This window comes from Prevotella melaninogenica, from assembly GCF_018128065.1.
Classification (GTDB): domain Bacteria; phylum Bacteroidota; class Bacteroidia; order Bacteroidales; family Bacteroidaceae; genus Prevotella.
Window position 1 is genome coordinate 1,694,286 of the sequence record NZ_CP072360.1, and the last position, 57,671, is coordinate 1,751,956.

General features: G+C 41.3%; 45 protein-coding genes and 1 pseudogene (1 of these 46 only partly in view). 19 read left to right on the top strand and 27 right to left on the bottom strand.

From position 1 onward, the window contains the following. From J5A56_RS12640 to J5A56_RS12655, 4 genes are all read left to right on the top strand, one after another. Window positions 1-216 carry the 3' portion of a rhodanese-like domain-containing protein gene (locus tag J5A56_RS12640; RefSeq protein ID WP_021671482.1) on the top strand. It extends 171 nt beyond the left edge of the window, so 216 of the gene's 387 nt are visible here — the last part of the coding sequence; the start codon falls outside the window, past its left edge; it ends in the stop codon at window positions 214-216. Between the two features lie 422 nt (window positions 217-638). Further along, entirely contained in the window at window positions 639-3,236 is a 2,598-nt protein-coding gene (locus J5A56_RS12645; protein ID WP_021671481.1) for a transglutaminase-like domain-containing protein, read from the top strand. A gap of 357 nt (window positions 3,237-3,593) precedes the next feature. Continuing rightward, complete coding sequence (locus tag J5A56_RS12650; protein ID WP_021671479.1) at window positions 3,594-4,355, top strand: copper homeostasis protein CutC; 762 nt, start codon at window positions 3,594-3,596, stop codon at window positions 4,353-4,355. Between the two features lie 84 nt (window positions 4,356-4,439). Further along, window positions 4,440-5,021, top strand: coding sequence for a DUF6642 family protein (locus J5A56_RS12655; protein WP_021671478.1), 582 nt, complete (start codon window positions 4,440-4,442; stop codon window positions 5,019-5,021). Between the two features lie 602 nt (window positions 5,022-5,623). Here the strand turns inward: J5A56_RS12655 and J5A56_RS12660 are convergent. The 7 genes from J5A56_RS12660 to J5A56_RS12690 all read right to left on the bottom strand — a co-directional run bounded on the left by J5A56_RS12660 (window position 5,624) and on the right by J5A56_RS12690 (window position 12,502). After that, on the bottom strand, window positions 5,624-5,962 hold the full coding sequence (locus tag J5A56_RS12660; RefSeq protein ID WP_021671477.1) for a MerR family transcriptional regulator: 339 nt from the start codon (window positions 5,960-5,962) through the stop codon (window positions 5,624-5,626). Window positions 5,963-6,086: 124 nt separating this feature from the next. Continuing rightward, on the bottom strand, window positions 6,087-6,617 hold the full coding sequence (locus J5A56_RS12665; protein WP_021671476.1) for a hypothetical protein: 531 nt from the start codon (window positions 6,615-6,617) through the stop codon (window positions 6,087-6,089). Window positions 6,618-6,701: 84 nt separating this feature from the next. After that, window positions 6,702-7,229 (bottom strand): hypothetical protein, encoded by a 528-nt coding sequence (locus J5A56_RS12670; protein WP_007367232.1) that lies wholly within the window; start codon window positions 7,227-7,229, stop codon window positions 6,702-6,704. Window positions 7,230-7,252: 23 nt separating this feature from the next. Next, complete coding sequence (locus tag J5A56_RS12675) at window positions 7,253-8,332, bottom strand: Gfo/Idh/MocA family protein (RefSeq protein WP_036919417.1); 1,080 nt, start codon at window positions 8,330-8,332, stop codon at window positions 7,253-7,255. Between the two features lie 5 nt (window positions 8,333-8,337). Continuing rightward, window positions 8,338-9,405, bottom strand: a complete 1,068-nt coding sequence (locus J5A56_RS12680) for a radical SAM/SPASM domain-containing protein (RefSeq protein ID WP_036919414.1) — start codon at window positions 9,403-9,405, stop codon at window positions 8,338-8,340. A 95-nt stretch (window positions 9,406-9,500) separates the two neighbouring features. After that, a complete protein-coding gene (locus tag J5A56_RS12685) occupies window positions 9,501-11,198 on the bottom strand; it encodes a sigma-70 family RNA polymerase sigma factor (protein WP_021671473.1) in 1,698 nt (565 codons plus the stop codon). A gap of 965 nt (window positions 11,199-12,163) precedes the next feature. Continuing rightward, entirely contained in the window at window positions 12,164-12,502 is a 339-nt protein-coding gene (locus J5A56_RS12690; RefSeq protein ID WP_021671472.1) for a MerR family transcriptional regulator, read from the bottom strand. Window positions 12,503-12,680: 178 nt separating this feature from the next. Between J5A56_RS12690 and alaS the strand changes: the two genes are divergently transcribed. Next, entirely contained in the window at window positions 12,681-15,347 is a 2,667-nt protein-coding gene (alaS, locus tag J5A56_RS12695) for an alanine--tRNA ligase (protein WP_021671471.1), read from the top strand. A gap of 205 nt (window positions 15,348-15,552) precedes the next feature. Here alaS and lpxB read toward each other — a convergent pair whose 3' ends face one another. Both lpxB and surE read right to left on the bottom strand, forming a co-directional pair. Next, complete coding sequence (gene lpxB / locus J5A56_RS12700; RefSeq protein ID WP_021671470.1) at window positions 15,553-16,752, bottom strand: lipid-A-disaccharide synthase; 1,200 nt, start codon at window positions 16,750-16,752, stop codon at window positions 15,553-15,555. Window positions 16,753-16,764: 12 nt separating this feature from the next. Continuing rightward, a complete protein-coding gene (gene surE / locus J5A56_RS12705) occupies window positions 16,765-17,538 on the bottom strand; it encodes a 5'/3'-nucleotidase SurE (RefSeq protein ID WP_021671469.1) in 774 nt (257 codons plus the stop codon). Between the two features lie 114 nt (window positions 17,539-17,652). Here surE and J5A56_RS12710 point away from each other — a divergent pair, with 114 nt between their 5' ends. The 5 genes from J5A56_RS12710 (at window position 17,653) to J5A56_RS12730 (ending at window position 23,999) form a co-directional block, all read left to right on the top strand. Further along, a complete protein-coding gene (locus tag J5A56_RS12710) occupies window positions 17,653-18,420 on the top strand; it encodes a ParA family protein (RefSeq protein WP_021671468.1) in 768 nt (255 codons plus the stop codon). 210 nt (window positions 18,421-18,630) lie between these two features. Further along, the gene (locus J5A56_RS12715; protein ID WP_021671467.1) at window positions 18,631-19,536 is read left to right on the top strand and encodes a ParB/RepB/Spo0J family partition protein; all 906 of its coding nucleotides are present in this window, start codon (window positions 18,631-18,633) and stop codon (window positions 19,534-19,536) included. Between the two features lie 170 nt (window positions 19,537-19,706). Continuing rightward, complete coding sequence (locus J5A56_RS12720; RefSeq protein ID WP_211815558.1) at window positions 19,707-20,486, top strand: DUF5683 domain-containing protein; 780 nt, start codon at window positions 19,707-19,709, stop codon at window positions 20,484-20,486. Between the two features lie 40 nt (window positions 20,487-20,526). Next, window positions 20,527-21,663 (top strand): lytic transglycosylase domain-containing protein, encoded by a 1,137-nt coding sequence (locus tag J5A56_RS12725; protein WP_021671464.1) that lies wholly within the window; start codon window positions 20,527-20,529, stop codon window positions 21,661-21,663. A 41-nt stretch (window positions 21,664-21,704) separates the two neighbouring features. Then, a complete protein-coding gene (locus J5A56_RS12730) occupies window positions 21,705-23,999 on the top strand; it encodes a RelA/SpoT family protein (protein ID WP_021671463.1) in 2,295 nt (764 codons plus the stop codon). Between the two features lie 617 nt (window positions 24,000-24,616). Here J5A56_RS12730 and J5A56_RS12735 read toward each other — a convergent pair. The 6 genes from J5A56_RS12735 to tnpC all read right to left on the bottom strand — a co-directional run bounded on the left by J5A56_RS12735 (window position 24,617) and on the right by tnpC (window position 30,200). After that, on the bottom strand, window positions 24,617-25,228 hold the full coding sequence (locus J5A56_RS12735; protein WP_231370800.1) for an ATP-binding cassette domain-containing protein: 612 nt from the start codon (window positions 25,226-25,228) through the stop codon (window positions 24,617-24,619). Between the two features lie 53 nt (window positions 25,229-25,281). Then, entirely contained in the window at window positions 25,282-26,250 is a 969-nt protein-coding gene (locus tag J5A56_RS12740) for a hypothetical protein (protein WP_021671460.1), read from the bottom strand. Window positions 26,251-26,292: 42 nt separating this feature from the next. Further along, on the bottom strand, window positions 26,293-27,069 hold the full coding sequence (locus J5A56_RS12745) for an ABC transporter permease (RefSeq protein WP_081691273.1): 777 nt from the start codon (window positions 27,067-27,069) through the stop codon (window positions 26,293-26,295). A 6-nt stretch (window positions 27,070-27,075) separates the two neighbouring features. Next, a complete protein-coding gene (locus J5A56_RS12750) occupies window positions 27,076-27,984 on the bottom strand; it encodes an ATP-binding cassette domain-containing protein (RefSeq protein ID WP_021671457.1) in 909 nt (302 codons plus the stop codon). Then, on the bottom strand, window positions 27,977-28,309 hold the full coding sequence (locus J5A56_RS12755) for a hypothetical protein (RefSeq protein ID WP_196801652.1): 333 nt from the start codon (window positions 28,307-28,309) through the stop codon (window positions 27,977-27,979). Before J5A56_RS12755 ends, J5A56_RS12750 begins: the two co-directional genes overlap by 8 nt. 463 nt (window positions 28,310-28,772) lie before the next feature. Continuing rightward, on the bottom strand, window positions 28,773-30,200 hold the full coding sequence (tnpC, locus tag J5A56_RS12760; RefSeq protein ID WP_211815560.1) for an IS66 family transposase: 1,428 nt from the start codon (window positions 30,198-30,200) through the stop codon (window positions 28,773-28,775). A gap of 781 nt (window positions 30,201-30,981) precedes the next feature. Here tnpC and J5A56_RS12765 point away from each other — a divergent pair. The 6 genes from J5A56_RS12765 to J5A56_RS12790 all read left to right on the top strand — a co-directional run bounded on the left by J5A56_RS12765 (window position 30,982) and on the right by J5A56_RS12790 (window position 40,690). Next, window positions 30,982-33,936 (top strand): TonB-dependent receptor, encoded by a 2,955-nt coding sequence (locus J5A56_RS12765; protein ID WP_021670436.1) that lies wholly within the window; start codon window positions 30,982-30,984, stop codon window positions 33,934-33,936. Next, a complete protein-coding gene (locus tag J5A56_RS12770) occupies window positions 33,936-34,316 on the top strand; it encodes a hypothetical protein (protein WP_021670435.1) in 381 nt (126 codons plus the stop codon). The genes J5A56_RS12765 and J5A56_RS12770 overlap by 1 nt, the downstream gene beginning before the upstream one ends. A gap of 38 nt (window positions 34,317-34,354) precedes the next feature. After that, the gene (locus tag J5A56_RS12775; protein ID WP_036918359.1) at window positions 34,355-34,870 is read left to right on the top strand and encodes a T9SS type A sorting domain-containing protein; all 516 of its coding nucleotides are present in this window, start codon (window positions 34,355-34,357) and stop codon (window positions 34,868-34,870) included. Between the two features lie 30 nt (window positions 34,871-34,900). Continuing rightward, complete coding sequence (locus J5A56_RS12780; RefSeq protein WP_021670433.1) at window positions 34,901-36,016, top strand: DUF4876 domain-containing protein; 1,116 nt, start codon at window positions 34,901-34,903, stop codon at window positions 36,014-36,016. A 48-nt stretch (window positions 36,017-36,064) separates the two neighbouring features. Then, on the top strand, window positions 36,065-37,666 hold the full coding sequence (locus J5A56_RS12785; RefSeq protein WP_021670432.1) for a DUF6850 family outer membrane beta-barrel protein: 1,602 nt from the start codon (window positions 36,065-36,067) through the stop codon (window positions 37,664-37,666). Between the two features lie 201 nt (window positions 37,667-37,867). After that, window positions 37,868-40,690 (top strand): M16 family metallopeptidase, encoded by a 2,823-nt coding sequence (locus tag J5A56_RS12790; RefSeq protein ID WP_021670431.1) that lies wholly within the window; start codon window positions 37,868-37,870, stop codon window positions 40,688-40,690. Between the two features lie 201 nt (window positions 40,691-40,891). On the opposite strand, the gene J5A56_RS12795 is transcribed toward J5A56_RS12790, so the two are convergent. The 7 genes and pseudogenes from J5A56_RS12795 to J5A56_RS12820 form a co-directional block, all read right to left on the bottom strand. Continuing rightward, window positions 40,892-41,371 carry a hypothetical protein gene (locus tag J5A56_RS12795; RefSeq protein WP_021670430.1) on the bottom strand — a complete coding sequence of 160 codons (480 nt, stop codon included), beginning with the start codon at window positions 41,369-41,371 and terminating at the stop codon, window positions 40,892-40,894. Window positions 41,372-41,388: 17 nt separating this feature from the next. Next, window positions 41,389-43,577: pseudogene (locus tag J5A56_RS12800) on the bottom strand (peptidase domain-containing ABC transporter). A gap of 12 nt (window positions 43,578-43,589) precedes the next feature. Then, window positions 43,590-45,737: a hypothetical protein gene (locus J5A56_RS12805; protein ID WP_249112121.1), complete on the bottom strand. Its 2,148-nt coding sequence runs from the start codon at window positions 45,735-45,737 to the stop codon at window positions 43,590-43,592. Beyond that, a complete protein-coding gene (locus J5A56_RS13695) occupies window positions 45,698-46,141 on the bottom strand; it encodes a carboxypeptidase-like regulatory domain-containing protein (RefSeq protein ID WP_249112123.1) in 444 nt (147 codons plus the stop codon). Before J5A56_RS13695 ends, J5A56_RS12805 begins: the two co-directional genes overlap by 40 nt. A 10-nt stretch (window positions 46,142-46,151) precedes the next feature. Then, window positions 46,152-46,907 carry a GLPGLI family protein gene (locus J5A56_RS12810; RefSeq protein WP_211815561.1) on the bottom strand — a complete coding sequence of 252 codons (756 nt, stop codon included), beginning with the start codon at window positions 46,905-46,907 and terminating at the stop codon, window positions 46,152-46,154. A 71-nt stretch (window positions 46,908-46,978) separates the two neighbouring features. Next, the gene (locus J5A56_RS12815; RefSeq protein ID WP_021672701.1) at window positions 46,979-47,134 is read right to left on the bottom strand and encodes a hypothetical protein; all 156 of its coding nucleotides are present in this window, start codon (window positions 47,132-47,134) and stop codon (window positions 46,979-46,981) included. 155 nt (window positions 47,135-47,289) lie between these two features. Next, the gene (locus J5A56_RS12820) at window positions 47,290-48,792 is read right to left on the bottom strand and encodes a cysteine peptidase family C39 domain-containing protein (RefSeq protein WP_021672700.1); all 1,503 of its coding nucleotides are present in this window, start codon (window positions 48,790-48,792) and stop codon (window positions 47,290-47,292) included. A 901-nt stretch (window positions 48,793-49,693) separates the two neighbouring features. Between J5A56_RS12820 and J5A56_RS12825 the strand changes: the two genes are divergently transcribed. Further along, on the top strand, window positions 49,694-50,761 hold the full coding sequence (locus J5A56_RS12825; protein ID WP_021672699.1) for a Fic family protein: 1,068 nt from the start codon (window positions 49,694-49,696) through the stop codon (window positions 50,759-50,761). Window positions 50,762-51,386: 625 nt separating this feature from the next. Here J5A56_RS12825 and J5A56_RS12830 read toward each other — a convergent pair. Beyond that, window positions 51,387-52,136, bottom strand: a complete 750-nt coding sequence (locus J5A56_RS12830; RefSeq protein WP_021672698.1) for an LrgB family protein — start codon at window positions 52,134-52,136, stop codon at window positions 51,387-51,389. Then, window positions 52,136-52,639 (bottom strand): CidA/LrgA family protein, encoded by a 504-nt coding sequence (locus tag J5A56_RS12835; RefSeq protein ID WP_021672697.1) that lies wholly within the window; start codon window positions 52,637-52,639, stop codon window positions 52,136-52,138. The genes J5A56_RS12830 and J5A56_RS12835 overlap by 1 nt, the downstream gene beginning before the upstream one ends. Before the next feature lie 225 nt (window positions 52,640-52,864). Between J5A56_RS12835 and J5A56_RS12840 the strand changes: the two genes are divergently transcribed. Further along, window positions 52,865-53,677 (top strand): DUF3822 family protein, encoded by an 813-nt coding sequence (locus tag J5A56_RS12840; RefSeq protein ID WP_021672696.1) that lies wholly within the window; start codon window positions 52,865-52,867, stop codon window positions 53,675-53,677. A gap of 114 nt (window positions 53,678-53,791) precedes the next feature. Beyond that, window positions 53,792-54,322 (top strand): 16S rRNA (guanine(966)-N(2))-methyltransferase RsmD, encoded by a 531-nt coding sequence (gene rsmD / locus J5A56_RS12845; protein ID WP_021672695.1) that lies wholly within the window; start codon window positions 53,792-53,794, stop codon window positions 54,320-54,322. 259 nt (window positions 54,323-54,581) lie between these two features. Here rsmD and J5A56_RS12850 read toward each other — a convergent pair whose 3' ends face one another. The 3 genes from J5A56_RS12850 to J5A56_RS12860 all read right to left on the bottom strand — a co-directional run bounded on the left by J5A56_RS12850 (window position 54,582) and on the right by J5A56_RS12860 (window position 57,266). After that, window positions 54,582-55,034 carry an HU family DNA-binding protein gene (locus J5A56_RS12850; RefSeq protein WP_021672694.1) on the bottom strand — a complete coding sequence of 151 codons (453 nt, stop codon included), beginning with the start codon at window positions 55,032-55,034 and terminating at the stop codon, window positions 54,582-54,584. A gap of 412 nt (window positions 55,035-55,446) precedes the next feature. After that, window positions 55,447-57,039: a hypothetical protein gene (locus tag J5A56_RS12855; RefSeq protein WP_021672693.1), complete on the bottom strand. Its 1,593-nt coding sequence runs from the start codon at window positions 57,037-57,039 to the stop codon at window positions 55,447-55,449. Window positions 57,040-57,062: 23 nt separating this feature from the next. Further along, window positions 57,063-57,266 carry a hypothetical protein gene (locus tag J5A56_RS12860; protein WP_081691305.1) on the bottom strand — a complete coding sequence of 68 codons (204 nt, stop codon included), beginning with the start codon at window positions 57,264-57,266 and terminating at the stop codon, window positions 57,063-57,065. Window positions 57,267-57,671 lie beyond the last annotated feature (405 nt).

Here is a 57,671-nt window from a genome sequence, read left to right on the forward strand (position 1 = left end):
CCTGGTGCAATACATATTGATGTACTAACTCCTTCTTTTCTTTCTAATGCTCTTGCTAAACTTGACAAGAAGCGTCCTTGTGCGGTTTATTGCCGTTCAGGTAAGCGTTCTGCTATGGCAGCAACACTTCTTGCTAAGGATGGTTTTACTGTTACCAATCTTTCGGGTGGTATCATTGCATGGACAGATGCAAAGAAAAAGACTGTGAGGGAATAATTCACTGTCTTGCCCCTTTAACACTTTAAAGAATAATCTTACAATATGAGTTGCTGGAGCTTCTGAAAGAGTGTTACAGCAGACGACACCCCTACATTATCACTTTCATTCACCACCTTTATATAGAGAGAACTATCCACCACAATAAAAGATAGCACATAGGAAGGAAGTTTGCAATCTTATTACTTTGACAAAACTTTCGGACATTTTCTATGTAAAACATTTGCATATATTGTTTTTTTTTACGAATATTGCATATGCAAATGGGTGGCTAATGAAAGTCGCATAAACTAAAGGTGGGTTCTATTAATTACCACCGAAATCAAATCAATAAATCATGGGGTTCGTTTTGTCATCTTTCGGACTCTCTTCGGTTCAAAAATGACAAAGCTAATTAATAGAACCCACCTAAAAACAAATCTATGAAAAAAATCTTATTGAGCCTGTTTCTTACTGTCATAAGCCTTTCGACCTATGCACAGCACTTTATTACAGACCCTAATTTTAGACAGAAGGTAGAAAATGCATTCCAAGCCAAGATGAAGGTTATTGGGAAAAAGTTCTATAATACAAAGGGACTTCGGATATCTCCTGAGGAGGAGGAAGCCTTACATTTCTTATATGCCTATATGCCAATCGCTGATGCAACGGATTATCCTACGGCATATCATCTTAAAAACATACGCACCGCCTTACAAACAAGAAAGTCTATGGCATGGGGAAAAGATGTCCCTGAATTGCTGTTTAGACATTTCGTTTTGCCTATGCGTGTAAACAACGAACCACTTGATAGTTCTCGTGCTATATTCTATCGTGAACTGAGTGAGCGCGTGAAAGGACTTCCTATGAAGGAAGCTATCCTTGAGGTAAACCACTGGTGCCACGAACGTGTTACCTACGAGCCTTCCGATGCTCGCACCTCTTCACCTCTTCAGTCTATTCGCACTGGTCGAGGTCGTTGCGGAGAAGAAAGTACCTTCACCGTAGCTGCTCTCCGTTCTATTGGTATTCCAGCTCGTCAGGTCTATACCCCCCGCTGGGCGCATACGGACGACAACCATGCTTGGGTAGAAGCTTGGGCAGATGGCAAATGGTATTTCTTAGGTGCTTGTGAGCCAGAACCTGTGCTTAATCTCGCTTGGTTCAACGAGCCTGCATCACGTGCAATGCTCATGCACACACGTGCCTTCGGTGATTATGAGGGTCCAGAGGAGGTGATGTTACGTTCCAATAACTTCACCGAGATTAACCTCATTGACAACTATGGCAGTACGTCAAAGATTGATTTTAAGATTGTTGATAAAGATGGTAAGCCTGTTGACAACGCAAAGGTAGACTTCAAGATTTATAATTATGCCGAGTTCTATACCGCTGTATCTAAGTACACTGGCGAGGATGGAACAACCTTCCTCTCTGCTGGTAAGGGTGATATGATTGTCTGGGCATCAAAGGATGGACAGTTTGGCTTTGCTAAAGCCACCTTTGGAAAGGATAAGTCAATCACCATCAAACTGGATTATAACGAGCAAAATATGCCAAAGGAGGCTGACCTCGACATCGTTCCACCTGCTTCAAATACCACATTACCAGCCGTTACCAAGGCACAGCGTGATGAGAATACGCGTCGATTGACTTACGAGGATTCAATCCGTCATGCTTATATCGCTACCTTCCCAACGACAGAAAGCATGAAGGATTATCACTATCCTGCAGCTACTCCTTATATTGTTAAGGCACGTGGTAACTGGAAGACGATCAAAGCATTTGTAGAGAAGTATGCTAATCAGCAGGAGCGTGCCATCCAATTGCTCAGTACTTTGAGCGATAAGGACCTTCGTGACATGCCTATGTATATCTTAGAGGATAACATGAAGGCAAAGAGCAACCAACTTTCTCCACGTGTTGAGAGCGAAATGATTCTCACACCGTTCAAACAATTCTTCGAGAAAGCCTTTGCAAAAGAGGCAGCAAGCTTCCGTAAGAACCCAGCTTTGTTGGTTGAGTGGATTCGCAAGAACATCAAAATGAATCCTGACACACGTGCAATGAGAATCCCACAGACACCAAGAAGTGTATGGGAGAGCCGTATTACCGATAGCCGTAGCCGTGATATCTTCTTCGTAGATGTTGCCCGTAGTTTAGGTATTGAGGCTCGTATGGACCCTATAGCGTGGAAGATTCAGTATAAACAAGATGGCAAATGGATGGATGTTGACTTTGATGCAGCAGCTCAGCAAACTGCCAAGATGGGTAAGTTGGTACTAACCTTCACCCCTGATGGTTTCCTCGATGACCCTAAGTATTATAGCCATTTCTCTATCAGTAAGATTGTTTATGGGCAGACATGGCTGATGAACTTTGACGAAGGACAGGTTGACATGGGTGGTGGTGCTACATGGTCGAACACCTTTAAGAATGGGGCTACACTTGATGAGGGTACTTATATCCTCGTGACCGGTCAGCGTATGGCTGATGGTAGTGTACTTGCACACAGCCGTTTCTTCCAGATTAAACCAGGCGAGACGACCACTCTCCCACTCGATGTTCGTCAGGAAAGTGAAGGCGTGAAGGTTATTGGTAGCTTCAACAGTGAAGACTTGTTTGATAAAGATGGTCAGAGCGTTTCTATCCTAAGTCAGACAGGACGTGGCTATTACGTTCTCGGCGTATTGGGTATCGGTCAGGAGCCAACGAACCACGCATTGCATGATATTGAAAAGATGAAGGATAAGCTCGATAAGTGGGGTCGTCCATTCGTCTTACTCTTCAAGAATGAGGCGGAAGCTAAGAAGTTCCAAGCACAGAAGGGTGAGTTCCCTAACTTGCCAGAAAAGACCATCTTCGGTATTGATAAGGATGGAACCATCCAGCAGGAAATTGTAAAAGAGATGAAACTCCGCAATACTGAACAGCTGCCAATATTCATTATTGCTGATACCTTCAATCGTATTGTCTTCCTTTCTCAGGGATATACAATCGGATTGGGTGAGCAACTCGTTAAAACAAGTAGTAAACTTTAATTAAGGAGGGAGAGGAGTTAAGGAGTGAAAGGGAGTTAAGACAATACTTTTATAGCTGTAATATATCAGACAATAAACGGTCATATATCACACTAACAGATAGTGCTGTCTTAACTCCCCTTCACTCCTTAACTCCTTTAACCAAAATCGGTCATTAGAGCCTAAACAGATTTTGTTTTATTGTCGAGCAGATTGCCTGTCTTTGTAACGCAGGCGTAGCGGGCTACGTCAAGTTGCAAAGATAGACAAGATGACGACAAGAAAATAAAAGATGTTAGGAAACAACACAAAAACAAGAATTCCTGAAACATTGTGGTCTAATGACCGATTTGGGTTAAACTCCTCAAATAATCCAACATGAACCGAACTGATTTTGAGATAGAAATATGTGCTAATAGCGTTGAAAGCTGCATAGAAGCACAGAAAGGTGGAGCTAATCGTGTAGAACTCTGTATGGGTATTCCCGAAGGTGGCACCACTCCTTCCTATGGTGAAATAAAAATGGCGAGAGAAGTATTGACTGATACTCGCCTACATGTTATCATCCGCAACCGTGGGGGCGACTTCCTTTATACAGAACAAGAACTTCAGCGCATGGCTATGGACATTGATCTTTGTCGTGAGTTAGGTGTAGATGGCGTTGTCTTTGGCTGCCTGACTGCTGATGGTGACATTGACATGAAATCCAATGAATATCTGATGTCTCACGCAAAAGGAATGAGTGTTACATTCCATCGTGCCTTCGACCGCTGCCGTGAACCAGAGAAAGCCTTGGAACAGCTCATCTCTCTTGGTTTTGATAGAGTACTGACTTCAGGACAGCAACCCACTGCCGAGGAGGGTATTCCGCTGCTTATGCGATTGCACCAATTATCTAACAACCGAATAAAGATTATGGCTGGCTGTGGAGTAAACGAAAAGAACATTGCTCATATACGCAAAGAGACAAACGTACCTGCCTTCCACTTCTCTGCACGTGAGCCACAAAAAAGTCGTATGACTTTCTCCAATCCTTCTGTCTATATGGGTGCTGAGGGTGCCGATGAAGACACAATTATGTTGACAACAGAGCGCAGAGTGAGGAATACCATCGATACTTTGATGAGAATGATGGCGTAAGGTAATGCCATTAAGTAGCAGATCTCTTATATTGCAGAAGACACAAAATAAATATAGTAGATTCGTCAATCGAAATAAACAGGTATGGTAAATAAAGTTTTTTGTTTAGAAACGGAGTGGGAACAGAGTGTATACGATTTGAAATATGATTCTCAGGCAAAGCCTATGTTAGAGTTTTTAAGTAACTCCTGTGGTATAGACTTTTCTTTTAGACAAGTTGCAACTCCATCAGATTTTAAATACTATATAAGTCATTTAAAGCAGGCTTCATATAAGGATTTTTCTATTGTGTATTTATGCTTTCATGGCGAAAAGGGTATTATTACCTTTGCCGGGGCAGATAATAAGGGTAAGTACTCGATATGCAGTTTGATGGATTTCGCTAACGAAAATGAAGGAATCTTTAGAGGAAAGTTTGTTCATTTTGGAAGTTGCAGAACTTTTAAGATGAATGATAGTGAGATTAAGCAGTTCAAGAAATTGACAGGTGCAATAATGGTCTCTGGCTATGAGAGGAGTGTTGAAATGACCACAAGTTTCATCTTTGAAGCATGGTTGTTAAACACTTTATATCTTTATCCGAACTTGAGAGCAACGTCACTGATGAATAGGGCACAGAAAGAAATGCCTTATTTTGTAGATAAGTTTAAATTTATCGCATTATAATTATGGAGGAAATTGTAATTTATGCTTATTACAAGGGGTAATTCAGGTGTAAAAGGAGTTTGGAGCAGTATAAGGAATTAATACAATAGTCTGTTGGCAGATGCTCTTCTTTGGCGCTTACCAGTAGCACACCTCGTGTTTACTGTTGGCACGGTTTGAGTTGGGCTGTAACACAAAGGAAAACGGAGACGTGAAGCAGTGGCTTGAAGATGATTAAAGCTGAAAATAAACACAGATGGTAGACGTCTCTAATCTTTTTCAACTATTTTATTAGCAGTGAACCGAATCCCAGAGTAAATTTCCTTCGTACTGGATAGCATGTCCGTTTGTGAAATAAAGCAGGCTTGAGGACGAATGGCAGCTCATGCTCGAAACGTAAGATAGAGTAGCGAACTGTATGGAGGCGGTTTGAAAGTTGCTGTCACTCCTATCATAACAAACTACACTGTAAGTGATTTATTATAAACCTTTTACCACAAATGTTAAAAATGACAGCAACTAAAAACAAAAATAAAATAGGGGAAATAAGAATACAAAAGTCCTCTCTATGACTGCTAATTGGTGTGGCATATCTCCGAAGGCATCTCCCCTTGATATGCCGTCTATACTAAACCGTCTAACTGTTTCTTAAGTTCTTTCAGTTGGTCACGCACAGAGAAGAGGGTTTCCATAACCTTTTGGCTCTTGTCAGCACCGCTTCTGTTCTCCTGCAACATCTTTCGGGCAGCAGCAATCTTAAAGCCACGCACCTTGACAAGATTGTAAATAACCTTTATCTGTTCAATGTCTTTCTCCGTATATTGGCGTACACGATTGCCCGTCGTCTTAGGACGAAGGTGTGGGAACTCGGTTTCCCAGTATCTCAACAGACTCTCCGTAACGTTAATCTGCTGTGCCACTTCCTTAATAGAATAATACAGTTTGTACGGATTCTCTACCATGTCTTAGTAACTTTTAAAAATAGCTACAGGGAAAAAGATAAGATGAGGTTGAAATATTGACAATGCCACATAGCACTTGAGTTGATATATACCAGCCCAAGTGCCATGTATTGAATAGATACTTTTAATTTTCAGGTAAACCTACTTCTGGATTGAATGTTACAGAGACTTTTTTATTCTGGGCAATATTTACCTGTCCATTATATGCAATATTAGATTCATCATATTTCATGTTTGGTCTGGCATAGTACACTTTCAGGTTATAATTACCAGATGTCAATTTGCTAATCTTAAAATTAACGTCGTATTTGCAAATGCAATCGGCAAGTGCATCAAGTACATTATGGTACACGACAAGGGTAATCTGATTGTTTTGATTAGCGATGTTCACATAAATATTTTTTACGGCACAGTTGGCTTTCACGTCTTCCAGCATACATTGAACTATTCCGTCTTTGCCCAGCTCCATGCTTAAAGTTGCCGGCACAATGTTGTTTTCAGCATAGGCATCGGGACGTGTCTCTGTTGGAGAGAGTGTTAACTTGCAAGTAGAATTTGCAACATCATAAACTCTTAATGGCTCAAGAGCTACCTTCTCTGAGGAACATGCAGATAATCCACAGAAAAGGATTAGGCTGTAAAATACTTTTTTCATAATTACAAGGATTTTATATGTTGATATTTATATAAACGCAATTACAAGTTATTTCTTGCTTATATTATTACGTATTTCTGTTTACTATTCAATCAACTTCCCGTGTTTTTTGAGTATTGAGAGAAACTCTCCCCATTCTGCCGCTCTTTTTTCTTTTGCTTTTTGAATGGCCTTGTTCTCTTTAACATATTGACTATTGTCCTCAATATTGCGTGGGTAACAGTCACTCAGATAAAACTTGCCAGATTCTGAAACTAATGATAAGTCTGTGAAGATTTGACTATTGAAAGATGACACAAACGTTGAGATATGGAGTAGAACCTTACCATACGAATGTATTTCTATGTTACGATAAATGGGAAAGAGCAGACTTGTCGGCTCAAAATCTTGAAAAATAATCTCACGGGTCTGCGCGTTGAAAGACTTGATGTTGTCAAGTGTAAAGAGATAGGGGCTTGAAGCGGCTCTTGTCATTCGGGCTGTCCCTATAGCAAACAATTCCGTTTTCGATGCTTGCACTGTGGGAGTTGAAGCAGACTCATCTTCATTGCTGCAACCAATAAACAGCAACGAGAAGATGAACGCCTGTAATACACAAAAATACCTTTTCATAATTTGTTGGATTTAATTAGTTATTATAATATGTGGTCGTCAATTATGTTCATATACTTCTTTATTTCTGCCATTATGGAATAAACATGCTTAACACTTTCCAAGCAAAAGGCATGATTATCCTCGCATCTGTTTTCAACCATATCGGCAAACGCTTGAATCTCCGAGAAGAACCCTTGTGACACAATCTGGTTATTCCCAACCGTTGGTACAAAACCATTCCTTCCGTATAGGCTGACAACGGTTGCATTATTTTGGAAGACCTTTTCCAAAGGGATTCCCCATATAGCAGAGTGTCTTGGGGAAAAATCGAGTCTTTCCATTCTGTCCAATACATATTGTCCTTTGTCCGTACTAATACTTAATTGTTCCTGTGCATCCTGCCAAGAGTAATCTGTTGATAGTTCCAACATTCCTACTATATCTTGGTGTTCTAATATAAGGAATAAGGTCTGTCCACCATCTCTACTGAGAGTAATATCCAAACCCTTTATCTTTGCCTCTCCAAAAAGGAATGTTACATAGTCAAGAGGATGGATGAACAGGTCAAGCAAAGTATCTCCTTCAGGGTATAATCCTGTCAGATAGCGATAATGGTAATGCCGTTTGCCATCATCTTTCAATCGCTTTTTCAGAATTTGAGTGGCAGGGGCAAAACGTCTTTGCAGTCCGACAACGATATGCTGTGAGCCATATAGTTTGATAGTATCAGTCAAAGACATTAGTTCCCTTTCATCCTTACAGGGTGGCTTCTCTATGAACAAGGATTTACCTGCTTTTATAACTTCAGTTGCAATATGAAAATGTGAATGTGGATTAGCTGCCACGAAGACTCCTGAGATTGTATTATCAAGCAGGATATCTTGTAAAGAAGTTGTTCCTTTGATCCCCTTGTACTTTTGAGAAATCAGATAGGCTTTCTTCTCCGAGGTACAGCAAATGTATTTCAGTGGTAGCTGAAGATACTGTATAACGGGCAGCAGGTTGTTTGCACAATGATTGCCAAACCCCACAAGAGCATACTGCTGTGTGTAGGTATATTGCAGTTCTCTCATGCTGCGTATGCGCCTATATCTGTCTATAATGTTATCTAAATATCCCATTTTAGCTATGCTTTTATTTGCTTGAAATGTTTCTTATAGGTGGTTTGCCTATTGCTGGTCCATTGATACTTCCCATAAAACAACTCTATCAGCCGTTTGGGGATTATTCTTTCTAAATTTCTTAACAGGATAATGTCATATTTTCGATGATAGTTGATCCAGCATTGATTGCATTCTTTGGAGTACTGACATTGAATTTTGCACGTATTCCTTGAATTGAATATCTCATCAAGCGTATTCTTATGAATATTACCCAAGGTTACATCTAAATTCTGGCACAAGGGAACGTCTCCATTAGAATGGATGACCAATTCACTGAAAATACTATGACACCGCAGTCTCAGTCTGTTATTTTTCCACTCGTCATACAAAGCTACAAAGTCAAAGTTCTCATATGTTTGATGTATGGAAGAGGGTATCTGGCTGATGAAATCAGCATCATTGGATTCCATTAAATCTTTGGTTGTGTCAAAGAATGACATTGTGCTGTAAATGCCAATACGTACATCAATGTTATATTGTTTGGCACAATCTATGACATGCCTCATATCCTCAAACGAGTTCCATGGAGAAAGACAGAACATTAGGGAGATAGGCACGATGTCTTTACATGTTTCTATAACCTTAATCACCTTGTCATATCCATCTCTCCCACGCATATAGCGATAGGTTTCTCTATTGCCATCAAGTGATATATATAGATGTTTGGGATGATGATTCTTTACGGAAGAAATTATCTTGTTCACTGCAAGGCAGTTGGACAGCAATGTATAGTTTGGGTGGTTAGTATCAAACCATCCTAATATCTTGTCTGCTTCGGGATGGAGGACAAACTCACCTCCTTCCAAGCCGACCATCGTGCGTTTAGTTACACATTTGCTGTTCATTATTTTGATGATGTCATCTAAGCTGAGATTTTCTATAGGTTTCTTCCAAATGGAACAGTGCTTGCAACGAGACTGACAGCTTGTTGTGGAATATATCATCAGGGATGTGAGTTCCTTGTGCTGTCTGCGTACTACATTGTTGACAAATACAATTCCATTGTGGATGTAGTCATAAATACTGTACATTCTTTCTTTTGAGTTTTGTCTTTTATTGTTAAGAGTAGAAAACTACTAAAAGACTGCACTGTATTCATGACTTTTCATTTACTCATTATCTCCATTTACCAAGTAAGCCGCAATCCGAATGGTACTGTTATGATGAACGGATGCTCTGTGCGGTAGGTTTCAAGGCCGCTGCCATTCCCGAAGTAATAGAACATATTAGGTTCTAAATACAGACTGAAAGGCTTGAATAGCCTATACTGAACACCGATACCTAAGTTCACAGACCATTGATAACGTGGCTTGATGTCACCCTTTAACGTGTAGGACGAGTCAGACGTTATGATATACTTCTTATCAAGTGAACTGTGAACTGGCATCTCGAATGTCACTCCACCGGTCGTATAGGCATTGAATCGTCCCTTGCTCCATATACGATAGGTCAATCGCAATGGTATGCCCACATAATCAATCTTCTGGGTCTTCAACAAGGTCGCACCATGAAACTCACTCTCAAAATCAGACTTCATTCTTGTGTAAGTCAATCCCGTGCCAAAAGTCCAATGGGAACTTAGTTGCTTGTTGAGCGACAAACTAAAGGTTTTGGGGCGGTAGTGGTGCGCCTTCTCACCTAAGGAAGCGTTGCCTTCTGTTGCATTATTCAGTGCTATCCATGACATTTTTGCCCTCTCGACAGAATCCATCAGTGCATTGTTCCGAACTAAATAATTTACATAATCATCCCATGTATATAATTTGGCCGCAGCCCCACCATTAGCGTAATCTACTACTGATAGGTAGTTCAAATTGGACATGGCTCCATTTGCACCGGCATTAGATGAATAACCCAAATTGAATGTCCACGGATACTTCTTCTTATTGCAGACATTGAAGTTCTTTCTTTCATTCAATGCTATCATCTTATCTTGTGGTGTCTGTGGAATGCAGTATAAAGAATCGTTTGTTCCGATACCTATAGCCAAATGTTTTTGCAGGGAATCCACATTAAAGGGTAATGCTCGTTGTTCCGTTATAGCACTGTCTGTTGATACTTGCAAAGCAATATTTCCTTCAGGGACAATCGCACCGGCAGAACCTCTTCCTGCATTACCAGAGATACTTGGCGAGGTAGAATATCTTGACTTTTCTTTCTTCAGAGCTCCTAATCCTTTTTGCACATATTTTGATCGACTCTTATGAGTGTTTGTAGCAGTAGGTTCGTTATCGGAAGTCTCAACAGTTTTATCTCTCGTAGCGATATATATATAAACTGGTATAAGAATTGGAAGCAAGAAGAGCATCCAATAGTTAATCAACATTGCACGCAATGTTTTCTTTGCCCTGAACAACTGGGAAGAAGAACTGTGCGGATTGATGCCGAGCTGTTCTCCTATCTCCTTGTGGGAAAGACCTTCTAAGACTGAGAGCTTGAAAACTTCACGATTCCCTTCTGGTAAGGACTCTATTGCTGACAATAATAGTCCGAACTCTATCTTTTTCTGTTCCTCACATGCTGCTTCCTGAATTTCTATATTCAAGCAAGATAAGGGGGTATGGCTTCTTTTTTCTGTGTTTTGGATATATTTTAAGGATAGATTCCTTACGATTGTTATCATCCAACCTTCCAATTTTGATTCATCTTTCAAATCTTGGATAGACATGAAGATTATAATAAATGCATCATGCAAAATATCGTGAGCTGAATTATCATCTTTTACATAATGCCGACATACGCCTAAAAGTCTATTAGCGTATGTCGTATAGAGTTCTCCGAGGGCTTCCTTATCCCCATTTTTGCAAGCGTCAATCTGTATCATATTATTTTAAGCAAAGGAACATCTCCTTTATTTAATATTTAAAAAGAGTCTATTTGCTCTAAAAGACTGCACTTATTTTTATAGATTTTCTTTATTTTAACTTTTGATAACTTTAAAAGGAACATACAGACATATTATGCTACTTCGAAAATCACCTTACAAAGGTACGAATATAATAACAAATATGCTTTTATTGAAAGATTATAAAAAGCAATAGTCCGTTTAATTTTGTGATTTGCGAATCTTTCGTCCCTAAGCCAACAGGAATTGTGACAGAAAGAAAACATGGCAGGTCTCTGAAAAAGAGATGATTTGGTAACCAAATGTAACATAATAAAATCGGCTATCTCATTGATATTCAGCAAGCTTATAGATGTAAAAAAACAATAAAGTTTATGCTGATAACCAACTTGATTAGCCGATATATGAGGCTCTGCAAAGCAGCTTTATCTTCATTACTTTAACAAAGTAAACTACTGTGTCGTAATAATTTGTAAACAAGAAAGTAAAGATTTTAGAAGTAATAGAAGCTTGACGGAGTGAAACTTATTATGGCAAGAGTTTGTCCAGAGTGTTCCGTACTTTGGTGTTTATGGTTAGCACGTCTTGTGCTCAGTATTAGCACGAGGCGTGCTAACCGTAAACACAATGTGTGATAATAGTTGTAAGTCACATAAAAAAGGACTTGTAAAAGCAAGATAATAGGCAGAAAACGGATACTATTCAGCCTTGCTGTGTAAGACCGAGTGTGAAGTAGTATATATACAATCTGAAAGTTGCTGTCACTCCTATCACAACAAATTATGCTGTAAGTAATTAGTTATGAGTGCTTTGCTAAAAGTGTTAAAACTGACAGCAACTGAAAACAAAAATAAAACAGGGGAAATAAGGAAACGAAAACGTTCACGATAAATATAAAGAATAGTATGCGTTTTCTGTCGTCTTATCCTCGCTGCTAATAAGCCTTATACCAATCCGTCTAATTGTTTCTTAAGATCTTTCAGCTGATCACGCACAGAGAAGAGGGTTTCCATAACCTTTTGGCTCTTGTCAGCACCACTACGATTCTCCTGCAACATCTTGCGGGCAGCAGCAATCTTAAAGCCACGCACCTTGACAAGATTGTAAATAACCTTTATCTGTTCAATGTCTTTCTCCGTATATTGACGTACACGATTGCCCGTCGTCTTAGGACGAAGGTGTGGGAACTCGGTTTCCCAATATCTCAACAGACTCTCCGTAACGTTAATCTGCTGTGCCACTTCCTTGATAGAATAATACAGTTTGCGCGGATTCTCTGCCATGTCTTAGTAACTTTTATATCAATTATTTACACAAAGTTGGTGCTGATTGCGAAGACTATGTCCACCTCTAAAAGAAGTTTTTACGTATTCAGCAGTCTAATTGTTTGCAAAAATACTCAAAAGTCAGTATCTTTGCAACACTTTTAGGTAGAAAAATTGAATTTTAAAAAAAATAAAGATGATGACAGCAAACGAAATCCGCGACTCTTACTTGAAATTCTTTAAGTCGAAGGGACACGTTATCGTACCGTCTGCCCCTATGGTTATCAAGGACGACCCTACGCTGATGTTCACTAATGCTGGTATGAACCAGTGGAAAGATATTATTCTCGGAACAAAGGATCCAGAACCTCGTCGCCGTGCTGACTCGCAGAAATGTTTGCGCGTTAGTGGTAAGCATAATGACTTGGAAGAGGTAGGTCGTGATGCAGCTCTCAGCCACCACACGATGTTTGAGATGTTAGGTAACTGGAGTTTCGGTGACTATTTTAAAGAAGGAGCAATTGATTACGCCTACGAATACCTTGTAGACGTACTCCACCTTGATCCAAAAGACCTCTACGTAACTGTCTTTGAGGGTGATAAGGCAGAGGGAATATCACGTGATGATGAGGCAGCAAGCTACTGGGAGAAGCATTTCCCAAAGAATCATATCGTCAACGGAAACAAGCACGACAACTTCTGGGAGATGGGTGACACTGGTCCTTGTGGTCCTTGTTCAGAGATTCATATTGACTTCCGTTCAGAGGAAGAGAAGGCAAAGGTACCTGGTGAGGAACTTGTAAACAAGGATCACCCACAGGTTATTGAGATTTGGAACATCGTGTTCATGCAGTTCAATCGTAAGGCAGACGGTAGCCTTGATCCATTAAAGATGCATGTTATCGATACTGGCATGGGCTTTGAACGTCTCGTTCGTCTCATGCAGGGCAAGAATTCTAACTACGATACAGATATCTTTGCACCAGTTATTGCAGAGATTGAGAAGATTTCAGGCAAGAAGTATAACCACACCTTCCCTGAGGGTGATAATGGTGAAGGCATCAATGAAGAGCAGAAGGTAGACATCGCTATGCGTGTTGTAGCCGATCACCTTCGTGCTGTTGCCTTCTCTATTGCTGACGGTCAGTTACCAAGCAATGCTAAAGCAGGTTACGTTATTCGTCGAATCCTTCGCCGTGCCGTTCGTTACGCTTATACTTTCCTTGGTCAGAAGGAAGCTTTCATGTATAAGTTGCTCAACGTGTTGGTACGTGAGATGGGTACTGCATACCCAGAACTCACCGCACAACGTGAACTCATTGGGCGTGTAATGAAAGAAGAAGAGGATTCTTTCCTCCGTACATTAGAAAAGGGTATTATGCTCCTCAATGGCGCGATGGATGAGTTGAAGGCACATGGCGAGACACAACTCGATGGTAAGGAGGCTTTCCGCCTCTTCGACACCTATGGTTTCCCACTCGACCTCACCGAACTTATCTGCGCAGAGAACGGCTATACCGTAGATGAAAAGCAGTTCAATGAGGAGATGGCACAGCAGAAAGCACGTGCTCGCAATGCAGCAGCTGTTGAGAATGGTGACTGGGAAATACTACGTGAAGGTGAGCAAGAGTTTGTTGGTTATGACTATACAGAATACGAATGCCACATTCTTCGCTATCGTAAGGTGACACAGAAGAAGAACAGCTTCTATGAGCTTGTACTCGATCATACTCCTTTCTATGGTGAGATGGGTGGTCAGGTAGGTGACCAAGGTGTACTCGTTAGCGAGGACGAAACTATCAACGTCATCAATACCAAGCGTGAGAATAACCAGAGTGTACATATCGTTAAGGAATTGCCAAAGAACCTTGAAGCTGACTTCATGGCTTGTGTAGACACTGACAAGCGTGATGCTTCAGCTGCCAACCATACTGCAACCCACCTCCTCGACTATGCTTTGAAGCAGGTTCTCGGTGAGCATGCAGAGCAGAAGGGTTCATACGTAAGTCCTGACACCCTTCGTTTCGACGTTTCTCACTTCCAGAAGATTACCGATGAGGAACTTCGTCAAGTAGAGAAGCTTGTCAATGAGATGATTCGCAAGGATTATCCAATGGATGAGCATCGTGAAACTCCAATGGAGGAAGCAAAGAAGATGGGTGCAGTAGCCCTCTTCGGCGAGAAGTATGGTGACAAAGTTCGTGTTGTTCGCTTCGGTCCAAGTTGTGAGTTCTGTGGTGGTATCCATGCCACATCAACAGGTCGCATCGGTTTCTTTAAGATTGTTGGCGAGAGTAGCGTGGCTGCTGGTGTACGCCGTATCGAGGCTATGACCGGCGAAACTTGCGAAAACGCTATCTATGTTCTTGAAGATACTTTGCGTGACTTGAAAGCAATGTTCAACAATGCTAAGGACCTCAAGGCTGTTATCACGAAGTTTGTTGAAGAGAATGACAGTATTAAGAAGGAACTTGAAAGCTTCCGTGCTCAGGCTGTTAGCCGTGCTGCAAAGAACATGGTTGAGCATGCTGAGACCGTAAATGGCGTGCATGTCGTAAAAACTGTACTGCCTATCGACCCAGCTTCTGCCAAGGATATCGTCTTCAAGGTACGTGAAGCATTACCAGAGAAACTCGTTTGTGTACTCGGCTCTGTATACGAGAATCGTCCTCTCTTATCAATCATGCTTAGTGATGACATGGTGAAAGATTATGATCTGAACGCTGGTAAGATTATTCGCGAGGCTGCTAAACTCATCCAGGGTGGCGGTGGCGGTCAGCCACACTACGCTCAGGCAGGTGGTAAGAATGCTGAAGGCATAAGCTCTGCAGTGGATAAAGTAATTGAATTAATTAGCTTATAAAGTTATTAAATACCAAATAGGAGGAGGGCTTCTGGCTCTCCTCCTATTTTATTTTTCTGTTAATCGCAAATTATTTTCATGAAGAAAAAGAATTATTTACGTGAACAGAAATATTTCTGTTCACGTAAATAATTTGAATAGATAGACTTATTTGACTAAAACCAACGCACAAATTAACTAACAAACATGGTTTCAAGCTGTCTATTTATTCGTAAGTTTGTTCACTCATAAACTCGTTTTTTGGTTCACTTGACAACTCATAAACCTGCCTACTCAACAGCTTTTCAACCATAATTCTTGCTGCATTATCAGGAGCCACCTTGTCACCCAAACGCTCACGAACAAGCTGGTAATCAGCTAACATACGTTCACGAGATGTCTGACCGGGAAGAATACGATATAACTCGTTGGCAATGTTACGAATTGAAAAGCGATCAGCAAGAAGTTCCTGCACAATTTCCTTATCAGCAATAAGGTTGACAAGAGAGATAAAACGCACCTTAATAATATACTTAAAAGCAAAACGAATCAACTTTGGAACTGGCGTTTCGTAGCAGACAACCTGCGGAACATTCAGCAAGGCTGTTTCAAGCGTTGCAGTACCACTCGTTACGAGTGCAGCAGTGGCATGGGAAAGAAGTTCGTAAGTCTGAGTCTTCACCAACTTTGCCTCGCTCGTACCTAAGAACTTCTTATAATAACTTTCAGTGATAGAAGGTGCGGCAGCAACCACCATCTGATAATCTTCAAAGTGACGTGCAGCCTCAAGCATAGAAGGAAGATTATCCTTAATCTCCTGCTTACGACTACCCGCAAGAATTGCAATAATAGGTTTAGAAGACAAGCCGTTACGCTGACAGAACTCGTCTTTTGATTCCGAATAGACATGACGGAAATTATCAACCTCCTCGGCTGTTGGATTACCTACGTAATGTATTTTGTAATTATGTTTCTTCTCATAGAAAGGAACTTCAAACGGCAGAATAGAGAACATTTCTCTCACATCACGTTTAATAGCTTTGATACGCCATTCCTTCCATGCCCATATCTTTGGAGAGATATAGTAATAGACAGGAATATTGGTATTCTTCTTTACAAACTTTGCAATACTAAGATTAAAACCTGGATAGTCAACAAGAATAACAGCATCAGGCTTCCAACGCATAATATCCTCCTTACACATCTTCATATTCTTGAAAATGGTAGGCAGATGCAGCAATACTGGAACGAAACCCATATAGGCAAGCTCACGATAATGCTTCACACGTGTACCGCCCACTTTCGCCATCAGGTCACCACCAAAGAAACGAAATTCAGCTTCAGGATCATACTGCATCAACGACTGCATAAGGCGTGAGGCGTGCAGGTCGCCAGATGCTTCACCAACTATCAGGTAATACTTCATAATATCAAAGAATTAAAGAGATTCCCACGTTTTCATCTTATCAAGCACTTCATAATCAGTCACGTCAATCTTAGATGGCGTAACAGTTACATATCCATGCGCTAATGCCCACTGATCGTTATCGGTAGCATCGGGCTCATCATTGCGATAATGCCCTGTCATCCAATAATAATCAAAGCCACGAGGATGCTTGCAAGGTTCAACTTCTCTCACCCAACTACCCCACCCCATACGGCACACCTTCAGTCCAGCGAACTTCTCTACCTTTGGGAAGTTCACGTTCAGGCAGATACCCTTTGGTAATCCTTCAGCAAGAACTTTCTTGACAATAAGTCTTACGTAATCACGCAAGTAAGAAAGATCCGCATTAGGGTTGTAATCACAACTTGAAAAGGCGATAGAAGGGATATATTTCATACAACCCTCATACGCAATACCCATCGTTCCACTGTAATGATTATTCACAGAAGAATTATCTCCATGATTGATACCTCCCAAGATAAGATCAGGCTTTCGATCGACAAGAATCTGGTCTAACGCTAACTTCACACAATCGACTGGCGTACCTGTACATGACCACACCTCACAGTCAGGGATGTTATGACGTTTCTTTAACAGCAGATAATCAACCACTGAGAACGCACGTGAGAAACCCGAACGTGCAGCCTCTGGAGCACAAACAATGATTTCCGCAAAGTCTGAGAGGAATGAAACGAGCATACGAATACCTTTAGAATGGTATCCGTCGTCGTTAGATATAAGTATAAGTGGTTTCTTAGAATTCATAAATTTCACTTTGATTTCAGTGCAAAAGTACGAAAAAAGGTTTATAAAGCCCTCCTATCTCATATAAAATATGTATCTTTGTAGCCTAATAAATGTATAGGATTAAATAGAAAAATGGGAAAGATTATCGCACTTGCCAACCAAAAAGGCGGCGTCGGAAAGACGACTACCACCATCAACTTGGCAGCTTCTTTAGCAACGCTTGAGAAGTCTGTATTGGTGATTGATGCCGATCCGCAGGCGAATGCCTCCAGCGGTTTGGGCGTGGACATCAAGGAGGTGGACTGTTCGCTTTACGAATGTATCATTGACCATGCCGACATAAAAGATGCTATCTACACAACTGACATAGAAGGATTGGACATTGTTCCAAGCCATATTGACCTTGTTGGAGCTGAAATAGAGATGTTAAAGCTTAATGGTCGTGAGAAGGTTATGAGCAGTCTACTTGCTCCTATCCGTGACGAATACGATTTCATACTGATTGACTGTAGTCCATCACTTGGCTTGATTACTGTCAACGCCTTAACAGCAGCAGACTCTGTCATCATTCCTGTTCAGTGTGAATACTTCGCATTGGAGGGTATCAGCAAGCTATTGAATACCATCAAGATTATCAAGAGTAAGCTGAATCCGAAGTTAGAGATAGAGGGCTTCCTGCTGACGATGTATGATAGTCGTCTGCGTCTTGCTCGCCAGATTTACGATGAGGTGAAGCGCCACTTCCAAGAGTTAGTTTTCAAGGCTGTTATTCAGCGTAACGTAAAACTCTCTGAGAGTCCGAGTCATGGTTTACCAGTTATTCTCTACGATGCTGACTCAACGGGTGCGAAGAATCACCTTAGCCTTGCAAAGGAAATCATTGAAAAGAATAAGAAATAAAGAGGATAAAGAAACGGAGCATAAAGGTGTGTTTTGAAACTTACAGATGTGCTGTTTTCTGAGTGCAAAATTATTGTTTCTAATCGCAGATGTATCACCTTCCAAAAGATTGGAAACAAGGAATCGGAAACGAAGAGCAACACTGAATTTAACATACCAACCACTAACTCACCTATACTCCTTATCTCCATTAACTCCCAAACAAAGACTATGGCTGTACAAAAGAAATATAATCGAAACGCAAAGACCAATGCCCTCGGCCGTGGTCTGGATGCCTTAATATCTACTGAAGCTGTCAGTACACAAGGTAGTTCTACCATCAATGAGGTTGCCTTAGACCAGATTGAAGCGAATCCTAACCAACCACGTCGAGAATTCGACCCAGTTGCGTTGGAGGAGTTGGCGAATAGTATTCGTGAATTAGGACTCGTTCAGCCCATTACACTACGTCAGATAGATGATAATCGTTTCCAGATTATTGCTGGTGAGCGCCGTTGGCGTGCCAGCCAGTTGGCAGGTTTGAAGGCTGTTCCAGCCTACATCCGTACGATTAAGGACGAGAGCGTGATGGAGCTTGCACTGGTTGAGAATATCCAGCGTGAAGACCTAAATGCTATTGAGATTGCTTTGGCTTACGAACATCTGCTTGAAAAGAGTGGAATGACACAGGAACGTGTGGCAGAACGTGTGGGTAAGAGCCGTGCAGCTATTGCCAACTACCTCCGTTTGTTGAAGCTTCCTGCATTGGTACAGATGGGGCTACAAAAGAAAGAAATAGACATGGGACATGCTCGTGCATTGCTTTCTTTGGATAGCCCTTCACTGCAATTGAAACTCTATCGTGAGATTTTAAAGAACGGATACAGTGTTCGAAAGGTAGAAGGACTTTGTCAGCAACTCAATAATGGAGAGGATATACAGAGTGCAAAGAAGAAGATTTCAGCTCGCACTCGTCTTCCTGAAGAGTTTAATATCCTCAAACAGCGACTCTCATCATTCTTTGACACAAAGGTACAGATGAGTTGTAACGCAGATGGTAAGGGTAAGATTAGCATTCCTTTTGCATCTGAAGAAGAGTTACTTCACATCATGGAAGTGATGGATAAGATGAAGTAAGCTTTCCACTCTGAAAGATAAAGGTATTAGTAAGTATAAGATAAGCAAGTCTTCTGGTTTAGAAGAACTATTCACAAGCAATAGGAAGCCTCAACAAGACGCTGACTACAAAGCAAAGAATAAGTAACAAAACCTTCAAACCAGCAACTTAAGCAAGATAACGGGTAGTGATGAAGATGAATAATAGAATCCTCAAAGGACTGTTGATAGCCGGAATGCTCACCAGTATTACGGTCATGCAGGCACAAGATCTGCCCCATGACACGATAAAGGTGATGTATCCAGGCGACTCTACCATCGTTGATATACCTACTTCGCAAGATAAATATATAGAAGAGAAAGCTATCCTTACACGAGATGATGAGGGCAGACTCACATCTGTTATGCGGAAAGATAGTATTGGCATGGTAAAGAAGCAGGGGCGAGACTGGGCAAGTTGGCGTCCTAACCCTAAGCGTGCTTTGTGGCTTGCACTCGTCATACCTGGTGCGGGGCAAGCCTATAACCGTAAGTATTGGAAGCTACCAATCTTCTACGGAGGCTTTGTTGGCTGCGTCTATGCCATGACATGGAACAACCAGATGTATCACGATTATGCTCAAGCATACATGGACATCACGGATAACGACCCAACAACGCAGAGTTATAACAACTTCCTTCACCTTGGAGCTACTATCACCCCAGCCAATGAAGAGCGTTACAAGAACATCTTCAAACAACGCAAAGACCGCTATCGTCGCTGGCGTGACATGAGTATCTTTGCCACGATTGCCGTTTATGCACTATCGGTTATTGATGCGTACGTAGATGCTTCGCTATCCGACTTTGATATCTCAGATGACCTTTCACTGCACATTGCCCCAGCGGTCATATCAGATAAGAGTATCGCTACACCAAACAACCCTTTCCGTTCATCGGCAATTGGCATTGGATGTAGTCTGACATTCTAAGCAGCAGCGCACTGTATTTGCGCCAATTAAATCGGACAGAATGAGTAGAAAGAGATATATTGTTTCCTTCCTTATTACAACGGGAGCAACCTGCGGTCTATATGCACAACAACAGACTGTTGTCGATAACCGTGGTAAAGCTGTGAGTGTGATGATTCCTACAGCATCTGAGACGATGGCAGGATATGTTGATGTAGACTATGTAGATGATAAGTTCTATAATAGTAGCATACAAACAGGGTTCAGAAATACCCCCTCTACGAACGCAACAGAGCCTGAAAACAGCATGGAAATCATTGATCGTAAGATGCGTAATCTATCAGAAGTGATGACAATGACCTGCAATGAGGAGGTTAAGAAATATATTGATCGCTACACAAAGGCAGGACGCCAATCAACTTCCTATCTCTTAGGACGTGCACGTTACTATAACCCTATCTTCGAGGAAGCGCTGCGCTTCTATGGTTTACCCTTAGAGCTAAAGTATCTTCCTGTGATAGAATCAGGACTCAATCCCAATGCAACGTCACGTGTAGGAGCTGCAGGATTATGGCAGTTTATGGCAACAACGGGAAAACAATACGACCTTCAGATTGACAGTTATATTGATGAACGTCGCGACCCAGAGAAGTCGTCCTATGCAGCAGCACGTATGCTGAGCGACCTTTACAAGCAATTTGGTGACTGGACATTAGCTCTCGCTGCCTATAACTGTGGACCAGGACGTGTCAACAGTGCTATCACGAAGGCTGGTGGTGGGACTGACTTCTGGGCTGTCTACCAGCATTTACCAAAGGAGACACGTGGTTATGTACCTGCTTTCATCGCTGCTAATTATGTGATGAACTACTATGCTGATTACAACATCACACCTTTGTCAACAGAACTACCTAACCGCTGTGACACGGTCATCGTAGAAAAAGACGTTACTCTTGCTAAGGTAGCCAACGTTTTAGGTATGAATGTGGATGATTTGAAGACACTTAACCCACAGTATCGACAAGGTTTAATCAAGGCATTTGCAACCAATGGCGTAGCTAAGTTACGTCTACCTTATGAAATGATAGAGAAGTTCAAAAAATACAAAGACCAGATTTATCAGAACGAAACAACCAATGAAGAACCTAATATGACTATTGCGGCTACTCATATAAGCCAAAAAGGCATACTATACTAACAAGATACTTACACCTTATATATATAATGGGAGGATGCAGAATGGAAAAGGACAATATTGAAGTTAAGGAGATTGACTATGAGAAGATGGTAGATGATGCCTTTCAGCATCTCATCGACACCTATCTTGCTTCACGTCATCGAAAGAAAGTTGATATCATAACCAAGGCTTTTAACTTCGCACGACAGGCGCATAAGGGTGTGCGCCGACTATCGGGCGAACCTTATATCATGCACCCTATTGCCGTTGCTCAGATAGCTTGTGAAGAGATGGGACTCGGCGCAACAAGTATCAGTGCTGCTCTCTTGCATGATGTTGTAGAAGATACCGACTATACGGTGGAGGACATTGAAAATATGTTCGGTCCGAAGATAGCACAGATTGTTGACGGACTGACTAAGATTTCAGGTGGTATCTTTGGTGAGCAGGCTTCAGCACAAGCTGAAAACTTCAAGAAGTTGTTGCTCACTATGAGTGATGACATCCGTGTCATCCTCATCAAGATTTGCGACCGCTTACATAATATGCGCACCCTTGACTCGCAGCCAGCCAGCAAACAGTATAAGATTGCAGGTGAAACACTTTACATCTATGCGCCACTTGCTAACCGCTTAGGTCTAAATAAGATTAAGACTGAACTGGAAGACCTTAGCTTCCGCTACGAACATCCTGACGCATACGCCTCTATTGAGAAGAAACTCGCTTCAACACAAGCACAGCGTGACACCCTCTTTGAACAGTTCACAGCACCTATTCGTGCTGAACTTGACAAGATGGGATTCAATTATGAGATTAAAGCACGCATAAAGAGCCCTTATTCTATTTGGAATAAGATGCAGAACAAACACGTCACCTTTGAGGAGATATACGATATCCTTGCCGTCCGCATCATCTATAAACCGAAGTCACCTGATGAGGAAATCAACAACTGTTTCCAAATTTATGTGGCTATAAGTCAGATTTATAAGAGCCATCCCGACCGTCTACGCGATTGGGTGAACCATCCTAAGGCAAATGGCTATCAGGCATTACACGTGACTTTGATGTCTGCCAAAGACCGTTGGATAGAGGTACAGATACGTTCAGAACACATGAACGAATTAGCAGAACAGGGCTTTGCAGCACATTGGAAATATAAAGATGGTGGTGAGATTACTGAGGACGAGGGCGAATTGAACGAGTGGCTCAGTACGATAAAAGAGATTCTCGACGACCCACAGCCAGATGCTATGGACTTCCTCGATGCTATCAAACTCAACCTCTTTGCATCTGAAATCTTCGTCTTTACACCAAAGGGAGAGATTAAGACAATGCCTGCAGGTTGTACGGCACTCGACTTTGCTTTCCAAATCCACACTTTCCTTGGTAGCCACTGTATCGGCGCAAAGGTCAACCATAAGCTTGTACCATTGAGCCACAAACTCCAAAGTGGTGATCAGGTAGAGATTCTAACCTCTATGTCGCAACACGTCAATCCTTCATGGATTAACTTTGTCTCTACCGCTAAGGCAAAAGCGAAGATACAAGCTATCTTACGACGTGAGAGCCGTGAGTTGCAAAAGGCAGGTGAAGAACAGCTTTCAGCTTGGCTGAAGGCTCACGACCTTGAGATGACAACAGCCACACTGGATAAACTTTGTGAACTGCACGACCTTCGTAAGCATGACAGTCTTTTCCTTGCTGTGGGCAATAAGACCGTTATCCTTGGAGATACTGATTTGGACGAACTTCGTGGAAAGTCAAAGTCAGAGAAGACTGTTACTTCACGTGGCTGGCGTCGTTATGTTCCTTTCTTAAAGTCAAATGGCAAGAAGACTACTGAGTCAATCGAAGCAAAGAACACAGAATCTACCGAAGGCTTAATCGTTGTAACCAAAGAACTCAACAAAAAGAAGCCTATCTTTATCAACGAAGAAAACATACATCGCTATCTCTTCCCACATTGCTGCCATGCTATTCCGGGTGATGATATCCTCGGATATATTGACAACAAAAACCATATCGAGATTCATAAACGTGCTTGTCCTGTAGCTGCAAAACTGAAGGCAAGCTATGGTGGCAGAATCTTAGATGCCAAGTGGGATATGCACCATCAATTATACTTTGATGCAACGATTGAGATACATGGTATTGATCGTGGTGGTATGCTACACGACATCTCTGATGTTCTCTCCGACCAATTAGGTATTAATATCCGCAAGATAACCATTACCAGTGATAAAGGAATCTTTGGGGGAATCATTGAGATGCAAGTTCACGACCGAAAAGAAGTTAGATTCATTGTTGAGAGCATGAAGAATATCAAGGATATGCAGGAGGTGCAGGAGGTGCTTTGACATAGCGACCTCATTCCATCTCTTTTCCGAATGGGGGAGGAATAGTTTTTTTTCGTTAAAAGCATAGACAGGGAATAAGACTGAGGCTGATAGTATCCGGCAACAGCCGGCATTATACATCTGCAGTGACCGAGTCCCGATAAATATCAGTGCTGCCCGATGAACATTTGCCGTGCAAGGCAGCCATCAGCGTAATGCCGTATATGATAGCGACAGGAGTGGAACGGCCTTTTCTGCAGATGTGCTGATGCCCGGCACATCTTGTGTTGTCGGCAGACATCAGTCGTGTTGACGACCCGCTCCATGCCATATATTGTCTGGAGGGGAGCCTGCTTGTTGCCGGAGAAGAGCTGTGTGGGCAGAACTTATCTGAACAGGGGGGCTTTTCCGGAAACGATGCGGAATGGTCAGTTTAAAAGAAGTCATGGGAAATCTTGCGGTTTGAGTTTTATCGGACAGCATCAGATAAACATAAGTGCAGGAAAAGGGAATGTATGGTCTCGGTAATCCATCAGTCCCTCACGTCAAGCCCATGCGCTCTTCACGATAGCCATCTGCGCATTTAACGGAAGGGTCTGGAATATGCCGTTCGCCTGTAATCTGTTTTACAGGTAATTTCAGATGTTCTCTTTGAGTATGTATTTCTTTAAATCATCCTCAATGACTTTTGGAACGGCTTCTTTGCCCTCATAGGTCTTCATCATCTTACCTTGGTGGATGTATGCCAGAGTCTCGCAGATATCGGTCAAGGCAGAGATGATGTGAGAGGATATCAGGAATGTGCTTCCCTCTCTCTTTCTTTTGACTATCCAGTCTTTCAGTATGATGACACCTGCGACATCCAATCCGTTGAAAGGCTCGTCCATGATATAGAAGTCACACTTCTGCATCATCAGTGCCATGAGCATCAGACGCTTTTTCATTCCCAAAGAGTATTTCGACGGATAGCTGTTCAACGGAAGATGAAACAGCTTGTTGTACTGATTGATTTCTTCACCAGTACACGGAAGATGGGCAGCTTTCAGGCAGAATTCCAGAAACTCCTTGCCGGTAACCAGCGGGTAAAAGTAAGGCGTATCGGGCAGATAACCTATCCTGCAATGTTCTTCCATGATGACGTTGCCCTGATAATGTTCCAGGCCCGCAAGACACCTGAACAATGTGCTTTTGCCGGCACCGTTCTCTCCTACGATGCCATACACTTTACTTTTCTCTAACCGGAGGGTCATGCCATGAAGAATGACAGACGAGCCGTATTTCTTCCTTATATTGTTTATCTGAATCATGCTGAATATTTGCTGTAGACCATAAAAGATAACAGAAGGGTGGTGAACGCAGCCAAGGGAATCATCACGGTCTTCATATATCCTACGGCATCGACCATGAACAAAGCTGATAGCACAATCATGATTACAATCGGATTGTCTATTTTGAAATACCTGATAAGTTCCGACTGGAAAAGAAAGAGCGTGGCAAGGATATATATCATGACGACTTCTCCGATAACAAGAGCGTCAGCTTTGTGTATCAGGAGGATAGCGAAGAAGGGACATAGCAGTGCGAATGTATTCCCGACAGCATATATTGACTGTAAATGAATCATTCTCAAAGGGGAAGAGTAAAACATCAGATGGCTCTTCCTGACAGGCTGACAGATGAGGAATCCAAGCAGATATACGAAGAGCAGTAGTGTGGCATAGGTGATATTGATATTATGGTACAGCAGCCCCATGCAGGATGATAATATCCCCAGCAGGTAAGGGATAAGCAGCGTCCTCATACTGCCGGCATACTGATAAGAGCCTTTCAGCAGGAAAGGATAAGTGAACATTGTGAACTGCAGCCGGGGTCTGGGCAACATAGGCAGGACAATCGCTATTGCCACACAGACGAGAAGTGGCACCCAATAGAGGCGGAGCGCACAGATAGCTATTAATGGAGTGGAAAGAAGGACATACTCTGCCATCAGCAGCCTCTTCTCACTTCCGTACAATATCTGCAGGAGTTCCCTGTCGCCTCTGCTATAATGGAATCCGGCCACGAGAGCGGCATCAACCAGTATGATATTCGTCTGCGGAGCCAATGACAGTATATAGAGCAATAAGCCTGCGACACACAGCAGAAGGACAGAGACGATTATTCCAAGTCCCTTCATCAGACGGTAAACGATTAGAAGCTGTAATTTCAGGAAATTCATGTGCTTTGACCAGATAGCAAGGAGTCGGATTCTACCTTGTCCTTTATGAACCATTACATTGATGAGACCAAGGAGTGAAGCCGTTGCAGGCTGTCTTCAGAATTTTGACAGTGAACCGCTTTCTTTACTCTTGATGATTAAGAATTTCAGACAGAGATACCCTAAGAGCAAGTATAATCCATCATTGCAGAGAATGACCGTCAGGGTATTCGGTGTCAAAGATGATCCACGGAGCAACAACTGCTGTATGGCCGCATTCGCCTCTGCAAAGGGGAACAGCAACGTGAGTGCTGTCTTGGAAGAGATAAAGACTGCCCCGTAGGTCAGGATACCAAAGACGATGGAGGATACCATGCTGTAGAATGACGATATGCTCTTGTATTTTAATGCCAGTGAGGCGCACATGATTCCCAGACCTATAAGGGAGAAGATGGATATGAGAAACAGCGGAAGTACAGAGAGCCATTGGATGAAAAAAACCGCTTGCACGGAAGGGACCAGAAGAACGCAGATAAACAGTGTGAGAACGGACTGGATGATGGTAATCACACTTGACACAAGCCCCTTGACCAGAAGTAATGTAAAGAAAGATCTTGAATTGAGATACAGCTGTTCTATTGTTCCCTGGACAGTCTCCGACACGATGGAATCCACCACGGAGATGAAAGAGTTGTTGGCGATGAGCCAGATCATGAACGAGCAGATAAACGCCCATGTCTTGACCTCTGGTTTGCCCCGGAGGAGGACATGGGAGAGCAATACCATGAGCACAGCCCAGAAGAGAATATTGAACAGCGTGTTGAATTTATACCTGAAAGTCAATTTGATGGATTTGACAAACTCTGCCTTCAAAAGTCCCCAGAAATATATCATGATGAATCAGTTTAAATAAAAATCTTTTAGGTTCTCTCCTTCTATTTCCACGCTTGTCACCTCGTGTCCTTTTTGGTTCAGTCTGTCGATTTCCTTGCCCAATAGGAGTGCAGTGGTGAGAAGTCTGATTGTACAATAGAGGTCGTGCCGTTCCAGAATTTCATATCTGGCGGCCTGTAACTTGTCAATATCGGGATGCAGGATTTTAAGGATGAAAGAGTTGTCGAAGTTCACTGTATCTTCTTTCCTTTTCATGACTCCGTCTTGCAGCTTGAATATCTGCCGGGCGGTGCGTTCTATGAAGTTAAAGTCATGAGAAGTCATGATGATCAATCTGTTTGAAGTGATTTCCGGGGATGACAGGAAACTGCTCAGCCCGAATGCACTCTCAATGTCCAGCCCAAGGGTCGGCTCATCAAGGAATACGACGGGGGTGTTCATGCTCAGCGCACAGATGATGGCGACCTTTTGCTGCATCCCGCGAGACAGATTCTCTACCAGCTGATTCCTTTTGTCGTATAATCCTAATTCGTTGAGGAGTTCCTTGCTCTGACTACTTACGGCATTGAACGGGATGCCACGCACGGCGGCGAAATACTTTATGTTTTCCCATGGCGTCAGCTTGTAGTAGATGTTCCGGCTGCCTTCAGACAGCAGCGCAAAGGTCCTGTTCTTTTCTTCCTTGCTCATTGTCTGGAGGTCTTTCCCGAAATATTCTATCTTCCCCTCTTCATAATCCAGCAGGTCTGTGCAGGATTTGATAAAAGTCGTCTTGCCTGCTCCATTCGATCCCAGGATGGCGACAACGCCTTTCTCCAAAACGATATTCACATCTTTCAGGACCTCATTCCTATTGGATGAGGTCCTGAAAGTCTTTTTCAAATGATGCACGGAAAGTGCAGTTGTATTATTCATATACCTCAAGTATTTCTTGTCTGATATTTTGAGAAGCTTGATTAATACAATCCTGGAGTTTATACATGCCTTTTGTCAGACAATCATTAGTTAATTTACAATCTGAACATTTAGGACATAAAGGGATAAATAAATCTTTGAATATATTTTCATCAGAAATATCGGCTTCAATCTTATCATTGTACTTTTGATGTTTAAGGCTATATTTGTGTTTAATCCGATAATTTAGAATTTCTTTTATAGCCTGATAATATTCTTTGTTTGACACAAAGTCAAGAGACACAAAATCATTAAGATACGAGATAGCTTCTTTGTATCTTTTCAATTTAATGCTAATTAAAGTCAAAAGATAGCTAATAGGAATATTACTATAAATACTGTCAGATTTGAAATCTATATCCAGCAATTAGTCCTGCCGCAGCTAAAGCTGCTCTTTTGCCCTCATTGGCTTGGCTAGCAATTGAATTTAAAAATAGTCTCATAAGCTTTAATTTTAAAAGTTATTTTTAATTATTTCAAAGCGATACAAAGTTATTGTTTAAAATCTATGATACAATAAATTTCCGTTTATTTTAATTATAATTAACCAAATTGTTTGGGTTACACGCAAATAAGTAATAGATTGTTATTCAATCATGCTTGAATATCACTTTCTTCGCTTTTCTCTTATATCTAAAGTCCTGGGGATATTGTTTGTTCTATGTTTTACGATTTTTTCTGTTTAACCTCAATTCCGGTAACTATTCAGCGATAACCAATATATACAGTGCATATCAATTTTTCAAACCTTAAAATAAGGCTTGAATCGCATTATATGGAGTTTTGTCGTGCTTCTTAGCTGTTTCTACAATCGAATGAAGTTCAAGAAAAGCGTCTGCTCCGAAGTCAGAACGAAATGTACACGAGTTCTTTAGTTTGATTTTTAGCTTGCGTATTCCCCGTTCGCTCCCATTATTATCCGATGGTATCATCGGATTTTCAAGGAAATTGAAAATGTAATCTCTGCATTTGACTATGCCTTTTTTGAACGTAATGAACTTTTTACCAAGCCCCTCTATATTCTGTTTGAGCAGATTGTCTAAACGTCGGGTCCATGACACCTTGTCTATAACGTCGTTTGGATTGGTATTTCGCTCGTGAATGGCTTCACGGAACAGATTGGTTACTTTCCCAGACCACTCTTGCTCAGTGTTCAACTCTGAGAGATATTGCAGTTCGCGGAGTAAGTGAGCAAGGCATACCTGATGATTGAGAAAATGGAGTGCAAAGTATGCGCTATGGCGGTCGGTAACGGCAGTCATTCGTTCCAAGCTATCGCCAAATTTGTCTGCTAATACCTTCGATCCTCTTCCATCAGCACGGAAAAGCAATGTGTAATAAACAGTCTGTGCAATCCATGCCCAGTCGAGTCTTTTGTTACAGTACAAGCCGCTCTCATCGAAACCAACAACTGCTGCTGACTTGATATATTCTTTAATCTTATCAATCACAGGTTGCGCATTTCTCTTTGCCTCATTTACCCAGTTCACCAGCGAGCCTTCGCTTGGAGTGAGACCAAATACCTCACGCAAAAAACTTGCTATGCGACCGTAAGGAAGAAATTGCACGACACTCAGATAAACCACCAGAGTCTTTACGCTTGAATCATATACCACGTTGTTTGACCGCCGTCTCGGTACCGTCCGAATACGTTCACCACAGTTCTTGCATATCATCACATAGTGTCGGATTTCCTTGATTACGGGCTTCAACTCAGGAATGGAAATAACTTGCGTCACATAATCAAGCACACGTTCTGCATCTGATAAAGATTCTCCGCAACGAGTGCAATAGTTGGGTACCTCATCGATTATCTCGTCAGGTATGGAAGAGCAAGACAACTTATGCCCATCATGTCCCTTTTGTCCTCCCGGCTTCTTACCACTTGGCTTACGGAGGCTTCGCGTTCTTCTGATAACCTCATCCTTTATACGCTCCTTGCTTGGCGGAGTACTGCTGTTATTAGAGTTCTTGTCAGGGTTTTCATACTTGGACAAGCGTTCCCGTAAGTTTGTAAGTTCCGTATCTTTCTTGCGGATTTGGAGGTTCAGAGCATTTATGTTACGGTTCAATTTGACATTCTCGGCATACTGCTGATTGACAGTTTCACGCAACAATCGCATCTCTTCCGTCATATCTTGTAATACTTTTGATATGTCCGTAACTTGCTCTTTCATAGGCGTAAAGGTACAAAGAAAATCTGAAATACGCAAGAAAAAATGAGCATCTTTATAGCCTTTATACGAAGATTTTAGAGGAGAGAATACAGACTGGACAATACCGCTGAATAGTTACGAAGGATGATTATATCGTGAATTCAACAAGCAAGCGCAAATTTACTTAATTTGTTCGTAAAAGCACTCATGCGGTGTTTTAAATTCGAACTTCAGCCGATATATGGAGTGATAAAGTTTACATCTGCAAGAGGAACTTCAATATAACAGATACAATTTATTATTAACGTGCGGAGGCTCCGCACACATGGTGCGGACGGTAAACACCAATGGTGCGGATGGTAGGCACCAGTCGCTTAAGTGGTTTAAATGCGTACAAAAATCTACTACTCTTAAAGCGTTAGGTAGCGTCTTTCCTTAAACCTTTTGACTTCTACGTGATGATTGAATGAATCTTGAATGCTCTGGCGCCATTACTATATACGAAACGATTCACCTAAAACAAATTTTGCTGTCATTAGTGTCATTCTAAGTAGCCACCTAACTCATTCTTCTGCAGTAGCCTTGCATGAAATGTTAAAAGTGACAGCAACTTAAAACAAAACTATTTTTATAAGATATGTAATTGTTTTGTTCTTGTATTATAATGGTCCTTATCACTCCATATATATCAGAAGAACCTTATCTAAAATGACAAAATCAATTTCTATTCATAGAGAAAAGCAAATAAATACCTATTTTTGAGTATTGTAGAGTTAGTGGATTCGTCCTATCTTTGCAAATCATGGACTTCACGAATAGGATAATAGCGTCTATTGTATTTTGCGGACTAAGTATCAATGGTATTGCACAGACACTTACAGGTTGTGTTGTTGGCAAAGATGATCGTAAGCCTATCGCCTACGCAACAGTCACATTGAAGGAGAATCGCTTATACGCTTTTACGGACGAAAAAGGTTGTTTCACGATAAAAAACGTACCGAAAGGAAAGTGTACAGCGGTGATTTCTTGTCTTGGTTATGCAGAACAAACAATAGTTGTCACCATTAATGCTGATGGTGCCACACTCAACGTGCGCCTTGCCGAAGACAATCTTCAACTTGATGAAGTACAAGTTGTTGCGCATCGAAAGAAGGATGAGATAACCACTTCTTACACCATTGATCGTAAGACATTAGACAATCAACAGATAATGACTTTGGGCGATATTGCTCAGCTTTTACCGGGTGGTAAGAGTGTGAACCCTTCTTTGATGAATGATAGCAAATTGACTTTGCGAAGCGGTTCATCAGAGCGAGGCAACGCGTCGTTTGGTACAGCCATAGAAGTGGATGGCGTTCGACTTAACAACAATGCTATGATGGGTGAAACAGCTGGTGTGAGCACACGGGGGGTAAGTGCTTCTAACATTGAAAGTGTGGAAGTTGTACCCGGTATTGCCTCCGTTGAATACGGCGATCTCACCAACGGTGTAGTAAAGGTAAAGACACGCAGAGGTAGTTCACCTTTCATCTTAGAAGGAAGTATCAATCAGCACACCCGCCAAATAGCCCTTCACAAAGGATTAGACTTGGGCAAGAATACAGGACTCATCAATTTCTCCCTTGAGCATGCACGCTCTTTCTCGGATGCTGCATCGCCATACACTGCTTATCAGCGCAATGTGCTATCACTGCACTATATGAATGTCTTTATGAAGAAGACACTGCCTCTGACCTTAGACATCGGTCTGAATGGAGGCATGGGAGGTTATGATTCAAAGGCAGACCCTGACCGCAACTTGAACAGTTACTATAAGGTTAAGGATAATAATGTGGGTGGTAATGTGCGCCTTGACTGGTTGCTGAACAAGTCATGGATAACCAACCTTAATTTTACAGCAGCCTTCACCTACGCTGACAAACGCTCAGAAAGTTATAGCAACGAGAGTAGTAGTTCTACACAACCTTATATCCACACCTTGACGGAGGGATATAACATTGCTGAAGACTACGATAAGAACCCTTCTGCCAACATCATCCTTGGTCCTACGGGTTATTGGTATCTACGTGGCTTTGGCGACTCAAAGCCATTCACCTATAGTTTGAAGCTAAAGGCTAATTGGAACAAATCATTTGGAAAGTTCCGCAATCGCCTACTTGTTGGTGCAGAGTGGACCAGCAGTAAGAACAAAGGAAAGGGAACATACTACGAGAATATGCGCTATGCACCAACATGGCGAGAATATCGTTTTGATGCCCTTCCCGCTTTGAACAATATGGCACTCTATGCCGAGGATAAGCTCTCAATGGCTATCGATACCAAACAGAATGTTGAACTGACAGCAGGTGTGCGTGAGGATATCACCTCGATTCTCGGCTCAGAGTATGGAACAGTGGGTAGTCTTTCACCACGACTGAATATGCGCTATATGCTTCGCTTCGGACAAGAAAGTTGGGTAAACAGTCTTAGCTTACATTCAGGATGGGGCAAGAGCGTGAAACTTCCAAGTTTCCAAGTACTCTACCCTTCTCCATCTTATCGTGACATGTTAGCTTTCTCATCTACGAGTGATGCTAACAACCGCTCGTATTACGCTTATTACACCTACCCTTCAAAGGCACAATACAATGCTGCTTTGAAGTGGCAACACGCCAACCAGTGGGATTTAGGTATGGAGTTAAGAACAAAGATTGCTGATGTCAACTTGTCGTTCTTCCATAGTAAGGTATTCAATCCTTACATGGCGACGAATGTTTACTCACCTTTCACATATAAATACACATCACCTGCTAAACTTCAAGCGAGCGGTATTGATGCGGCTAATCGACTCTTTGCGATTGACCCACAGACAGGTATTGTGACTGTGAGCGATGCCAGTGGTGCAAAAAAACCAGTTGTACTCGGTTATGACGAGCGCAACACCTACGTTACCAATACAAAATATGTGAATGCTGACCCATTGAGTCGCTATGGCTTAGAATGGATTGTAGACTTCAAACAGATTAAGGCTCTCCGCACACAGGTACGTGTAGATGGTAAGTATTATCATTATAAGGCACAGGACGAAACACTCTTTGCGGATGTACCTGTAGGTCTGAACACACGCCAATCAGACGGAAAGCTCTATCAGTATATTGGTTATTATCGTGGTGGTGCAGCTACTTCAACCAACTATACCGCCAATGCTTCACCATCAAATGGCTCTGTTAGTGGGCAGGTAGATGTGAATGTCACATTGACGACACATATACCAAAGATTCGACTCATCATTGCTTTGCGTATGGAAAGTTCACTTTATACTTACAGTAGAGCTACCAGTAGCCGAGGATATGTTGTGAATAGTGGGAATGAATACTTTGGTGAGCCATATAATGGTAAGACAAAGAACCAGACAGTAATCGTCTATCCAGAGTATTATAGCACATGGGATGCACCAGAAACATTGGTTCCTTTTGCTGAAAAACTACGTTGGGCAGCAACGAATGACAGAGGATTATACAACGACCTGACACAGTTGGTTGTGCGAACAAACTATCCTTACACGTTGAATCCAAATAAGCTGAGCGCCTTCTGGTCGGCTAATTTAAGTGTAACAAAAGAAATTGGCAAACACGTATCTATATCGTTCTATGCCAATAACTTCTTCAACACACTTGCTCAAGTACACTCTTCCCAGACAGGACTTGAAACGAGTCTCTTTGGTAGTGGGTATGTACCGAGCTTCTATTACGGACTTTCATTAAGATTAAAGATATAATGAAAAAGATATTTAGTTTACTTGCAGTATGCGTGATAACGCTGTTAGTTTCGTGCGCTGACTATGACGAAGGACTTGAAGTAGTCAACTTTGATGTGAAGTTAGAATTCCCAAGCACTTATGATGGCTCGTATGAAGGATTGCGCGTGGAGTTACAAGATGCGGTGGCAAGTACCTTTGTTGATAGCACAGATACACAAGGAGTGGCTCACTTCAGCGTTCCTTCCGGCTTGTATAAGGTCAGCAGTTCTGCAAGAAAGGAGACCACAGACTATCGCTACTTCTTCAATGGTGCCAAGTCGCAGGTGGTCGTTGCCGTAGACTCTCCTCGCATAGTAACCTTACCATTAGTTATGTCGAAGAAACGAATTGTGAATTAAAAGAAAAATAAAGATAGTATAAATTAAAAACAATGTTTATGAAGAAAATAAGTTTTATAGGGCTTATCGCTTTGGCACTGTCGTTCATACCCCTTAGTGGCTTTGCACAGACAGTACAAGAGAAGATAATCACCTACCTTGTCTTGACCGAAACGAATGGAACAAAGACCGAGTTTGCTTTGAATTCATACCCTGTTATAACCATAGAGGCTAATGACCTTGTTATTACTTGTGAGGGTAAGAAGTTATCAACAGCACTGACAGGAGTACAGGACTACCATTTCATTGAGAAGAAAGTTACAACAAGCATCAGTAGCGTTCCTGCAAATGACCCCAAAGGTGAGACAACAACTCCAAGTTTCTCATTCAATAATGCTGAGGTAAGTGGGTTGAAAGCAGGCGCAAGGGTTGTCATTTACAATCTTAATGGTACACAAATCAGCTCTGTAACAGCAGATGGGGAGGGACGAGTTACCCTTGACCTCTCGTCTTTACCAAAGGGTGTCTACATCCTTCGCACACCTACCAAGAGCTTTAAGTTTATGAACAAGTAAGAATAACATTAGAAATTAAATAGAAAAGATATGAAGAAAATATTACTTCTCCTTGTTGCTGTATTTGCTTTTGTCAGCAACATTAACGCACAAACATGGAATATGGTTGTGACACATAACGATGGTACTGTCCAAGTTATCAAGGCTTCAGATGTAAAGAACGTTACTTTCCAACTACCTGATCAGAATGCTGACCAAGTTATCATTAAGGAACTGTACACAACAGGTGTACCAGACGATAAAGACCCCAAGAAGTTCTTCCAATCTGACAAGGGTTTTATCCTCTACAACAATGGTGGTAAGACAGCGGTAATCAGCAACTTGGCTATTGGTATATTAGATCCATACAATGCACATGCTGCAAATGCATGGTATAGTGCAAGTGCGACAGAGCCATCTTATGTATCACAGGGATGGGTTCCAGCAGCTTGTGGTATATGGTACTTCCAAAATTCATTGGTGATTGAACCTTACTCACAGGTTGTTATTAACTGTATGGGAGCAATAGATAACACCAAGACCTATTCAAAGAGCGTTAACTATGCCAACAAGGACTACTATACAATGTATGATCCAGAGTCTGGTTTCAATAATACATATTATTATCCTACACCAGCTGATGTCATCCCAGCAAGCCATTATCTTAAAGCCGTAGAGTTTGGGCAAGCCAATGCTTGGCCACTTAGTGTATCTTCTCCATGTTTCTTTATCTTCCAAACAAAGGGTACAACACCTGCTGCTTTTGCAAACGATGCAAGCAATATCGTTTATGCACCGGGCAAACCACAGACAAAAGTTTTTGCTGTATTGAAGGTTCCTACAGACTGGATTCTTGATGGTGTTGAGGTTTATCAGGATATTAAAGAGAGTAAGAGTAAAAAGCGTTTCGGCTCTGACGTGGATGCTGGTTATGTGAAGCAGACTATCAAACTTGGTCACAGTGTATACCGCAATGTGGATGCTGAAGCAACTAAGAAGATTGAAGGCAATACAGCTAAGTTGGTCTACGACTACAAGTATGGTACAGACCCAAGTGGTATCGATGCTGAAGCATCTATGAAGAAGGGAGCAAAGATTGTCTACATGGACACTAACAACTCTACTGCTGACTTCCACGAGCGCAAACAGTTCTCACTTAGAGACTAATAATACAGAAGGTAAAAGAACATAACCTGTAAGATGAGATATAGGTTCATGACACTTATACTGGCTGGAGCATCCCTCTCTACCAGCCTCAACGCACAGGAGCAGGCTAAGGATAGTCTGCTCCATCGTGATTTTAGCTTCGTTGCCAACAGCGATGCATGGCTGAGAAGTGACAATGCTGCAGCCTTGGCACGATTTAAGACTAAAAACATTTCTTTGGCTGAAGCGTATGTGCAGTATGGCAAGGGAGGCTTTGTCAACTATGACGAGTCGCCACGTACCGTGCAAGCGGGTGCCAACGTGTCTTCATTCTATCGTTTGACGGACAGGATTGTCCTATTGGGAAGTATGCGTTATGACAACTTCTCTGGGCGCAACATGACAGGTTCAGCATTCATACAGACCCAACGTCTGCCCTTTGATATCGTAGAAGACTCGCTAAACCATGCTGGCACAAAACATCGTGACACCTATAATCTTATGGGCGCATTGTCTTGGGAGATATATAAAGGACTTGCCATTGGTACAAAGGTGGACTTCACTGCGGCAAATGTTGCTAAGTATAAGGATTTAAGACATAAGACAAAGCTAATGGATTTAGCCCTCACTACTGGCGTCTATATACCATTACAGCCTTTTAGTCTTGGTCTTGACTATACTTACCGACGGAACACAGAAAGCATAATCTTTAGTACCTACGCTTCAAATGCACAGGAGTTTACATCTTATATCAACTATGGACCGTGGATTGGTAAGACTGAACCCTTCAGTAGTTCGGGCTTTACAGACAGCAATAGGGAGCAACCGATGCTCAATGAATATCATGGTTTAGGACTACAATTTAGCTGGGACATCCTACCGAATCTCTCATGGTTTAACAACTTTGGCGGTACATATCGCAAAGGTTATTACGGCAGGAAGTCACCCTATACGATAGTTCACTCCGATCATCATAGCAACATCTATGACTATCAGACACACCTATCTTTGAAACTCGACAAGCAGGTACATCATCTTTATTTCAGCTTTTCAAGTGAGAATCTTGTCAACGAGATGAATGCTTATCGCTCTAACAAAAACGAACAAGGGGCATACTTCTATCAATATCTTGACCCTGTGAAGAGTGCTAACAAGGCTTGGAACGATGTGCATCTTGGCTATACTGGCTATTATGGCGTTATAAACGAGTTACCTCTCTGGACGATAGAAGCGGGCGCTAACCTCTCTCATCGCAAGCAGACTGGCTACAGCTACCCTTACCTCCGACGTCAAGACATCCACACAACAGAGGCTTATACAAGTCTTACACGTAACCTCCTTTTCCGAAAGGGAGTACTTTCACTACAAGCTGGCTTTGCCTACAAGAAGGGAAAGGGTGATGCTTTCGAGGAAGGAACATTGACACAACCTTCTGACAAGCAGAATGGATTCCCAACGATGGACGTACTAATGTATCGTGAGTATAAGTATCTTACAGACCCGCAATACTCCCTCCTGCTTGGCATTAAGTATGCCTTTGTACTTCCGGGAACAAAGATGAAGACGTACACTGCCTTTGACTTCACCCATCGTCACACCAATGACGGAAATGCTTACCTTGTAGGTAGGAACTATTCAACGGGCAGACTGAATATTGGTTGTACGTTCTAACAGTCTTACTATTGGTCCGCACGAATGGTGCTAAGCGTTCGCACGAGTGGTGTTAAGTATCCGCACCACTCGTGCGGAGCACTTAAAAGAACGCAATATGCTATTAAGACGAAAGCAAATAATCGTTAGTGAGACAACACACTACCCTAAATAACATTCAAACAGACAGAGAAGAATAATTAAAAGAATCAATCACATATTATGTTAATAAACAAAAGAATCATCAATGCGCTTGTGCTCCTGCTCCTCGTGACAGGTGCTATGGCGCAGAATGTCAGTACCGACAACAGCTTCCGTATAGGTAAGTTGAAGAACGGTATGACTTATTACATACGCCACAATGCCAAAGAGAAAGGGATAGCCGACTTCTACATTGCACAGCGTGTGGGGAGTATTCTCGAAGAACCTAACCAAAGAGGCTTGGCTCACTTCCTTGAACACATGGCTTTCAATGGTAGTAAGAACTTCAAGAATACACCTACCTCACCAAGTATCGTTCACTGGTGTGAGGCACATGGTATTAAGTTCGGTACCAACCTTAATGCTTACACCTCGATTGACGAAACCGTTTACAACGTCAGTTCCGTACCTGTAAAGCAGGATTCAACTATCGACTCTACCCTACTTATCCTCCACGACTGGAGTCATTACTTGGACCTTGAGGACAAAGAGATAGATAAGGAACGTGGTGTTATCCACGAAGAGTGGCGTACACGCCGTGCAGGTATGGCTTCACAACGTCTAATGGAAGAGGCGTTGCCAATTATCTATCGTGGAACAAAGTATGAAGACTGTCTGCCAATCGGCAAGATGGAGATTGTAGACAGCTTCCCTTACAAGGCTCTTCGTGACTATTACCACAAGTGGTATCGCCCAGATTTGCAGGCTATCATCGTTGTGGGCGATATTGACGTAGACAAGATGGAACAGAAGATACAGTCTATCTTCTCAGCTATCCCAATGCCCGAGAATGCTGCTCGTCGTGAATATTTCCCAGTAAGCGACAACGACAAGATGATTGTGGCTTCGCTGAAAGATTCTGAACAGCCTATCATGCTCGTTACACTTTATATGAAGCGTGAGGCTACACCAGATGCAGAGAAGTCTACTGTGAAGTATCAGCGAGACGGATATGTTGACGACTTGGTCTCTTATATGATTGGCGAACGCCTCAACGAGATGCAGGACAAGAATCCAAAACCTTGTTTGAGTGCTTCTGCACGATTGGGACAATTCTTAATTAGCCGTACAAAAGATGCTTTTGTTCTTTCTTTCGGTGCTCGTCAGGAAGATGTAAAGGGTTCATTTGATGCAGCTGTGGGAACAATTGAGCAGATTCGCCAGCATGGGTTTACTCCTTCAGAACTCACTCGTGCCAAAGCCTTCCGCCAGAAGGTGATTGACCGCCAATACAATGAGCGCAACGACCGTCGCAATTCATATTATGTGCGTCGTGCTAAGCAGAACTTCCTCGATAATGAACTCATCACCACCGAAGCATACGACAAACAACTCGACGACCAGTTCTTTAATGAGGTGACACTCGACGAGGTGAATGCTGCTATGCGTGAAGCTATCACGAATAAGAATCAAGTGCTTGTTGTCTATTCTCCAGACAAAGCAGGCGTAAATGTTCCCTCAGATGCGCAGTTTGAGCAAATGGTTCTCGATGCACAGGCAAAGACCTATCCTAAGTATGTTGAGAAGAAGTTGGACGATAAACTTATAGAGACGTTACCGAAGAAGGGACGTATCAAGAGTGAGAAAGCAGGCTTGCACGGAACAACGGAAATCACACTGAGCAATGGTGTGAAAGTTTACTTCAAGAAGACCGACTATCAGAAGGATGCTGTGACACTGAACTTCTTTGCAGAAGGTGGTTCTTCCCTCTATCCTGTTAAGGACTTGATCAACACGCAGTTTATCTCAGCTGCTGTAAAGGAAGGTGGTGTAGGACGTTTCAGTGCAACAGAACTCAATAAGTTCTTAGCTGGCAAGACCGTTCGTATCAACGCAGGTGTAGGCAATGAAACACAGTCTATCAGCGGTAATTCATCTATCAAAGACATCCGTACACTCTTTGAACTTACTTACTTGTATTTTACGAACTTACGTCGTGATGACCAAGCTTTCCAGTCAGAGCTCAACCGTATGCGCTCTTTCCTCACCAACCGTGAGGCAAGTCCTAACGTTAGCTACAACGACTCTATCGCTGCCATCGTTTATGGTAATTCGCCACGTGTACAACCACTCAAGGCTGCATCACTTGACAAGGTAAGCTATGACCGTGTTCTCGAGATTTACAAGGAGCGCTTCAGCAATGCCTCTAACTTCAAAATGATCGTCATGGGTAACATTGACATCGCTCAGTTGCGCCCTCTCTTAGAGCAATACATTGCTTCACTGCCATCAACAGGCAAGAAGGAAACCTTTGCGAAGACCTATCCTGACGTGCGCAACTGCAACGAGACCCACCGCTTTGAAAAGAAGATGAAGACGCCATTGGCACGTGTAACCGTCTTCTACACATGGGACGAACCTTACACAGCTAAGACTGATTTGGAACTCGACGTCTTCAAGCGTGTATTGTCTATCGCCTATACCGACTCTGTCCGTGAGGAGAAAGGTGGAGTGTATGGTGTGAAACTACAGCAGAGTTTGAACGCAACAAGCAACCCTCACGCCATGTTGAAGATTGCCTTTGATACCGACCCAGACAAATATAATATGGTTATGCCAATCATCACAAAGCAGATTGAGCATATTGCCAACAAGGGTCCAGAGGCAGTAAGTCTGCAGAAGGTGAAGGAATACCTCTTAAAGCAGTACGACCAATCTTCTGTTACCAATGACTACTGGCTCTACGTGATATACAACCAGTTGCGCCACGGAGTTGACTTTGACAAGGACTACAAGGCTACTGTGCGCAACATCACAGCTGCCGACATCCAGCGTATTGCCCGCAACCTTATCAAGAGCAACCGCCGAATAGAAGTGACAATGCAGTCTGAAAAGGAGAAGTAAATCACTTTGCTTTTTGGTAGTAGAAAACCTTAATCATGTGAGCAACTTGTAATACCAAAAATAAATTTAATATTAATTTTTCTTGCCTCCCTACGTTTCCTATAACATAAGGGAGGCAAGTCTTCATTTTATAGGTAGACTAAAAGGACTTTTACCAAAAGAAGGAAGAACACTCCAATTTGAGTAGAATATTAAGCCAAATTATATGATACTTGTTATTCTCTGAATAACTCTTTGAAATATACTTTCGTTGCTTACAAGTATGAAAGCAGTACCTGTCATTCCACTAATAATTTTATACCTGCAATCCAGCATACTTACCTGTGCCGTGAATACGCTGCCAGTTTCCGTTTGTAAGGGTATATGCGATGTGGCTGTTATTACACCATTTGCAACTCCGTATGTTTCCGCATCGTAACCCTCAAATTCGATGTTTGCCGTCATTCCTCTTGCTATCGTATTCACATATTTGTATGGAACGGTTATTGTGCCTTGACGGGCATTTGTCATCTGTACCCTTGCACTGATGGTCTCGGGATAAGGTATAAAATATGCGCCTGTCAACAGTCCCAATATCACAATGGTGATGATTGTGATACCATAACGGACAATCCTTGACGGTATCTCGCCAATGATATGCCTTACTTTCTCGCTGCGGAGTTCTATCTTGTTGTCTGCCATAATCTTCCTTTCTGCTGTTAGTTGCCCAATTCCAATTGATTCTTTACAAGGTTATAGTATGCACCTCGCTTTGCCGTGAGTGCTTCGTGGTTGCCAATTTCTACCACCTTGCCTTTATCCAATACCACTATTTGATCAGCATTCTTCACCGTACTTAATCGGTGCGCTACGATAACCACCGTCTTACCTTTGTAGAACTCATCCAGATGTTCCACAATCATACGCTCGTTGTTGGCATCAAGCGAGTTGGTGGCTTCATCAAGGAAAATGTAGTCGGGATTCTTATATACTGCTCTTGCTATCAGTATGCGCTGTTTCTGTCCCTGACTCAATCCCACACCATCGCGACCTATCTTGGTGTTGTATTTTAAGGGCAGTCCCATTACATAATCGTGAATACAAGCAATCTCTGCAGCCGTCTGCAATCGCTGTTTATCTATCTCATTATCATCTACGGCTATATTGCGAGCTATCGACTCTGAGAATATCACACCGTCCTGCATAACAACACCACATTGTCTGCGCCACCACTTCTTATTGAGCGTATTTACACCTGTTCCGCCAATGGTGATTTGCCCTTCCAATACGGGATAATAGCCCAACATAAGTTTGATGAGGGTGGTCTTTCCGCTACCCGACGCTCCGACAATGGCAGTTACCTTACCTTTGGGGATTGTGAGGCTTACATCATCAATGATGGTTTTCAGTGCGTGTGGGTCGTATTTGAAGTTTACGTTTTCAAGGTCTATGCCCTTATCCTCTTCTTTCACAGAGGTTTCCAATCCTTGCTTTCCGTTCTCATCGTCCATACGGTGGATTTCGTTGATGCGTTCAAGGCTTATCTTTACATCTTGTATGGAGTAGAAGAAACTCATCAGCTGTTCCACGGGCGAGTTAAGCTGACCTATGATGTACTGTACGGCAAGCATCATACCCAGTGTGAGTTGTCCGTGAATGACGGCTGTTGCTGCCACCACCGTGATGACGATGTTCTTTAGTTCATTGATGAAGATGCCGCCTGCCTCCTGTGTCTGCTGGAGTTTGAGGGATTTCATCTGCACCCCAAAAAGGTCTGCCTGCACGTCTTCCCATTCCCAGCGTCTTCGCTGTTCACAGTCTTGGAGCTTTATTTCCTGCATGGAGGTGATAAACTCGTAAGTTTTATTGTTGTTGATAGCTTGTTGCTCAAAAGTTCGTAGTCGAGAACCTTTCTACGTCTTAGGAAGAGAGCAAGCCAACCGCCATAAAGCAGGCTGCCGAGCATGAAAATGGCAAAGATAAGCCAATTATAGGATAGCAGTACGATGCTGAACACCACAAAGGTGAAGAGTGAGAATACGATACTGAGCGTCTGTTGCGTCAGAAACGTGTTCACCCTACTGTGGTCGCCCATGCGTTGCATAAGGTCGCCCATCAATTTGGTATCGAAGAACGACATTGGCAGCTTCAAAAGTTTGATGAAAAAGTCGCTTACTAAAGAAATATTGATACGCAAAGAGATATGTAGTAAGAGCCAACGACGGATAAAGTCGATGGCAGTACGGCTAACCGTGAGCATCAGTTGTCCTAAGAGTATCAGCCATATAAAGCCAATATTTTGGTTTTTGATGCCCACATCCACGATGGATTGAGTGAGGAAAGGTAGAATGAGTTGTAACAGGCTACCCACGAGCAAGCCCAAGACAATCTGCCCGAAGTATTTGCGATATTGCTTGATGTAACCAAAGAGGAACTTAAACGAGCGTTCCTCTTTCAGTTCTTCTTCTATCTTTTTCTCATAAAACGCAGGTGTGGGTTCCAAGAACATGGCAATGCCTTTTTCCTCACCACCCGATTGTGTACTTACCCAGTGCTTCTTAAACTCCTCAAGGTTGTACTTGATAAGTCCTTTCCCGGGGTCTGCAATGTAGAATGTCTTTCCCTTCTTAACCTTGTACAGTACTACAAAGTGGTTTTGGTTCCAGTGGAGAATACAAGGAAGTGATTTGGATAATTCTTCCAAATCAGAAAGTCCACACAAACATTTAAACCCCAAATGTTCAGCTCCAAATTTAAGCGTTGCCAAAGAAATCCCTTCTGTTCCTTCTTGACAAAGTTTTTGGAGATAATCAGGTGTTAGACAAGCCCTATAGTATTTACAAATCATTTGCAAACTAGTTATACCACAAAGCAGAGAGTCACGTTGTCGATAAAGTGGAAATTGCATAAACAATGGACATCAAGGTTTATAATAGAAACTAAGCATCAGTTCTCTTCCTCTAATGTCTTGATTACTAAAGCTACTTGAAAGAGTATTATTAATTCCATAGCTATAGCTTTTATTATTAAAGACATTATTCCAAGCAAGACTCAGGTCGAAGTGTTTGGCTTTGAATATCAAAGTGAAGTCTTGAAAGAACATATCCTTAAACTCCTTTTGTGCTATCTCGTTATGATAGTATTCCGTCAAAGTTTCCAAACTTAAAACCTTACAAAGAGGTATTCTAAGGCTTCCCTCATGCTTCCAACTATTTAGATTAGACGTTTTCCCGAAAGCAGGCATCTTCATCTGGTGAAAGCCATAAGTAAGTTTATAATTTAAATCTACACCCTTTATTAAACCTATATCAAGGTTAGAGGTTATATTTAAGTTCTTTGTGTCGTAAGGCATTCGTTGGCTATTCTGTACCATATAACTATTCATGGCATTATATAAAGCCTTTACATTTAGCTTTCCTTTCAAGAAGCCTATTCCTTGCGAAGCCATTAGGAACATATTCCAGCTATTGTACTTCGTGTCTCCTTGTGTCAGTGATTCTACGATATAGTTGCCCACATAATCTTGGGTTGATGTATAAGGAGAGTTTCCAAACGACTTTGTTATGCGTAATCGTATAGAAGTACCTTTCAGAGCATCGCTATAAACAACTCCTATTCCTACGCTTTTCTCTTTGTTTAGATTATAGCCTCCCAGACCTTTATTCATATATTGATAATCTTGCAGTACCAAAGTTGGATAAAATTGGGCAGCGTTTATCTGCATTGTATTAATAGATGCATCAGCCGAGAAAGTCCATGTTGCTGTGGCTTTCCATCTTATACGGAGGTTAGGGGAGAATAAGACTTTAGACTGACCATTATCTAAACTATACTTATAATGATTGTACGACATATCCCCCGATAACATAAAGTCTAAGTCTCTCACTATATATTCTACGCTTGGTGTGGCATAGAATCTCGCAAAGGTAAAACTACTTTTACCCATCAGCAGTCCGATACTATCTGGAACTCCTACTAAATCAGAAGTGAAGCGGTGTTCTCCTGCATTTACTCCTATTTGTCCTGATAGAATAAATCTACCTATTCTAAGACTTCCTCTTACGTCCGTATTCGTTTCATAGTAATGTTGATTAATAGACTGCACCAGCGAATCGACATATAGTTGTTGCGGACGTATATCCATTATATTCTTTGATTGCAGAGTAACAAGGCGTTTGCCATATTTCTTCATGATACTAAAATTGTCCTTTAGCGTATAAACTGGCAAGTTCCCCATCATCGTGTGCGGATTTGTCCCCTGTTCATTCAGCCATTGTTTGTTCCAAGAAAAGTCACCAGAAAGCTCATTTTTAAGATAATGATTTTTAGCGTTATTCTCGTATTTGATCTTTGCAAAGAGGTCATTACTTTTCTCCAAATACTGTTTTCTGTTTTCTATTGTCTTTATGCCGCTATTCGTATAAAAGTCTGAATGGCGCAAAGAGGTAGCTTCATTGCGGTCATTGACAAATGTAATCTGTACGTTTACTTGAGAATTTTCGTCTATACGCTGTAGTGCATTCAAACTAACAGCATGTGAGCGGTTAAATAATGAACGTCCTTTGAGCAATAGAGTCGACGGAGAAGGAAGTGAGAGCATAGGTGTCAAGGGACTTTGTAGCTCATCAAAACTTAAAAGTTTGTCCGTCTCTCTCCTTATATTCTTACCTATATTATTTGTCTTATAGGTGAGAATTGTCTGAAAAGAAGGTTTCAGACGCATGGCAAAGGTTTCAAAATTCCCCAATCCTCCATGACTTTTTAATCCTATACCACCGCTATAGGTCGTCATCCAGCGTGCCTTAGCTCCTTGTTTCATTCTGATATTGATAGCGTTATCGTCAGAATAAGTAAAATCATCTAACACACGGATAGGTTGATGATGCTTCATTACTTCTACTGTTGCGACATCATCTTGAGGCAATGACTTTGTTGCCAAGCCATATTTTCCTCCCATCAGATCCATACCTTCTATATAGAAGTTGCTGATAGACTTTCCCTCATATTGTATCTCGCCATTCTCTTTGTTCACCTCAAAACCAGGGACACGCGCAAGAACATCAGCCAATGTTCGGTCTCCTTCTTTTTATAGGTTGTGAGTAGATACTGAATCGTATCGCCTTTTATCTTAATTGGTTTTGCTTTCACCGTTATCTCCGATAACGTTTTCGTATCTTCCTCTAATGTAATATGCTGTGCAGGCATATCCATTGTAACCTTTAGTTCCTGCTTTTTATAGCTTATTGCTGAAATAGATAGAATATTACCTTCTTGTGCTGTAATGGTAAACTTCCCCTTTGTATCTGTCTGACAAAAATGTAATGTCTTTTTTGTGATGGCATCTATAGTCTTGATAATAGCTGCAGACACAGGGTGTCCTCCTACGTCAGTAACGACACCTTCCACTATCCTCTGTGCACTTATTGACTGTACAAGTAGGATAAGCAAACATAAGGTAATATATTTCTTCATTAGTAATGTCTTATTCTAACTCCATTTTGGGAATAAAGGTTGTATTCTTTGGATAGATCGTAGGGTCTGAAGCCTTTTTTAAATAAGAGAGCCGGTCTATATCCTTATACTTTTTCTCCCAGAAATTATAAAACTTGACAGGTGACAATTGTTCTCTTTTAATGCTACTAGCAATTATGTCTAAATAGCCATCGCAATGTGCAGCTAAGATTAAACCTGGTAGTCCACCTAATTTCCACGGACCAAGCGGTAAAGGAATCTCCTCACTGAACCATACCTTCCAGTCTCGTCCACGGAAATGGGTGGTCGCCATCGTACAATTAAAGCCTATGACACTTCGTGTACTGTCTTCGTGAATAGACCATTTTGGTGTGGGTATGTCTTCTGTTATCTTATAATAAGAGTCCCAGACCTGTGTGTAAGTTGTCATTTTTCCGTCTTCAAGATTTCTGTAAAGATAATCACGACTATTAGGACTTTTTACTGTCGGAATAGTCTTATTATTATTGCGAGCAGCTTTTATCTTTTCATTAATTATCGCCAAAGCTGTCTCAGGGTTGCTTCCTAAGGAATCGAAGCGCAAAGTATGATAGCTAAAGTATTCACTTACATTTTTCCCTATCCTAAGTGCATAGTCATCATAACTGTTAAGATACTTTGTGTGATAACTGATTTCGAGAATGCTCGGTTCAATGATATGTGTCTCTTGTCCAAAGCAACTAAGCAGTGACAACATGAATGTGATACAGAAAGAGTATAATTTCATAATAATTATTTATTAATTTGCATAGGGGAACTCCCCTATGCAAATATTAATATTAAGTACGATTATAGACATTAACAGTATTTGTCATAAAGACCACACCATTCCTCCCACTCTTCTTCAGTAGCCACCTTCTCAGAAAGAGCACAAGCTAAAGCTTGAACAGCCTTGCAATCAGATACTTGACCTCCCAAAATACTCATCATTTGCGATAGTTCTAACTTTTTCATATTCAAAAAATTAATGTTAGTAATATTCCTAAACCATGTATACCAAATGTCGACTCTAAGGTACCATGATATTTAAAGAGGAATTAGGCTATTTCCTCTATATACTCCATGTGAGCAAAAGGGTAGCTATGCCTTCGACAACATGCAGTTATATTTTATCCAAGTTTAATAATCTCATCTTGCATACACAGTAAATCTTTTATAGTATATTCTTTTGGAAAAATATAATCGTTTACCCAGATATGAGGATAATGACTAATATTTTCACTTTGGAGCATTTCAAGCTGATGCCTATAAGCGGCTATTAAATATGCGTCTTTAATATTATTTCTCATAATATTCCATCCCCTTAATGCTTTCATACACTGTTTCTTGTCTTGGTGATATAGTCTTAACAGATTTAGTTGACGAGCATTGATTTTAGCAAATACATCTTCAGGCATAGCAGGGTGATATACCCCATCTATTACAACTCTCCAAAGGAAGCGTTTAGGGAATTGTGTTAATAAATTTATGACATCGTTCACAACATTCCAGCAATGAGTGCAATGCAGGCTAATGAAGGTTGTGATAACTATGTCGGCATTTTTATTACCAAACTCCATCATATCGCTAATAGGATTTCCCAAGTGTTTTTTAGAGAAACACTCAGACATAATTATTTTATTTCGTTTTAATCTTAATAATTCAATCTCCTTTTCATCTAAGATACTATCAGCATATGCAAATTTATAAATTATTATGCTCAAAAGAACTGCTAATGAAAATGCACATATTAAGTTCGGAAATGTAACTAGTCTTATTGTTGCTAATGATGGCTTTAGCAGGAAAATCTTTATCATTACTATTATTGTTATACTCAAGCAATACACACAATATTTGCGAATCATGAACAATTGGTAACATGTTAGTATAAGCATGATAATAACAGCAACAAAGTTAACTGTCCATAAGATAAAATTTGTGTATTGAGTTAGCATTAAATAGCTTATGCAAAAAATGAAAAAGAATAATCCTAAAACAGGCAAATCGAATGGAATCCAGCGCCTAAATGGATTTCGGTCAGAAACATATTTACAATCAAACTTAGTTCCCCTCATACAAAAAGGAATTGTATCATAGTTGTACATCTGCTTCTTAAGTAAAGTGCCTGCAAGCGCCAGCCCTATAATGTTCAGAAAAAAAAGAGCCTGAATCATTTTATCTTGAAGAATAGAGATACTACTAACTACCAATAAGAATAAAGTCGCAAAAAAAATGCTCAGAGTATGATTATTAGATGGGTAATAATCTTGATGTACCCTGTTTATTTTTAGAGTAACACCATTCCAAATAGATAGAAACTCTGATTTAGAAATAGTTTTGTCACTGCCATCATATAGGTATACATCATCTTTGCAGCATCCTTTTAATACATAAAAATGACCATTCTCATCTGTGGTATGAACAATAACATTTTTGAGACTTGACAAATGATCTATGTCAACAATATAGGATTCATTTTCAACACCAAAAAAATTTAGCGTCTTCGAGATCGACACCAAACTAGGATAGCATGGATCAGACAGGAGTTCTTTTATCAAAAGACTTCTATTAATTTTAACGTTCGAAACCTTCAACAGAAAAGAAAGTTCTTTAATCAAATACATTCTATCCATATGACTTAACTTACAAAGATAAATATTAAGATACTCTCAAACCTTAGTGTCAGGTAGTAATACTTATGAAGTTAACCTTTGTTTGGCTTTTCATCTTGCTTGGGTACAAAGATAGTATATATTTACTAAAGTTGTGTCAAGAAAAAGGAAAAAATAGTGGTTAATTACAAAAAACTTACAGCCTCCGCCTTTCATATTCTTGGAGATATAGGCATCGGATTTTTTGCTCTGTAACGTTTCGTGCAGGTAGATTTAGGAACTTGCATAGTATAATTTCTGTTACATTCATAGACAGACCTTAGATTTTCGAACTCATGAGTTTTATTAGCAAAAAGAGAGTATGAAAGATATTCTAAAACTGAAAACTTTATTGTAGTAATATGTTATATTACGAACTAATCAAAACCTATTACCCACATGAAACGTTATAGAACCATAAATTCGATTCTTCCATTAACGCTATACGAAAAACATCTACGCATTTAACAGAAAAGTCATAAAAAGTCATTAAACATAAACTATAATTCTTACTATAGTATAGTTTCCTACCGATTTGGGTTAACAGTCTCTGCATACTCTAACACAGTATGTCGATTACAAAGCATTGCCCAGTAAAACCAATTTTGCTGTCACTACTGTCACCCTAATTCATTAGTTAACTTATTATGTAACAGTAGGATTACACGAAATGTTAAATGTGACAGCAAAACGAAATTAAAATTATTCGTGGAATAGTGTGTATAAATTCCACACGACCTAACATTTAGACGATAAACTAACGGCTTATATTATATACGAAAAGACCAAAAACAGTAAAATTCAACAAAAAGGTTGTAACATTACAACCTTTTCTCAAACATTTTTCATAATTTTGCGATGTATTTAAAATAAATATGTCTGTATGAAGTATCTAAATATAAAGAAGGCATTGGCTGCTTGGCGCGATATTCAGCCATTGTCAGAGAAGGACAGGGATAGGCTCAGCCGCCGCTTCACCGTGGACTTCAACTATAATAGCAACCACATTGAGGGCAACACACTGACTTATGGTCAGACCGAGATTCTTCTGCTATTCGGCAAGGTGATTGGCGAGGCTGACATAAGGGACGTGCACGAGATGACGGCAAGCAACGTGGGGCTGCAAATGATGACAGAAGAGGCTGCTGTCAAAGAAAAGCCTTTGACACAAAACTTCATCCGTACACTGCACAGAACACTGCTTCGTGAAAACTACACCATTTACCGCAATCTGCCTGGTGGTGTGCAGACAAATTATGTGATACACGCAGGTCAGTATAAGACGCGCCCCAATAGTGTGATAACAAGGTATGGCGACCGCTTTGAGTACGCTTCGCCCGAAGAAACGCCGGGGCTGATGTTTGACTTGGTGAATTGGTACAATGAAGCCGAGAAGAAAGGGGAACTTTCAGCTATCGAACTGGCGGCATTGTTCCACTATCGTTATATACGCATTCACCCCTTTGAGGATGGCAATGGACGTATCGCCCGTTTGATGATCAACTTCATTCTCACACGCCACAATTATCCGATGATTGTTGTGCGCAGCCGCAAGAAGAGCGAGTATCTGGAAGCGTTGCATCAGTCTGACCTTGAAGTCGGCCCTGTGCCGAGCGACGGAGCACACGCCAACATTGGCGATATTCGTCCATTCCTCAAATATTTCAATGAGCTTGTGGCAACAGAGGTTTATAATGATGTGCTCTTCATCAGCGAAAAGAATGAAAATATTTGGTGGTATGACGGCGAAAGAATTTCTTTCCGCTCGCCTAACTACACCAAAATATTGAACGCCATGCGCACACAGCCTACGTTGACTCTGAACGACATGAAAGAGGAAACAGGTATTAGTGTGTCAGCTATCCAAAAACTGTTGGATAAACTGCTTTCTAAAAAGTATGTGGAGCGTGGTGAGAAAGATGGAAGCTGGAGAGTCTTTCTTACCCAGTAAACACGCAAAAAGGTTGCATCACTACAACCTTTTCTCAAACATTTAGTCTGCTACTGGGTAGAACACTCCTTTGATTAATTGCGACATTCCGTTTTCTGTGAATGTCGCAGTTAGCTTTTCGCAGATGTAACTTTTGCCTCTTATTATCCCAAGTTAACCAGCAAAAATATTTTTCATAAACTTTCGGGATGCTTTGTGTAGTATCAACTTTATAAATGATTGATAACCAAGTATAGGGTATTGTAATATTGGTTAGTATAGGGATAAGTTGTTTGTAGAATACGGAGAGATATGGTAATGATAGGTATAATATGTGTTTGTCTTTCCTACATACTATGTCCCCTTTGTTAGACCATTGATCCAGGAAAGTCATACCATGTAAGCAATAAGCCTTTATTCAGTTTCCTATCTATGTATTTAACGGAAGAACCAAAGCATTTCCCAGTAAAAACAATTTTGCTGTCACTACTGTCACCCTAATTCATTAGTTAACTTATTATGTAACAGTATGATTACATGAAATGTTAAATGTGACAGCAAAACGAAATTAAAATTATTTGCGGAATAGTGTGTATAAAATCCTTCTTACGTTAGTAGACTTTATCACGCTATAACACAAAGCTCCCTAAATAACCCCCATCAGGCGTAATATGGTTGGCGTAAGCAGAGCTGTAAAAATACCATTGAGCGTAATACCTAAACTCGCAAAAGCACCATACTTACTACTATATGCCATCGCTGTTGATGCACCCACAGCATGAGAAGCAGCACCCATAGAGAGACCTTGTGCGATAGGGCTATTTACATGACCATAGGACAACGTCTTAAAGCCTACTAAAGCACCAATAATACCTGTGATAACCACCACAGCTGCAGTAAGAGAAGGAATTCCGCCAAGACTCTGTGTCACCTCCATAGCAATAGGTGTTGTGACAGATTTACTTGCCATTGAGAGTATAATGATGTCTGGGGCACCACAAAGTTTGGCTACAAAAACAACACTCACGACACCCACTAAACAACCCACAAGCTGTGACATCACAATTGGGAACCACAGGCGTTTAATAGCATCAAGCTGAAGATAAAGTGGTACTCCTAAGGCAACAACCGCCGGTTTAAGCCAAAAGTCTATCAGCTGCGCATCTTGTTTATAAACCGCAAAAGAAACACCTGTTATCTTGAGGTAGATGATAATAAGCACAATTGCTATCAAGATAGGGTTGAGCAGCATCCAGCCTGTACGTTGCTGCAGACGACGAATATAAAAGAAGGCTGCAAAGGTCAATGCCAAAATAACATACTGGTTAGAGAAGATATCTCTGCCATCCTGTATAAGGTCAATGGTTTGACCAATTGTTTCATCCCATGAATTCATTATTCATCCTCCGTTTTAGTTAGTGTATCTTGTCCGTGCAAAGCTTTGTTTATTTCTATTTCCTCCGCTTCTTCCATCGCTTCAAACTCTTCAGCTTCTTCCAAAGCCTTCTTCATCTTCTGTGCATGCGCACGATGATGAAGTAAGTCCATTGCCATCAGTCTACGTTCAAACTTTATGACAAGTTGGTGCATCTGTCCTGTGACAACAAGAACTAAGAGTGTGCTGACAACAGTGGCGGTGACAATAGGAAACCATTGCGCCTTAATAAGGTCAAGATAGAGGATAAGTGCCACCCCTGGTGGTACAAAGAAGAAACCAAGGTTGGCTATCAGAAGTTCTGAAAGCTGCTTTACCCATCCTAACTTCACCCACCCCAACCTTAGGAAAAGCGTGAGAAGGAGCATACCAATGATACTGGACGGCAGTTTAATTCCTGTAGCCCAAACAACAAATTCTCCCAATGCTAAGCATCCAAAGATAACAAAAAACTGTCTTGCCATGTGAAATAGTTATTATTCAACACTACCATTGCTATGGACGGTTAAATAGTTATTGCATGTAATAAGCGAGTGCAAAGTTATAGCTTTTTTAGGTATCAACAGCTGTTTTCCCCTTTTTAATACTTACTAATCACCTATAAGATGATATTTGTCAATAGGAAAACAAGCGTAATCGGATTTTTTTGTGTAAGTTTGCAAACAATAAAAAGTTATACGACTTCCACAATGACAGAGATTGATAACAACATATCCGATAAGAAACTGCGACTTACAATCAGATTTAGCAGGAACAACATGGCTTTTGCGGTGGGCGACCCACAGGAGAATGGTATGCTCGTTTATGAACCTTACGAGATGAATATGGGTATCTCAGTTGCTGCCAATCTGCGTGAAGCCTTCAAGGTTTCTGAATTGCTGCAGAGTGGATACAAACGTTTGTTAGCAGAGATTGATACCCCTGTTATGCTTATGCCTATTGACGACTTTGGTACACAGGATATTGAAACACTCTATCATCACACCTACCATAGACAAGGTAACGAGGAGATTTTATCAAGTATTCTGCCTGATTTGAATGCGATTGCTGTCTTTGCGATTAACAAAGACCTCAAGCTCGTTATCGACGACCATTTCAAGGACATTCGTCTACAACCGCTTATGCAGTCGGTATGGACGCATCTCTATCGTCGTTCTTATGCTGGTCCACGCAGAAAACTTTATGCTTATTTCCACGAGAAGCGTATGGAGGTTTTCAGTTTTCAACAAAACAGATTCCGCTTCAGTAATTCATACGAAGCAACCAATGAGCATGATGCTTTGTATTACCTCCTTTATATATGGAAGCTAACAGGAATGGATGTAGAGAAAGATGAGTTATATATTGTCGGTGATATACATTACCAAGACTGGCTCATTGATAAAGTAAAACAACATTTGAAGTTCTGTAGGGTTATCAATCAGGAGGTTTACTTCAATAATAGCCAGTTGGCTAAACGTACAGATATTCCCTACGACATGAAAACTATCTATCTGGAATAAAAGAAGAAGATTGGAATTAAAATATAGAGTGAATTAAGTTCACACATCTCCCATAGAGACTAATGTCTTAACTCCATATAACTCCTTAACTCCTTCACTCCTAAAAAAGAAACTATGCGAATCATAACAGGAAAATATAAAGGCAGACACTTTGATATTCCACGTACCTTCAAGGCACGTCCTACAACAGACTTTGCTAAAGAGAATATCTTTAACGTTATCAATGCTTACGTGGATTGGGAAGAAGCAACTGCACTCGACCTCTTTGCTGGTACGGGTAGTATATCCTTAGAACTCTTATCACGTGGTTGCCAACAAGTGATAAGCGTAGAGAAAGACCGTGACCATGCTCGCTTTATCAGTCAATGTATGGAAAAGCTTGGCACAGAGGAAAATATACTGATAAAAGGAGATGTGTTCCGTTTCTTAAAGAGTTGTCATCAGAAGTTCGACCTAATCTTTGCCGACCCTCCATACGCATTGCCAGAGTTGGAGACCATTCCTAACCTCATCTTCCAATATGACTTATTAAAAGAAGATGGACTACTTGTCTTTGAACATGGTAAGAACAATGATTTCTCCGCTCACCCGCACTTCATTGAACATAGAAGCTATGGTAGTGTGAACTTCACTTTGTTTAGATAAACACAGGCTAAATGCTTTAATATATTTGAGAAAAGCATAAAGGTGCCAACGAACAAAAAACTTGCCCCTCAACACCAAGAGTGGTGACAGGGGCAAGAAAATGAAAATTAAATTACCAAGTATTGCTATTGATATCACATCAAGGGCATATCTCAAAAACATGAAAAAAATCATTAATTCAAAATCTTTCAAAACCGAGTTTGTTTTCAAATCTTTTCTTTTCAATTAGGCGTATAAATACTTTCGCGTTCAGTGAGGGTTAGACGGTGTCTGGTACTGGTCCATTTCCCTCTTCTTTCTTTTCCTTTTTCTTCTTGTCTTTCCCTGCCTCTTCTGTCTTTCTCACCGTCTCATACGAGTTATCACGCAGAGCCGCTTTTAGTTCCACGCCTGGCGTAAATGTTACACGTGGCTTAATTGTCTCGGTCTTAAACGCCTTTTCCGTCGCAGTTCCTTCGCTTGAAAGTGTCAGGCGCATTGTGCCAAATTCTCCTAACTGCACGCTAAAGCCGTCACGAAGATAATGAGGCAGACAATCCATAAAGTTCGCCAGCACGTTTTCGATGTCACCACGTGTGAGCGAAGAACGCCCCGCAATGTCATGCGCAATATCCCGCAGGGTCTTCTTCCCCACGTTCACAGGACTTGCATAAAACTTTCCAGGACCTGTCTTGGTGCCTGGTTTTCTTCTTTCAATCAATTTGATTTTCATTGTGTTTAAGATTTTATTAGTTATTACTTACTTGTGCTGCACTTTGCAGCAACACGTTTTTCATTAGTTTCTTTTTTACCCAGTTTGATAAGCTCAATCAAAGCGTGTTTGTTCACTATTCAAAAGAAATAAAAACCTCCGCAAAGCTTTGAAAATCCGCACGATGCGGAGGTTTAAAACGCATATTAGGTCAGAGTAAAATTTCTAATGGGTCGGAAGAAAATTTCTAACCTGTTAGAAATTTACGGGGAACGTGTTAGCGAGAAAATTCTAACGGGTTAGAAATTTTCTTGCAACGGGTTGGATATTTCAATGTCTCTCACCCTACTTTATCCAGTTAGGCTCCCTCCCCTTTACTTCCCTTCGGTCAGTGACCGTTGGTTCGGGGAGGGTCGGGGTGGGGCTTTTAGGACTACTTGAACCCGTCGACCCTGAACCCGTCGGTGCGGTTGTTGATGTGAACGTAGACGTGGTTACTGTCGAAGTTCAGGCTGAACGCGTTGCCGCTGCTCGATGGCTGAGCACTTGACGACCAATAGTCGCCGGTGTTGCCAACGTTGTACAGCTGACCAGAGCGGTAGCAACCCAAGGCGGGCAGGTAAAAGTATTTGTCTGCGTCAGCGGCGGAAGGAAGAGTCTGAGATACAGACCAACTTTGCTCTTTGTCTGTTGTTCGCCAATCTGTGCCGTCGACAGATTTCTCGGTGTCGTAATGATGCTCTACCTGTAATACAGACTTCTTCTTAAACCACATACCACCTTTATATAAATGACCCATAGTTGTCCATAACTCATCTGCATCCCAACGAGGATCGCCCTCTTTTGCGTACCATGTCATCTGGTTCACGTTGGGAAGGTCTTTACATGATGTGCGAGTAGCGTTGAAAGGTGAACCGCTGCCCTCGTGGTAGTAACGTGAGTCATCCTTGTTCTTGGGGTAGTTTGAAGAACTCCTATTGTTTTGTGTTGGTTGGTCTGTGTTTCCTGCCAAATTCTTTGTCCATTCGTAACCATACCAATATTGCTGCTGAGCATCCCACATATAGTAATTATTGCCATCGTAATCATGTGGATCAAGGTTAGCCGTTATATCATGAATCGAGCCAGCAGTGCAATTAAGCGTAACTATCTTTGATACCGTTCCATCTATTGCTCCACTTGGATTATCAGTTGTATTACGAAGCCAGTAACGAATGCGGAAAGTATGTGTACCAGGAGCAATGACTGCATAGGTAGCATTCTTGCTCATATCATCAGCAGAGTTGTCTATTACAAAACCTGAACCTGTGGTTACAGTAATCGTCTTTGAACCACCAGAAGCAAGGGTAAGTGTACCGTTAGCCGCTATGTTGTAAGTTCCTGCAATATTGTCGTCACTCATAATTTCAATCTTAATCAGCTTACTACGATTTACGTATGCATTGCTTGAACGTGGAATAAAACAGAGATAGGCAGCCTTGTGATTAAGGGTGAATTTGTAAACATTGCCTATTTTGTTAGCTGTAGCTATTCCACAATCTCCCGATTCGCCTGCATGGTCAAAGTTGTTTGGAGCAGATTGTGTTTGTTCTGACTTAATCTCAACTTGTGGTTGTATTCCAGAAACAGTCTTGTTTGTATAAAGAATATCGTGTGTAGCACCTGTATAAGTACCAGAAAGAGCAAACATTCCTTTTGCTTTTTCAGCAGTAGAGAGGAATGTCACAGTTCCACTCTGCTGCCACATACCTCCATCATCTTTTACCCATATCTTGTCCGTACTACTCCAATTAACGGAAGCACCAGAACCCTTTGTATGATTAAGAATCGCTGTGCGGGTTGTGACTTCTGTTTGAGAAGTGCCAGTAAAGACAGTTGCCTCAGTAGGGATGTTACTATTCTTCTGCTTTTCTCCCTGTGCAACGTCATCATTCGCACAGCTGGCAGCAAACAATAAAGCTGCGAAGCCGTAACATATACCTCGCATTACTGAACCGATAGTCGTTCTCTTCATAAACTTATTCATTTCGTTTTCCTTTCTGATAATTCTTAATAGTTTTCTGTACTATCCCAAGAAGTCTCTTCTTGGTCTTCTTCTTCATCGTTAAAAAAGTTGTGCTTTGCATCGCCCACAGTTGTGCCAGGGTTAATCTTTCCTGCATTACCACTGGCATGAACCAATAGGGCTTCTGTCTCTGTGCAAATGATGTTGCACTGGGGCTTTTGATAAATCTTTCTTTCAATTACTATCATTTCGTTTAATTTTTAGGGGATACGCAGTTAGCGCATCCTGTTTGTATATTGATTAAAATAGCTGTTATTTCGTTCTTATTTGTCTTATATCGAGTTCACAAAAGGGCACAAAAAAGCGAACAAAGGAAACTCCGTGAAGTCCTTTGTTTACAAGCGTTAAGGCACGCTTCGCACGCGTAGGATGAAAGAAAATATAGAAGACTAAACGCCAGTTGTGTGTTAGCAAAATATCTGAAACCACCAAATAGAAAGCACTAAAAAGGCAAAGAAATCAAAGTTTCTTTGCTGCGCTATAGTCGTTTGATATGTCATTGCTAATTCGTTCACGCTCGCAAAGGTATAACATCTTTTTAGAATTAACAAGGAAAACCTAAAGAAATATACAAATTAAATAAAAAAAGAAAG

Excerpts from the sequence above, each read along its gene's own strand:
- J5A56_RS12720 (WP_211815558.1), top strand. The coding sequence starts at position 19,707 with ATGAAGATGAATAATAGAATCCTCAAAGGACTGTTGATAGCCGGAATG.
- J5A56_RS12790 (WP_021670431.1), top strand. The coding sequence starts at position 37,868 with ATGTTAATAAACAAAAGAATCATCAATGCGCTTGTGCTCCTGCTCCTC.
- rsmD (WP_021672695.1), top strand. The coding sequence starts at position 53,792 with ATGCGAATCATAACAGGAAAATATAAAGGCAGACACTTTGATATTCCA.
- J5A56_RS12680 (WP_036919414.1), bottom strand. The coding sequence starts at position 9,405 with ATGTACAGTATTTATGACTACATCCACAATGGAATTGTATTTGTCAAC.
- J5A56_RS12710 (WP_021671468.1), top strand. The coding sequence starts at position 17,653 with ATGGGAAAGATTATCGCACTTGCCAACCAAAAAGGCGGCGTCGGAAAG.
- J5A56_RS12645 (WP_021671481.1), top strand. The coding sequence starts at position 639 with ATGAAAAAAATCTTATTGAGCCTGTTTCTTACTGTCATAAGCCTTTCG.
- lpxB (WP_021671470.1), bottom strand. The coding sequence starts at position 16,752 with ATGAAGTATTACCTGATAGTTGGTGAAGCATCTGGCGACCTGCACGCC.
- J5A56_RS12820 (WP_021672700.1), bottom strand. The coding sequence starts at position 48,792 with ATGGATAGAATGTATTTGATTAAAGAACTTTCTTTTCTGTTGAAGGTT.
- J5A56_RS12740 (WP_021671460.1), bottom strand. The coding sequence starts at position 26,250 with ATGGTTCATAAAGGACAAGGTAGAATCCGACTCCTTGCTATCTGGTCA.
- J5A56_RS13695 (WP_249112123.1), bottom strand. The coding sequence starts at position 46,141 with ATGAAGAAATATATTACCTTATGTTTGCTTATCCTACTTGTACAGTCA.
- J5A56_RS12690 (WP_021671472.1), bottom strand. The coding sequence starts at position 12,502 with ATGGCAGAGAATCCGCGCAAACTGTATTATTCTATCAAGGAAGTGGCA.
- tnpC (WP_211815560.1), bottom strand. The coding sequence starts at position 30,200 with ATGAAAGAGCAAGTTACGGACATATCAAAAGTATTACAAGATATGACG.
- J5A56_RS12750 (WP_021671457.1), bottom strand. The coding sequence starts at position 27,984 with ATGAATAATACAACTGCACTTTCCGTGCATCATTTGAAAAAGACTTTC.
- J5A56_RS12660 (WP_021671477.1), bottom strand. The coding sequence starts at position 5,962 with ATGGTAGAGAATCCGTACAAACTGTATTATTCTATTAAGGAAGTGGCA.
- J5A56_RS12675 (WP_036919417.1), bottom strand. The coding sequence starts at position 8,332 with ATGGGATATTTAGATAACATTATAGACAGATATAGGCGCATACGCAGC.
- J5A56_RS12670 (WP_007367232.1), bottom strand. The coding sequence starts at position 7,229 with ATGAAAAGGTATTTTTGTGTATTACAGGCGTTCATCTTCTCGTTGCTG.
- J5A56_RS12715 (WP_021671467.1), top strand. The coding sequence starts at position 18,631 with ATGGCTGTACAAAAGAAATATAATCGAAACGCAAAGACCAATGCCCTC.
- J5A56_RS12770 (WP_021670435.1), top strand. The coding sequence starts at position 33,936 with ATGAAAAAGATATTTAGTTTACTTGCAGTATGCGTGATAACGCTGTTA.
- J5A56_RS12730 (WP_021671463.1), top strand. The coding sequence starts at position 21,705 with ATGGAAAAGGACAATATTGAAGTTAAGGAGATTGACTATGAGAAGATG.
- J5A56_RS12850 (WP_021672694.1), bottom strand. The coding sequence starts at position 55,034 with ATGAAAATCAAATTGATTGAAAGAAGAAAACCAGGCACCAAGACAGGT.
- J5A56_RS12795 (WP_021670430.1), bottom strand. The coding sequence starts at position 41,371 with ATGGCAGACAACAAGATAGAACTCCGCAGCGAGAAAGTAAGGCATATC.
- J5A56_RS12780 (WP_021670433.1), top strand. The coding sequence starts at position 34,901 with ATGAAGAAAATATTACTTCTCCTTGTTGCTGTATTTGCTTTTGTCAGC.
- J5A56_RS12840 (WP_021672696.1), top strand. The coding sequence starts at position 52,865 with ATGACAGAGATTGATAACAACATATCCGATAAGAAACTGCGACTTACA.
- surE (WP_021671469.1), bottom strand. The coding sequence starts at position 17,538 with ATGAATTCTAAGAAACCACTTATACTTATATCTAACGACGACGGATAC.
- J5A56_RS12735 (WP_231370800.1), bottom strand. The coding sequence starts at position 25,228 with ATGACCCTCCGGTTAGAGAAAAGTAAAGTGTATGGCATCGTAGGAGAG.
- J5A56_RS12650 (WP_021671479.1), top strand. The coding sequence starts at position 3,594 with ATGAACCGAACTGATTTTGAGATAGAAATATGTGCTAATAGCGTTGAA.
- J5A56_RS12825 (WP_021672699.1), top strand. The coding sequence starts at position 49,694 with ATGAAGTATCTAAATATAAAGAAGGCATTGGCTGCTTGGCGCGATATT.
- J5A56_RS12830 (WP_021672698.1), bottom strand. The coding sequence starts at position 52,136 with ATGAATTCATGGGATGAAACAATTGGTCAAACCATTGACCTTATACAG.
- J5A56_RS12810 (WP_211815561.1), bottom strand. The coding sequence starts at position 46,907 with ATGAAATTATACTCTTTCTGTATCACATTCATGTTGTCACTGCTTAGT.
- J5A56_RS12860 (WP_081691305.1), bottom strand. The coding sequence starts at position 57,266 with ATGATAGTAATTGAAAGAAAGATTTATCAAAAGCCCCAGTGCAACATC.
- J5A56_RS12855 (WP_021672693.1), bottom strand. The coding sequence starts at position 57,039 with ATGAATAAGTTTATGAAGAGAACGACTATCGGTTCAGTAATGCGAGGT.
- J5A56_RS12745 (WP_081691273.1), bottom strand. The coding sequence starts at position 27,069 with ATGATATATTTCTGGGGACTTTTGAAGGCAGAGTTTGTCAAATCCATC.
- J5A56_RS12725 (WP_021671464.1), top strand. The coding sequence starts at position 20,527 with ATGAGTAGAAAGAGATATATTGTTTCCTTCCTTATTACAACGGGAGCA.
- alaS (WP_021671471.1), top strand. The coding sequence starts at position 12,681 with ATGATGACAGCAAACGAAATCCGCGACTCTTACTTGAAATTCTTTAAG.
- J5A56_RS12655 (WP_021671478.1), top strand. The coding sequence starts at position 4,440 with ATGGTAAATAAAGTTTTTTGTTTAGAAACGGAGTGGGAACAGAGTGTA.
- J5A56_RS12775 (WP_036918359.1), top strand. The coding sequence starts at position 34,355 with ATGAAGAAAATAAGTTTTATAGGGCTTATCGCTTTGGCACTGTCGTTC.
- J5A56_RS12665 (WP_021671476.1), bottom strand. The coding sequence starts at position 6,617 with ATGAAAAAAGTATTTTACAGCCTAATCCTTTTCTGTGGATTATCTGCA.
- J5A56_RS12815 (WP_021672701.1), bottom strand. The coding sequence starts at position 47,134 with ATGAAAAAGTTAGAACTATCGCAAATGATGAGTATTTTGGGAGGTCAA.
- J5A56_RS12785 (WP_021670432.1), top strand. The coding sequence starts at position 36,065 with ATGACACTTATACTGGCTGGAGCATCCCTCTCTACCAGCCTCAACGCA.
- J5A56_RS12835 (WP_021672697.1), bottom strand. The coding sequence starts at position 52,639 with ATGGCAAGACAGTTTTTTGTTATCTTTGGATGCTTAGCATTGGGAGAA.
- J5A56_RS12685 (WP_021671473.1), bottom strand. The coding sequence starts at position 11,198 with ATGATACAGATTGACGCTTGCAAAAATGGGGATAAGGAAGCCCTCGGA.
- J5A56_RS12765 (WP_021670436.1), top strand. The coding sequence starts at position 30,982 with ATGGACTTCACGAATAGGATAATAGCGTCTATTGTATTTTGCGGACTA.